The following is a 56,831-nucleotide window of genomic DNA, read 5'->3' on the forward strand; positions in this document are numbered from 1 at the left end:
GCCGCGCGGCGCGCTGGCCGGCGGCTGCCTGCTGCTGTGCGGCCTGCTGGCCTGGCCGCTGGCCGGCCATTTGCGCCAGCCCGGCTTCCAGCACGACTACAGCACGGCGCGCGGCCAGTTCGCCACGCAGATCCTGCCCGACGGCAGCCGCATCGAACTCGATAGCGGCAGCGCCGTCGACGTGGCCCTGTACCGCGACCGGCGCAGCGTGCGCCTGCTGCGCGGCCAGGCCATGTTCCATGTGCACGCGGATGCCGAGCGGCCATTCCAGGTCGTGGCGGGAGCGGCCACGGCGACGGTGCTGGGCACGCATTTTGCCGTGCGCCATGTGGACAGCGCCACGCAAGTCAGCGTGGCGCAAGGCACGGTGCGCGTGGAAGGTGCCAGCGGCGCGCCAGCCGCCGTGCTGCGGGCCGGCGACAGCGTCACCGTCACGCCGCAGGGCATGCAAGCGCCGGCCAGGGTCAGTGCGCAGGCGGTGGGCAACTGGCGCACAGGGCGCCTCGATTTCGAGGATGCCACCCTGGCCGAGGCGCTGGCCGAATTCGAGCGCTATGGCGACACGGGCCTCGTGCTCGGCGATCCCGCGCTGGCGGGCCTGCGCCTGAACGGCAGCTTCGACGCCAGGCTGCCCGCGCAATTTGCCGCCGCCCTGCCGCTGGCCCTGCCCGTGCGCCTGCTGCGCCAGGACGGCAAGCTGCATATCCTCGCCCGCTGATTTTTTTGAACATGCAAGGAAATAAAATCAATCCGCACGTCAGGGTAAATGATACTCATTCGTTTTAACTATGAATGATCACCACATCACCATAGGAAAAACATGCACATGACTTTACCGCGCCATCGCTTGCACGCCCGCCTCTCGCCCCTGTTCCTGGCCATCGGCCTGGCCTTCGCCACGCCCGCCCTGCATGCCGCCGCCGCGCCGGCGCCGCAGGTGGAATGGCGCATCCCCGCGCAGCCTTTGAGCCGCGCCCTGAATGAGCTGGCGCGCCAGGCCGGCATGGTACTGCTGGCCGATGCGCGCCTGACGGAAGGCCGGCACAGCGCGCCGCTGCAGGGCCGCCATTCGCTGTCCGATGCGCTGCGCCAGCTGCTGGCCGGCAGCGGCCTGCAGGCGCAGCTGCAGGGCGGCACGACCATCATCATCAGCGCCGCCGCGCCCGTCGCTGCCGGCGCCGTGCAGATCGGCACCCTGCGCGTGAACGGCCAGGGCGGCAGCGGCACGTTCGAGGCGGAAGACACGGACCCGGCCGACCTGCCCTACCTGACGCCGGCCGCCTCCGTGTACATCGGCCGCGAACAGATCGAGCGCTTCCGCGGCACCTCGCCGGCCGACATCTTCAAGGGCGTGGCCGGCGTGCAGGTGGGCGACAGCCGCAACAGCGGCGCCGTCGACGTCAACGTGCGCGGCATGCAGGGCCAGGGCCGCGTGCCCGTGCTGATCGACGGCAGCCTGCAATCGTCGACCGTCTACCGCGGCTACGCGGGCATCGCCGACCGCAGCTACATCGACCCGGACCTGATCAGCGCCATCCGCATCGACAAGGGCCCGAACCTGTCGGCGCAGGGCGCGGGCGCCATCGGCGGCATGGTCAGCATGCAGACCCTGCGCCCGGAAGATATTTTGCTGGCGGGCCAGCGCACGGGCCTGCGCCTGCGCGGCGGCATCCAGGACAACAGCGTCACGGCGCCCACGGATTTCGGCAGCGCGCCGCGCACGCACCGCAACAAGCTGGGCGACCCGCGCAGCGGCTTTGGCAGCATCGCCGTGGCCACGCGCCAGGACGACTACGACCTGGTGGCCGCCGTCAGCCACCGCAGCATCGGCAACTATTTTTCCGGCACGCGGGGCTTCGAACGCTATCAGCTGCCCAATGCATGGGGCGGCGACGATGGCGTGACGCAGTTCTTCAAGAAGGGCGACGAAGTGCTGAACACGGCCAACCGCACCACCTCGGCCCTGCTGAAGGCCAACCTGCGCCTGCCGCACGAACAGAAACTGGAGCTGGGCTACCGCTATTTCGACAGCAGCTACGGCGAAATCATGCCCTCGCAAATCTACCGCAACAGCACCGGCAGCATCCCCCAGTGGAACCCCAGCCAGGTGCGCACGAACGCGCTGACGGCGCGCTACGAATGGAAGCCCGAAGGCCAGGGCCTGATCGACCTGAAGGCCAACCTGTGGCTGACGGACATGCAGAGCAAGTCGCGCAACGGCGACATCTTCAGCAATCCGCTGGAAGGCAAGCCCAATCCGGGCGACCACGAATGCAAGGAATGCGTGGAAGTGCTGTACCTGGCGAAGAACCAGGCGCGCCGCGTGGGCGCGGACCTGACGAATACCTCGCGCTTCGCCACCGGCATGGGCGCGCTCAAGCTGGACTACGGCCTGTCCCTGCAAAATGAAGATATCGGCCCGGCCGACAGCGTGCGCATCCTCGATGAAGACCTGAACGCCAATCACACGCTGCGCAACGGCAAGCGCCAGGAACAGAGCGTGTTCGCCTCGCTGCAGTGGCAGGCGCGCGACTGGCTGACCGTCGACGCGGGCGGCCGCTTCCAGCGCTTCGAGACGCGCGACCGCAACCGCCGCGCGGAACAGCAATACCACCCGCAGGGCTGGCAATGGGTCACCATGTGGGACAAGGACGGCGAGCAGATCGGTGCGGCAAAGTGGTACCAGGATGCGCAGGGCCGGTTCACGCCCGCCACCAATCCCGCGCTGGTGGGCGGCATGCTGGAAAACTATGGCGCCGACCCCGTGCCGCTGGACGTTGCGCGCGTCGACGACTGGAGCGGCAACGACTATGTCTTCCGCGACGCCATCCCCGGCCAGTTCAAGTACAGCACGCCGATCCGCCGCAAGGACCACGGCTTTTCGCCCACTGTCGCGCTGACGGCGCGCCTGTCCGACAGCGTCAGCCTGTTCCTGCGCGACGCGCGCGGCTTGCGCATGCCCAGCCTGTACGAATCGACGATGGGCTTTTCGGCCACCTACTCGTCGCCGCTCAAGCCCGAGCGCAGCCACAACCGCGAAATCGGCGTCAGCCTGGTCAAGGACGGCGTGTGGCGCGCCAGCGACAAGCTGCGCCTGCGCCTCTCCTACTTCGACAACGTCACGCACGGCTACATCACGCGCCGCCCGATCCCGGACCTGCCGGCCTATGCGCAGAACTTCTCGATGGCGAACACGGACAAATACAGCGTCTCGGGCGTCGAGCTGCAATCGGCGTATGACCGCGGCACGCTGTTCGCCGATTTTTCCGGCACCTGGAACCGCAAGACGATGATCTGCGACGCGGCCACGGCGGCCTATCTGCGCAAGGCCAGCAGCTGGAAATCCGATATCTGGAACACGCCCGACTGCTCGCCCATCGGCTTTACCAGTTCCTACGTGAGCAACCACATCCAGCCCAAGCTGAGCGCCAACCTGACCCTGGGCACGCGCTGGCTGCAGGAAAAGCTCACGGTGGGCACGCGCCTGACGCACGTGGGCCATCCGCTGGCGCGCCAGGACGACAAGGCCGTATGGCAGACGTGGACGGGCACCTCGCCGCAGGTGCTGACGCAGGCCTACACCCTGGCCGACCTGTTCGCCAGCTACAAGATCACGCCCAACGCCACCGTCGACGTGGCGGTGGACAACCTGACGGACCGCTACTACCTCGATCCGCTGACCCTGAGCCTGATGCCGGGACCGGGCCGCACGGCACGCGTCACCCTCGGCATGCGATTTTAATGTGATTCATCCTTATAATAGAAAGCAGAAACGACCCATCATGAATGCAGCAAGCGATACCGGCATCACCCCGAACGCCATCCCGACCAACCCTGCGCCGACCCGCAGCCAGCGCCTGAAAGCCGACACCATGGCCACCCACGACCTGCTGGACCAGCGCATCATGGCCAGCGCCCCTTTCTCCAGCCGCGCCAGCTACGCGCGCTTCCTGCAGGCGCAGTACGCGTTCTTGCGCGACGTCGACGCGCTGTACGACAACGCGCAGCTGGCCGCCCTGCTGCCCGACCTGGAACAGCGCCGCCGCTACGCCAGCATCGCGGCCGACCTGCGCGACCTGGACACGGCCCTGCCGGCCGATGCGGCCACGCCGCCATTCGACGCGCAGCTGGACCTGGCCACGGCGCTGGGCTGGCTGTATGTGAGCGAAGGCTCGAAACTGGGCGCCGCCATCCTGTACAAGCTGGCCGGCAAGATAGGCCTGGACGAGCATCACGGCGCGCGCCACCTGGCCGGCCATCCTGACGGACGCGCGCGCCACTGGCGCGAGTTCACGTCCGTGCTCGACACGGCCACCCTCGACGGCGCCGGCGAAGCGCGCGTGATCGACGGCGCGCGCGCCGCCTTCCTGCGCATGCACGGCCACGTGGAGGCCTGCGCCTGATGGAAGAGCCAGTGACCCGGGCCGGCGCGGAAGCCCACACGGCACGCCTGCGCCGCTGGGCGTGGACGGCCGCCGGCATGCTGATGGTGGCGCTGGGCGTGATCGGCGCCCTGCTGCCCGTCATGCCGACGACGATCTTCCTGATCCTGGCGCTGGCCTGTTTCAGCCGCGCCTCGCCGCGCCTGGAGCACTGGCTGCTGCACCATCCGCGCTTCGGCGCGCCGCTGCGCCAGTGGCGCGAACACCGCGCCGTGTCGCGGCGCGGCAAGGCCATGGCCTGCCTGGGCATGGCCATCGGCTTCGTCGCCATGTGCCTGGGCCATCCGCCATGGTGGGTGATCGCCATGGTGGGCGCGATGGAAATCGCCGTCATCATCTATCTGCTGCGCCGCCCGAACGGACCGCCGCCAGCGGCCGGCGCAACACCGGCGCCGCCCACGGACTGGCGCCGTCCGCTGACGGTTGCCGCCGTCTTCGCCATGCACGGCGCCCTGCTGGGCTGGGCGCTGTACCAGCGCGCCCCCGCCGCCCCCGTGCTGGCCCGCGTGCCCGACGCCGCGCAGCCGGCCATGCTGCTGTTGCTGCCCGCCGCCCCGCCCCGGCCTTTGGAGCAGAATCTTGCTGAACAGGTCAGCGCGGCCGCCGCACCGTCCGCCGCCATTGCCAAAAAAACAGCGCCGGCCATCCGCCAATTCGTGCTGCCGCAGCCCGAGGCGGCGCCCATGCCGCCGCAAGCGGAGAGCCTCGCCGCCGTCGCCGAGGTGCGCCATGCGCCCGTGACGCCGGCGCCGGCCGCGGCGCTTTCCGTGGCGGCGGCACCCCCTTCGCCCGCCCTGCCGCCCGCGCCGCAGGAGCAGCACAGCGGCGTTTCCAGCTGGGAAGGCAAGGTGCTGGCGCGCATGGAACGCTTCCGCCGCTATCCGACGGCCTCGCGTGCAAGACAGGAACAGGGCGTGGTCTACCTGCGCTGCCGCATCGACCGCGACGGCCAGGTACTGGCCGCCGCCATCGAGCACAGTTCCGGCTCCGCGGCGCTGGACCAGGCCGCGCTCGACACCCTGCAGCGCGCCGCGCCGCTGCCGCGCATCCCCAAGGAACGGCCGGATCCGCTCGAATTGTCGATTCCCGTCGAATTTTCTATCGGCTGAGCGCCAAAAATCCGCTTTTGCTCTTGCAAAACATCCATATAGACATTATTTGCATATTCAAAGCAAGATTCTGTCGTAGGAGTAATAACACGATCGGAGGTATACTACGCAACCGACGTTTCAGGCCGGCCCGATCCATCCCGATCCGGCCCCTTTACCCGCCTGTCACGGTCCAATAAAAAAGGAAACACTGCATGACCACACCACACCGTACGCCGGTGATTCGCATCGATGGCGCGAACAAGACCTTCGCGCTGCCCAAAGGCGAACAATTCCACGCGGTCAAATCGGTCACGCTGGAAGTCTATCCCGGTGATATTTTCGGCCTGATCGGCAAGAGCGGCGCCGGCAAATCGACCTTGCTGCGCCTGATTAACCTGCTCGAGCGTCCCGACAGCGGCACCATTACCGTGGCCGGGCGCGAACTGACGCGCCTGAGCAAGAGCGCCTTGCGCGACGCGCGCCAGAACATCGGCATGATTTTCCAGCAATTCAATCTGCTGCAGAACGCCAGCGTCTTCGACAACGTCGCCTTCCCCCTGAAAATCCATGGCGCGGCCAAGGGCGAGCAGATCGCCGCCAGGGTCGAGGAATGCCTGGCGCTGGTGGGTCTGTCCGACAAGCTGCACAGCTATCCGGCGCAATTATCGGGCGGGCAAAAGCAGCGCGTGGCGATTGCCCGCGCGCTGGCCAGCCACCCGGACGTGCTGCTGTGCGACGAACCGACGTCCGCGCTGGACGCGGAAACGACGCGCGCCCTGCTCGACACCCTGCGCGACATCAACGCGCGTCTGGGCGTGACCATCGTAATCGTCAGCCATGAGCTGTCGGTGCTGGGCGCCATCTGCAACCGCGTGGCCGTCGTGGAAAACGGCGCCATCGCCGAACAATTCGACCTGAGCGACACGGCCACCCCGCGCAAGACGGCGCTGGGACGCGAGCTGGCTTACTACGGCACCGAGGCGTTTGAAGCCACCGCATGGAAGGATGCAACACATGTTTGAAGAATCGATCAATAACGTCATCAAGCTGCTGCCGGAAATCTGGGTGGCCCTGGGCCAGACCATGACGATGCTGGGCATCGGCCTGACGGCCGCCATCCTGATCGGCGGCCCGCTGGGCATCCTGCTGTTCCTCGTCTCGGAAGGCCAGTCGCTGGAAAACCGCCCCCTGTCGACGATCCTGGGCTGGCTGGTCAATACCGTGCGCAGCTTCCCCTTCATCATTCTGCTCGTCGCCCTGACGCCGTTTACACGCATCATCGCGGGCACTTCGATCGGCCCGCTGGCAGCCAGCGTGCCGCTGTCGTTCGCCGCCATTCCCTACCTGGCGCGCCTGGTGGAACAGAACCTGCGCGAAGTGCCGCGCGGCGTGATCGAAGCGGCGCACGCCATGGGCGCGTCGGAAATGCAGATCATCTTCCGCGTGCTGCTGGTGGAAGCGCGCTCCGGCCTGGTGCTGGCCCTGACCGTGCTGTCGATCAGCTTCCTGTCGTATTCGGCCGTGGCCGGCGTGGTGGGCGGCGGCGGCATCGGCGACCTGGCCATCCGCTACGGCTACTACCGCTTCGAGACGGACATCATGGTCGCCACCGTAGCCATCCTGATCGTGCTGGTGCAAACCATCCAGTTCGCCGGCACGCGCATCGCCAAGCGCCTCGACAAACGTTAATCCCCATTCAGAAACAAGGACATACATGAACCACATACGCCGCAACCTGCTCCTGGCCGCCGCCAGCCTGGCCTTCGCCACCGCCGCCCATGCCAAGGACCCGAAAGAACTCGTCATCGGCACCAGCTCCGGTCCGTATTCCGACCAGCTGAAGCTGGGTATCAAGCCTATCCTGGAAAAACAGGGCTACAAGGTCAAGATCGTGGAATTCAACGACTACGTGCAGCCGAACTACGCGCTGGCCGAAGGGTCGCTGGACGCCAACGTATTCCAGCACATCGTGTATCTGACCAAGTTCGCCACCGATAACAAGCTGCCATTGAGCTCCTTGATCACCGTGCCGACCATGCCGATCGGCCTGTACGGCGGCAAGCAGAAAACGCTGGCGGAAGTCAGGAACGGCGCCACCATCACCATGCCGAACGATCCCACCAACCAGGCGCGCGCGCTGGTGATGCTGGCCAAGATGGGCTGGATCAAGCTGAAACCGAACGTCGACCCGCTGCGCGCGTCCGAGCGCGACGTGCTGGAAAACCCGAAGAAGCTGAAACTGGTGCCGCTGGAAGCGGCGCAGCTGCCACGTTCGCTGGCCGACGCCGACTACGCTTTTGTGAACGGTAACTTCGCCCTGGCCGCCGGCATGAAGCTGACGTCCGCGCTGAGCGTGGAAAAGATCTCGGACAGCTACATCAACCTGGTGGCCATCCGCACGGCCGACAAGGCCAAGCCATGGGTCAAGGACCTGGAAGCGGCCTACCGCTCGCGCGCCTTCCTCGACGCGACGAACAAATACCTGCCCGGCTACGAAAAGACGGACTACCAGCTGGCGCTGGAAAAGACGCTGAAAAAATAAGCCGGCGCGTTATACACGTAAAAAAGGACGGCTGTTGCCGTCCTTTTTTTTACCCGCGCTACGCAGGCATGTTCAACACTTAGAAGCGGTAGCCGACGCCGACGCCGATCAGCAGCGGATCCACCTTGACTTCGCTGGCCTTGGCGCCGCCGATGAAGACGTCGCTGCGGATCTGCACTTTCTTGATGTCGAAGTTCAGCGACCAGTTTTTATCGAGCTTGTAGTCGACGCCAGCTTGCAGCGCGAAGCCCCAGCTGTCGTGTTCCAGGCGGCCGGCGCCGTTCAGCAATTTCACATCGGAAATATTCGTGTAGTTCACGCCCGCGCCCACGTAAGGGCTGAACTGTTTTTCAGGCATGAAGTGATATTGCAGCGACAGGGTCGGCGGCAAGTGCTTGAAGGTACCGATATTACTACCGTCGAGCTTGACGTCATGCTTTTGCGGATACGTCAGGATCAATTCGGCAGCGATATTGGGGGTAAAGAAATACGAGATATCGATTTCAGGAATCGTCTTGCTGCTGACATGCAAACGGTCGGATGCGCCCACGCCGCCGATCGGAGCAGATTTGTCGGCCGGGTCGAGGTGCACGGCGCGTGCACGAACCAGCCATGGGCCTTCCTGTGCCATTGCGTTACCGGCGAATGCGCCAATGGCGGCCAGGACGATTGCTGCTGCAGTTGCGGACTTCTTCATTCTAGTTCCCTCTTTTTGTCGTTAAGTAACGCTGCGAAGTCTAAGAGTGCAGCGCAACAAAAACTTTGATCCACATCAAATAGGGCCAGAAGGGCTGGAAAGAGGGATTTTTTCCTTTACACAGGTCAAGAAATGCCGCAATGCAAAATTAATTCACTGCGATAAACAGGCTGGCGACCCAGTCGGCAAACACGCGCACGCGCGGCGACAATTGCCGGTGATGGGGATACAGCACGGACACGGGCAGCGGGTCGGGCCGCAAGTCGCGCAGCACTTCCACCAGTTCGCCGGCCGCCAGCGCCCGCTCCAGGTGATAGCGGGGCGCCTGGATCAAGCCCATGCCCGCGCGGCAGCAGGCGTGATACGCGTCCGCATTGTTGACGGACACCGTGCCCCCCAAGGCCACGCTGTGGCGCTGTCCCGCCACCTTGAAATCGAAGGGCCAGACCTTGCCCGTCCGGGCGGAAAAAAAATTGACGGCGCGGTGGCCGTCCAGTTGCGCCAGATGCTCCGGCGTGCCGTGCGCGGCCAGGTAGGCGGGGCTGGCGCACGTCACCTGCTCGAGCAGCGCCACGCGACGCGCCACCATGGACGAGTCGCCCAGTTCACCCACGCGCAGCACGCAATCGACGCCTTCGCGCACCAGGTCGACGAGGCGGTCGCCCATGCCGATTTCCAGTTCGATCAGCGGATAGCGGGCGCAAAACCGGTCCAGCACGGGCATCACGAAATGCATGGCCAGGGTGGCGTGCAAGTCGACGCGCAGCTTGCCGGCCGGCTGCTGCGCCGCCGAGGAAAACACGGCTTCCGTTTCTTCCAGGTCCGCCAGCAGACGCACGCAGCGCTGATAATACGCGTCGCCATCGGGCGTGGGGGTCACTTGCCGCGTGGTCCGCTGCAGCAGGCGCACGCGCAGGCGCGCTTCGAGTTGCTTGATGGCATGCGTGACGGTGGCCTTCGGGTAGCCGAGATCATGCGCCGCCTGCGTGAAACTGCGCAGTTCGACGATGCGCGTAAAAATGCGCATCGCATCAAATCGGTCCATGCCCCCTCCATTGTTATTCATTTCTGCACAGTATAGCGATTCGAGCACGATTTTTTCATCCGCACCATAGCGCCGGCACAAGTTGCTCCCGGCGCAAGCGCCACTTGCGCCGATGTCACTGGATTGCCGCCTGCCCCCGCAGCATAATATTCGCATCTCACACGACACAGATGAGAATAGTAATGATTATCATTTGCGATATAATGCAGGATCACGCTTAAGCGCACGCTCAGGCGACCACAAAAAGGAATGGGAGACATGGATATATTGAGGGAACTGCGTGAATCGGGCTTGAAAGTGACCATCCCCCGCTTGCGGATTCTGCAGCTGTTTCAAGAAGGCACGATCAAGCACCTGAGCGCGGACGATGTCTACAAACTCTTGCTGGCTGAAAAGATCGACGTGGGCCTGGCCACCATCTACCGCGTGCTGATGCAGTTTGCCGAAGCGGGCATCCTGTTTCGCCGGCATTTCGAATCGGGCCACGCCGTCTTCGAATTGAACGAAGGCCAGCACCACGACCACCTGGTCTGCACGGGCTGCGGCAAGGTCGATGAATTCGTCGACGAAGGCATCGAACTGCGCCAGAACGAGATCGCCGCCGAACGGGGCTTCGTGCTGCACGAACACGCGCTGTCGCTGTACGGCACCTGCGCCGAGTGCACGGCCAAGAAGATCCCGCCGCGCCGGGCCTGAGCGCGCCGGGGCGGCGCGGCGTTCCGCCCTGCCCCGTCTTGCGCTACACTGCGCCCGCCCATGCTCAAGAAAGGACAGCCATGTACATCGGAGAAATCGCCCGCCTGGCGGGCACCTCGCCCAAGGCCTTGCGCCACTATGAAACCCTGGGCTTGCTGGGCGACGTGCGCCGCTCCGGCGCCTACCGCGTCTATACGCAGCAGGACCTGGCGCAAGTCAGGCTGATACGCCAGGCGCAGACCCTGGGCTTCCGCCTGGCCGAACTGCTGCCCATCCTGGCCGGCGACGATACCGACTGGGCCGCCCTGTCGCGGCACATCGCCGCCAAGCGCGCGCAGGTGCAGCAGGATATCGCCCGCCTGCGCCAGCTCGACGCGGAACTGGCCGGCATCGACACGGAAATCCGCGACTGCCTGGCGCGCCAGCAGCCGCAGGCAGCGTGAAACGACGCGCTTGACTCTGCCCCCAGGGGCAGGCTTTAGCATGCAAGCTCTTCTTTAATGGAAAGCCTGCATCATGAGCAAGACGACACCCAAGCGCATTCTCATCCTCCTCGGCCACCCGTCCAACGACAGTTTCTGCGCCGCCCTCGCCGAGGCCTATGCCGGATCGGCGCGCGCGCAGGGCCACGCGGTGCGCGAACTGCGCCTGGGCCAGCTGGACTTCGATCCCGTCCTGCATGAAGGCTACCGCCAGGTGCAGCCGCTGGAGCCGGACCTGCTGGCCGCGCAGGAAGCCATCCGCTGGGCCGAACACCTGGTGTTTGCCTACCCGATCTGGTGGGGCGGCGCGCCGGCCCTGCTGAAAGGCTTTGTCGACCGCGTCTTCCTGCCCGGCTACGCCTTCAAGTACCGCCCCGGCAAGGCCTTCCCGGCGCAGCTGCTGAAGGGCCGCACGGCGCAGCTGCTGGTGGCGATGGACACGCCGCCGTGGTATTTCCGCTGGATCTACCACATGCCCGGCATCCACCAGCTGCGCAAGACGACGCTGGAATTTTGCGGCGTCAAGCCCGTCAGGGTGGCCAGTTTCGGCCCCCTCATCGATTCCACGGAAGCACAAAGACAGCGCTGGCTGGCACAGGCGCAGAGGCTGGCCCGGCGCCCGTGAGGTGCTTGCCATGCAGCCATCTTGCATACGGTTTTGACAAGCTGGTAATCAAGCCGTCATATTCGGCAGCTACCATGATGATATTGCCTGTTTGTCAGTCGCCTTGCCGCCGCGACAACAAGGGTCCGATCGTCATGTAAAGGTAGCCGCTGTGGAGTTCAACGCTTCTCGATTGCATCTTCCCCGTTATCGCACGTCCGTGGCGCTTGACCTGTGCATTCCCACGGAATCGGTGCAGGCCGACGCCAGCAATTTCGCCGTGCTGGAACTGTTCACGGAACGGCGCGACATGATGAGCCTGCCCGTCACGGAACAGCAGCGCCCCATCGGCTTGATCAGCCGCAACATCTTCATGTCGCAGATGTCCAAGCCCTTCTATCACGAGGTGTACGGCAAGAAGAGCTGCATCGCCTTCATGGACAAGGAACCGCTGATCGTCGACGGCGCCATGAGCATCGAAGACCTCACCTTCCGCGCCGTGGAAGCGGGCGAAAAGGCGCTGGCCGACGGCTTCATCATCACCGAGGACGGCGCGCTGGCCGGCGTGGGTTTCGGCTTGCAGCTGATGAACGTGGTGGCCACCATGCAGGCGGAAAAGAACCGGCAGATCATGCACAGCATCGATTACGCCAGCGTGATCCAGCGCGCGCTGCTGCGCACCTCGGATGCGGAACTGCGCGCCACCCTGCCCGACGCGCACCTGGAATGGCAGCCGCGCGACGTGGTCGGCGGCGACTTCTATTTTTTCGAACGCTACGAAGGCGGCTGGTTCGCCGCCATCGCCGACTGCACGGGCCACGGCGTGCCGGGCGCCTTCATGACCCTGATCGCCTCGTCGGCCCTGAGCCAGGCCCTGCGCGAACTGGGGCCGCGCGACCCGGCCGCCCTGATCGGCGCCGTCAGCCGCGCCATCAAGACCCTGCTGGGCCAGGATGCGGGCAGCGGCGAAGCCACGGGCCACGCCGGCTCGAACGACGGCATGGATTGCGCCTTCCTGTGCCATGACGCGGCCAGCGCCAGCCTGCGCTTCGCGGGCGCGAAACTGGCGCTGCACGTGGTGGCGCCGGGCGCAGACGCCGTGCGCGCCATCGACGGCGCGCGCATGGGCGTGGGCTATGTCGACACGCCGGCCGGCTACTGCTGGCACAACGAGACGCTGGACATTCCCGCCGGCAGCCTGCTGTTCATCACCACCGACGGCTTGCTCGACCAGATCGGCGGCGCGCGCGACATTGCGTACGGCAAGCGGCGCATGCGCGAACAGCTGCTGGCGCAGCGCGACGCACCCGCCAGCGACGTGGCGGCGGCGCTGCTGCAGGACAGCGCCGCCTGGCAAGGCAGGCAGCCGCGCCGCGACGACCTGACCTTTTTCTGTTTCCGCCTGTAGTTTTGACGCCATCGAGCCACCTTATCAACAAGAAACCGGGTCACCGGCTAGCCAGGAGCACGGACGTGCTGTACGAAGAATTCAACGAGTTTTGGGATGTGGCGCGCAAGCGCAACATCATCTTTTTTTACGTGGGCTATTTCTCGCAGCACGTGGTCAGCGCCATTTCCGAAACCATCAAGGCGCGCCTCGATACGGCCGGTGCGGCCGGTCCCACGCGGCGGCGCATCTTTTCCTCGTTCATCGAGATGTCGCAGAACATCATGCACTATTCGGCGGACAGCCTGACGCCCGATGCGCAGCTGGACCAGCAGATGCGACGCGGCTCGTTCTGCATCGGCACGCGCGGCGACAGCTTTTTCCTGCTGTGCGCCAACCCCGTCTCGACGGACAACGTGGCGCAGATCCGCGCCCGCCTGGAACCGCTGCACACCATGACGATGGAGGAAATCCGTCTCGCCTACAAGAAGGCCCTGCGCGAGGAAACGCCGGCCGACAGCAAGGGCGCGGGCCTGGGCTTCCTCACCATGGCGCGCGACGCCAGCGAGCCGCTGGAATTCGAATTCGTCCAGGATCCCCAGGAGCCGGGGCACACCATCTTCTGCATCAAAGCCATCATTTGAAAGAGCCGACTCAGGAAAGCATATGCAATTACCGTCACCACTGTTCATCGCCGCGACCCCGAGTTCGCCCGAAATCGACTTCCGTTTCGAGCAGCACACCCTGTCGATCAAGGGAGAGTCGTATCCGGAAAACGCGGCCGCCTTCTACGGCCCGCTGATCGCCGCCGTACGCGCCTACCTGGAAGGCTGCCGCGAGAGCGCCATCACCGTCAACGTCTCGCTGGCCTACTTCAACAGCTCCAGCACGAAGATGCTGTTTACCCTGTTCGACACCCTGAACCAGGCGGCCATGGACGGCAACCAGGTGCGCCTGAACTGGTATCACGACGAGGACGATGACACCATCCTGGAATTCGGCCAGGAGCTGCAGCAGGATTTCACGGCGCTCGATTTCCGCGACCATCCCGTGCAGGGCAGCTAGAGCATGCGCGCCGCCATCTCCGAGGCCGAACTGGAGCCCGACCTGTTCACCGTGGAAGCGGCCGCGCTGGCCGCCGCGCGCCGCATGCACGCCGACGGCCATGCCAGCGGCGAGGCGCAGCGCCGCGTGCTCGGTGAACTGATCAATCACTACGAGCGGCTGATGCGCGAGACGCGGCGCCTGATCGGCCGCAGCGACCGCGCCGAGCGCGACATGCATTTGCTGAACCGGCAATTGCAGACCCTGGCCGGCCAGCTCGAATACCGCGCCACGCACGACCCGCTGACGGGCGCCCTGAACCGCGGCGCCGTGATCGACCACGCCTCGCGCTGCCTGGCGCAGGGCGACATGGCCCTGATCGTGCTCGACATCGACCTGTTCAAGCAGGTCAACGACGACTTCGGCCACCCGGCCGGCGACGGCGTGATCCAGGCCGTGGTCGACTGCCTGAAGGAGCTGCTGGGACAGGAGACGGCCATCGGCCGCGTGGGCGGCGAAGAATTTTCCGTGGTCTGGCCCACGTCCTCGCGCGACGACGCGGCCGCCATCGCGCAGCGCATCTGCGACACCGTCGGCCGCCAGCGCCATGCGGCGCCCATCACGCGCGCCATCACCGTCAGCGTGGGCCTGAGCTGGAACCGCGCCGGCACGGCATTCGAGACGGCCTACAGCCATGCCGACCAGGCCCTGTACCAGGCCAAGCGCGAAGGGCGCAACTGCGTGCGCCAGTGGCTGGAGAGCTGAGCCTGCGCCCCGGATCAGCGCAGCTGTTCGCGCGCCATGCTGCCGTCGCGGCGCATGGCGGCAGCGGCGCGCTGCATGGCCGCCACCTGCGCCTCGGGCAACCGCTTGTTGCAGGCCAGGTAGGTCTGCACGCGGTTGAAGGTCAGCAGCGGCACCACCTTGCCCTCCCACTGCTTGCCGGCAAACGGCTTGCTGCCCACCGCCATGCCCACGGCCCACAGGTCGATGCGCCCGAGCAGCAGCTTTTGCGGATTGAGCCATTCCTGCGTCACGGGCGCCACGCTCAGGCCCCGCTGGCGCAGGTAGTCGTCGCGCGCGTCGCCCAGCACCGTACCGATCACCAGTCCGCGCGCATCGTCGAGCGTGCGCAGCGCCAGGTGCCGTTCGGCCAGGCCGTACAGCACCCATTCCGCTTCGTTCAGCGGGCCGACCCAGCGAAACTGCGCTTCGCGCTCCTGCGTGCGCGTGGTGGAAAAGATGCAGGTGTCCGCTTCGCGCAGCGCCTGCGCATACGCGCGCTTCCACGGCAGCAGTTCGATACCGTAGGACAGGCCGGCGCGCGCCATGATCTCGCGCACCTTGAGCGTTTCACGTCCCACGACGACATTACCTTCCATCATGCTCGATGGCGGCAAGTGCTCGCCGACGACGCGCACGTCCGCCGCCGCGGCCAGCGCCGGCATCAGTGCCACCGCTGCCAGCAGCCGTGCCATGCTTGCTTGTTTCATGCTTGCTTTCATCTGCTACGGAGGATTCAAGCCGATGTTACCATCGGCCCGCGCCGGCATCGCCGCATATTGCCAATTAAGCCATTTATTTTCCACAACGTGGCAACAGGCCAACGCCGGAACGCTCTGCATGCGGGGGAAAGGAAAAAAGAGCAAGTGGCGGAAAACAGTAGGAGTCGAACCTACGGGAGAACGTCTGACGCCCTCCACCGGGTTTGAAGCCCGGCCACATCACCGGATGAGTGTGCTTTCCGCGGTGCCTGAGCTAGCTGCTGGGCAAGACTGCAGTATAGGACCACAGCGCCTGCGGGCGTAATAGATGCCCATTGCCAACACGGCGAGTATAACCGACGCGGTCGAAGAACTCCAGAACCTGGATCGCCCGCTTGCGGCCCAGGCCGCTGGCATCGCGGAAGGTGGCCGCCCCGACGGCGCCGCTGCCGGCAGGCAAGCCGCCATCGTCTTCGGCCCTTTGCGCCAGTTCCCGCACCAGCTGCGCCAGCTCGGCCAGCGCCGCCTGGTGATAAAACAGGTCGTGCACCACCTGGCTGATCTGGCCTGCCTTGGCCAGTTTGCGCAGCAGCCGGCGCGTTTCGTCCTCGGCCAGGCCGAAGTGGCGCGCCAGGTCGCGCGTCCACGGCGGATCGAAGCGCCCTTGCGCCAGGGCTGCCAGCAAGGGCTCGGCCATGGCCTGCTCCTGCGGCGTCAGTTCCACGCTGTGGGTGGGCAGGTGCAGGCTGGCGCCGCGCGCCTGCACCTTGTCCTGCGCCAGCAAGCCTTCGACCAGGTGGCTCCACAAGGCGTCTTCCATCTCCGCGTCGACGATGCGCTTCAGGCGCCACAGCTCCGGCCCCGCTTCGTCCGGCGCGCGCGCGTGGAACTGGGCCAGCGCGGCCAGCATCCGCTCTTCCAGCACGGCCCGCGCCGCCGGTGCCAGCAGCAAGGCGTCGCCGGCGCGCAAACCGATGCGTTGCGTGTCGGGCGGCAGTGCGATGGCAGCGGCCGGCAGCAGCGACAAGCGCACGAGCAGCGACTCGCGCAGGCCCAGCGGGCTTTGCGCCAGCAGGGCCGCATAATCGGCGTGCGCGACGAACGCCGCCAGCGCGTCCAGCCAGGCCAGGCGCGCCGGGCTGCGCCGCTTGCGCGCGGGACCGAACGGATCGAGCACCATGCCGCCGCCCACCGTCTGCGTGGCTTGCGCATTGCGCACGACGAAGCGGTCGCCCGGCACGCCGTGCATGGGCGCATCGAACACCAGCTGCACCCTGCCCGTCTGCCCTGGCGAGAGCGTCTCGCCATCGAGCATGACGGCGCGCGCCAGCTGGTGCGCCGCGCCCAGGTGCACGTGCAGCGGCGACCAGGCTTTCAATTGCACGCCCGCGTCGGGCAGCAGGGTCAGTTCCACGTCGAGGCGCTCGGAACACTGCGCCAGTTCCGGCGCGACGATCCAGTTGCCCCGCTCGATGCGTTCGCGGTCGATGCCGGCCAGGTTCAGCGCCAGGCGCTGGCCCGCCATGCCCGTCTCGGCCGCGCGGTTCTGCGCATGGATGCTGCGCACGCGCGCTTGCGCGCCGCCGGGCGCCAGCTGCAAGGTGGCGCCCACCGTGGCCATGCCGGCCAGCGCCGTGCCGGTGACGATGGTGCCCTGCCCCGACAAGGTGAATACGCGGTCCACGCCCAGGCGGAACAGGCGCCGCTCGTCGCGCCGCGGCAGGCGGCGCGCCACCTGCGTCAAATGCGCCAGCAGGGCCGCCACGCCGGGATCGTTATCCTGGCTGGCGGCCGTGGGGAAGATGGGACTGCCCGCCAGCGGCGTGCCGGCCAGCAGCGCCTCGATATCGGCTTCCACCTGCGCCACGCGGGCGCCATCGGCGCGGTCGACCTTGGTCAGCGCCACGGCGCCCCGCGCCACGCCCAGCAGCTGCAAGATCGCCAGGTGCTCCTGCGTCTGCGGCATGATGCCGTCGTCGGCAGCCACCACCAGCAGGGCGAAGTCGATGCCCGTCACGCCGGAAGCCATGGTGCGGATGAATTTTTCGTGGCCGGGCACGTCGATCACGCCCAGCACCGTGCCGTCAAGCAGCGGCAGGTAGGCATAGCCCAGTTCTATCGAGATGCCGCGCGCCTGCTCTTCCTTCAGGCGGTCCGTGTGCGCGCCCGTGAGCGCGCGCGTCAAGGTCGTCTTGCCATGGTCGATATGGCCTGCGGTGCCGACGATCATGCGCGCAACTCGCCGAGCTGCGCGAGGAAGGCCGCCTCGTGCGCCGCTTCCAGGCAGCGCAGGTCCAGCCACAGGGTGTCCTGGCCGATGCGCCCGATCACGGGGCACGGCAGGGCGCGCAGCCGCTGTTCCAGCGCGCCCAGCGGATTGCTCAGTCGTGCGCCCGGCGCGCTGCGGATGGCCAGGCCAAAGCTGGGCAGCTGGTCGACGGGCAAGGCGCCGCTGCCGATCTGGCTGCGCATCGCTTCGGCCGTCACCACGTAGGAGGCGCCCAGCGCGCCCTGCAGCAGCGGCAGCAGGATCTCCGCCTGCGCGCGCATGGCGGCGGCGGGACGCGTCAGCAGGCGCAAGGTGGTCAGCCGCTCGGCCAGCAAGTCCGGCGCGCGGTACAGCCGCAGCACGGGCTCCAGGGCGGCCAGGGTCAGCTTGCCCACGCGCAGCGCGCGTTTCAGGGGATTGCGCTTGATCTTTGCGATCAGGTCGGCGCGCCCGACGATGACGCCGCATTGCGGGCCGCCCAGCAGCTTGTCGCCGCTGAACGTCACCAGGTCGGCGCCCGCTTCGATGGTTTCGCGCACCGTCGTTTCATGCGGCAGACCGTATTGCGCCAGGTCGACCAGGGTGCCGCTGCCCAGGTCCACGGCCGTGGGCACGCCGTGTTGCGCCGCCAGCGGCACCAGTTCGTCCAGCTCCACGCTTTTCGTGAAGCCGGTGATCGCGTAATTGCTGCAATGGACCTTCATCAGCAAGGCCGTGCGTTCATTGACGCCGTTCGCATAATCGGCCAGGTGCGTGCGGTTGGTGCTGCCCACTTCGCGCAGCACGGCGCCGGCGCGCGTCATCACGTCGGGGATGCGGAAGGCGCCGCCGATTTCCACCAGTTCGCCGCGCGAGACGATCACTTCCCTTTCCTGCGCCAGGGTATTGAGCATCAGCAGCACGGCGGCCGCGTTGTTGTTGACGATGGTGGCCGCTTCGGCCCCCGTCAGTTCGCGCAGCAGCTCCTCGACCAGGTCGTCGCGGTCGCCCCGCTTGCCCGTCTCCAGGTCGAATTCCAGGTTCATCGGCCATTGCAGCGCTTCCACCACGGCTTGCACGGCGGCGTCGGGCAGCAGCGCCCGGCCCAGGTTCGTGTGCAGCACGGTGCCCGTCAGGTTGAAGACGGCGCGCAGCGGCGAGCGCGACTGCGCCTGCAGGCGTTCGTCCATCTGCGCGGCGATGGCGGCAATCGATGCGCCCTCCTCGCACACTGCACCCGCCAGCATGGCCGTGCGCAGTTCGGCCAGCACGGCGCGCGCGCAGGCCAGCGTCTGCACGCGGCCATGCCGGACGATCAAATCAAGGCAAACCGCGTCGCCCAGGATGCGGTCCACCGACGGCAGGCGCACGGTTTGCCCGGCCGTCATGCTGGCTGGCCCTCGCTGCTTTCGCTCTTCCCCAGCCACAGCAGCGGATTGCCGCTGGCGCGCTGGTAGCCCGCCTCGCCCACCAGCAGGTCGAGCATCAGGCTGGCCAGGTCGTCGGCCAGCGGCTCGACGTTGTAATCGTGCTCCTGGTTGAAGACCTTGCGGTAGGTATGGCAGTCGTCGCAGGTTTCCGCGCGCGCCACCTTCTTCGGATCGTTCGCCTTGTTCGGCAATTTGTCGTCCTTCGCCGTCACGGGGTCGAACGGTGCCGCGTCGGCCGCATCCAGGCCCTGGTAGGCGATCTTGCCATTCTGTTCGCACGTCGAGCACTTCACGCGCACCATATGCCATTCGCTTTCGCAGATGCCGCAGTGCAGATAGCGGTAACCCTGCGACCCGCCGCCGATGCGGATCACGCTGGCGACGGGGTGCGAGCCGCAGACGGGGCACAGGGTGCCCGTTTCCAGGTCCGGCACGCGCGTGGCGCGCAGCTGGCTGGCCGACGTCGACCACAGCACTTGCAGGGCGGCGGCGACGAACGGCGCATGCATGGGATTGAGGTTGTCGCCGTTCTCGTCGAGCACGGCATCGGCGCAGGCATCGAGCGCCGTGTCATCGAGCGCGCGCAGCTGCGCCAGCACCTGGTGCAGGCCGCCGGACAGGGCCGGCTGGCGGGCTGCCGTGGCGGCCAGTTCATCGAGCAGGCTGGCGAAAATAGCGCGCCACACGGGTGGCCGGGCGCCGTTGACGGGCAGCACGGGCATGCGGTGGGCCATGGCGCGGCGCAGCACTTCGGCGTCGGCCACGGGCACGGCGCCGGGCGCCAGTCTGGCGACGACTGCGGCCTGCGCATCGGCCAGCGCGGCCATCAGCACCAGGTAGCCCTGCATGCCCGCATCGACGGGGATGCCCTTGATCTTGCCCTGCGCCAGTTCGCGCAAGCGCAAGGCGCGCGCCGTAAACAGGCTGTCAGGCTGCGGCAGCAGCAGGCGCGGAATCGCGTTATGGTCCAGGCCTTCGATTTCGCCTGGCTGGAGTATGCGTTGTACCAATGGAGTTTTCCCATCAAAAAAGGCCGAGTACATTCGGCGAGCCCATCCGACGGATGCGGCTGTGTTTCGAAACTATTTTAATCGATAAAGAGAAAGGGGCCGATCCTGTGGGAGCGGCCCCGGCTCTTGCAGCGGGTGTGACTGGCAGCAGCTTAATCCTTGCTGTTGCGCATCTCCGCCTCAAACCACTTCGGATGGTGCTTGCGCGCCCAGCCGTAGGTGACGGTGCCGCGCACCATGGCGCCGATCGAGCCCTTGACCCACAGGGCCGCGTAGATGTGCACGATGATGGCGCAGATGATGCCGAACGCGCACACGGCATGCAGCAAGGCGGCCGCGCGGATGACGGGGATCGGGAAATAGAACGCGAAATACGCGCGCCAGATCACGATGCCCGACAACAGCAGGCCGCACATGCATGCCAGCAAGGCGAAGAACAGCATCTTCTGGCCCGCATTGTACTTGCCGATCTTCGGCAGCTTTTCTTCGCGGTTGTTGAGCACGTCATCCATCTGTTTCAGCCACTGCTTGTCGCCGTCCTCGAACTTGTTGTGGTGCCAGAAGCGCACCACCAGGATTGCGAACGAGACGAACATCACCAGGCCGGCAAACGGATGCAGGATGCGCGTCCATTGCCCGCCGCCGAACAGGTTGGCCAGCCACGCCATCGACGGATGGAACATGGCCAGGCCGGACAGGGCCAGCATGACGAAGGTAATGGCGGTGACCCAGTGATTCGTGCGCTCGTTGGGGTTGTAGCGCTGGATCAGCGGATTGCCATCCTTGTCGTACAGCTTGCCATTGTGCAGTTCACTGTGCTGTTCATGATGATTCATGCTGCCCCTCCTTGATGCGCTTGGCCTCGTCCAGGGCTTCGCGCTCTTCATCCTTGCTCACGTCGTTCGGACCGACGCGCGTGTAGTGGAACAGGCCCGCCAGCGCCGTGGCCGCCATGCCGGCCACGGCCAGCGGCTTGGCCCAGCCCTTCCAGAAGCCCACCATCAGACTGATGCTCGGCTTGTCAGGCAGGTTGGAATACAGGCGCGGCTTGTCGGCATGGTGCAGCACGTACATCACGTGCGTGCCGCCCACGCCCAGCGGGTCATACAGGCCCGCATTCTCGAAACCGCGCGACTTCAGGTCGACGATGCGCTCTTCCGCATGCACCTTCATGTCTTCCTTGGTGCCGAAGACGATGGCGCCCGTCGGACACGTCTTCACGCAGGCCGGTTCCTGGCCCACGGCCACGCGGTCCGAGCACAAGGTGCACTTGTAGGCGCGGTCGTCCTTCTTCGAGATGCGGGGCACGTCGAAAGGACAGCCGGCCACGCAGTAGCCGCAGCCGATGCAGTTTTCCTGGTGGAAATCGACGATGCCGTTCGTGTATTGCACGATGGCGCCCGGCGCCGGGCAGGCTTTCAGGCAGCCCGGGTCCTCGCAGTGCATGCAGCCATCCTTGCGGATCAGCCACTCGAGGTTGCCGTCGTTGCTTTCGTGTTCGGCAAAACGCATCACCGTCCACGATTGCGGCGTCAGGTCCGTCGGATTGTCGTAGGTGCCATGGTTTTCGCCGACCTCGTCACGCAGGTCGTTCCATTCCATGCACGCCGTCTGGCAAGCCTTGCAGCCGATGCATTTCGACACGTCGATCAGCTTGGCCACGGTGCCCGTCACCGGGCTACGCGCTTGCGGCGGCGTCACCGTGGTGGCGGACAGGCGCCGGATATCTAAGGATTGCAGTGCCATTATCGATCTCCCATCATGCTTTTTCCACCTTCACGAGGAAGGACTTGAATTCCGGTGTCTGCGAATTCGCATCCCCCACGCCCGGTGTCAGGGAGTTGATCAGATACCCCGGCTTGGCCACCCCCGTGAAGCCCCAGTGCAGCGGCAGGCCCACGGTATGCACCGGTTTGCCTTCGATCTTCAAGGCCTTGATGCGCTTGGTGACGACGGCCTTGGCGATGATGTGGCCCCGCTTGGAACTGACCCGCACCTTGCCGCCGGCAACGACGCCGATGCTGGCCGCCAGCTCTTCGCCGATTTCAACGAATTGCTCCGGCTGGATGATGGCATTCAGGCGCGCATGCTTGGTCCAGTAATGGAAATGCTCGGTCAAGCGATAGCTGGTGGCCACATGCGGATATTCCTCATGCGTGCCGAACAGCTTGCGGTCATCGGCAAACACGCGCGCGCCCGGATTGCTGGTCGCCTGCGGGTTTTTCGGATGCATGGGGTTGTAGCCGAGCGGATTTTCAAACGGCTCGTAATGCTCGGGGAACGGCCCTTCGGCCATGGCGCCGCGCGCAAAGAAGCGCGCCACGCCCTCGCCCAGCATGATGAACGGCCCCATGCCGTTTTCCGGCGGTTCGTCGACCTTGAAGTCGGGAATGTCGGCGCCCGTCCAGTTCGTGCCATTCCACTCGATCAGCTTGCGGGTGGGGTCGAAAGGCTTGCCCTTCAAGTCGCACGAGGCACGGTTGTACAGCACGCGGCGGTTGGCCGGCCATGCCCAGGCCCAGCCCAGAGTCTGGCCGATACCCGTCGGGTCGCTGTTGTCGCGGCGCCCCATCTGGTTGCCTGCCTGCGTCCAGCTGCCGGCAAAGATCCAGCAACCGCTGGTGGTCGTGCCGTCGTCGCGCAATTGCGCAAACGACGCCAGCTGTTCACCCTTCTTGACCAGCAGCTTGGTCGGATCCTTCGGATCGTACAAGTCGGCCAGCGCCTTGCCGTTGAATTCACGGGCGATCTCTTCCGGCTGCGGATTATGCGGCTGCGCATAATTCCACGTCAGGTTGACGATCGGATCGGGGAACTTGCCGCCCTCTTTCTGGTACATGGTGCGCATGCGCAGGAACAGGCCCGACATGATCTCCAGGTCGCTGCGCGCCTGGCCCGGCGGTTCGGCCGCCTGCCAGTGCCACTGCAGCACGCGCGAGGAACTGACCAGCGAACCGCGTTCTTCCGCGAAGCAGCTGGTCGGCAGGCGGAACACTTCCGTCATGATCTTGGTGGGATCGACTTCGTGGAACTCGCCGTGCGGCCGCCAGAATTCGCCCGTTTCCACGGCCAGCGGGTCCATGATGACGAGGAACTTCAGCTTAGCCAGCGCTTCCGTGACCTTCTGCTTGTTCGGCGCGGACGCGATGACGTTGAAGCCCTGGCAGATATAGCCCGTCATCTTGCCTTGGTGCATGTTCTCGATGGCTTGCATCAAGTCATACGGCTTGTCCAGCTTGGGCAGGTAATCGAACGCGTAGTTGTTCTCGGCCGTGGCGAAATCACCCCACCACGTCTTCATGAAACTGACGTGGAACTTGCGGTAATTGCTCCAGTAGCTGAGCTGGTTCGGCCGCAGCGGCTTGGTGGCGCGCGCGGCGATGTAGGCGTCGAAGTCCTGCTCGCCCTCGTTCGGCAGGGTCATATAGCCCGGCAACAAGTTCGACATCAGGCCCAGGTCGGTCAAGCCCTGGATGTTCGAGTGGCCGCGCAAGGCGTTCATGCCGCCGCCGGCGATACCCATATTACCCAGCAAGAGCTGCACCATGGCGCCCGTGCGGATGGTCTGCGCGCCCGTCGAGTGGTGCGTCCAGCCCAGCGCGTACAGGATGGTACCGGCGCGTCCCGGCACGGCCGTCGAGGCCAACGCCTCCGCCACCTTGTGGAACTTGTCGGCCGACACGCCGCACGTGCGCTCGACCATCTCGGTCGTGTAGCGCGCGTAGTGCTTCTTCATCATCTGGTAGACGCAGCGCGGGTGTTCCATGGTCGGGTCGACCTTGGCATAGCCATCTTCGCCGATCTCGTAATCCCAGGTGCTCTTGTTGGTGTACTTGCCTTTTTCCTTGTCGAAACCCGAGAACAGGCCGTCTTCGAACGCATAGTCTTCGCGCACGATGAAGGGCATGTCCGTGTAGTTGCGCACGTACTCATGCTGGATCTTGTCGTTCGTCAGCAGATAATTGATGATCGCGCCGAGGAAGACGATGTCCGTGCCGGTACGCGTGGCGCAGTAGTAATCTGCCACGGATGCGGTACGGGTAAAGCGCGGATCGACAACGATCAGCTTGGCCTTGTTATGCGCCTTCGCTTCCGTTACCCATTTGAATCCGCAAGGATGTGCTTCTGCTGCATTGCCGCCCATGACCAGAATCACATCGGCATTCTTGATATCGACCCAATGATTCGTCATCGCGCCACGGCCAAACGTCGGGGCAAGACCTGCCACCGTCGGTCCGTGTCATACACGCGCCTGATTATCAAAGGTCAGCATCCCCATGCTGCGCACTGTCTTGTGGGTCAGATACCCCACCTCGTTGCTGCCGGCGGACGCGGCCAGCATGCCGGTGGAGAGCCAGCGGTTGACGGTCTTGCCGTCGGCATTCTTTTCGATCAGGTTGGCATCGCGGTCATCCTTCATCAGGCGCGCGATCTTGTCGAGCGCCACATCCCAGGAGATCGGTTGCCATTCCGTGCCGCCCGGTGCGCGGTACTCGGGCACTTTCAGGCGGTTCGGGCTGTGAATGAAGTCGACCAGACTGGCGCCCTTCGGGCACAGGGTGCCGCGGTTCACCGGGTGATCGGCATCGCCTTCCACGTGGATGATGCTGGAGACGGCGTTTTTCGCGCCATCGCCCAGTCCATACAGCAGAACGCCGCATCCTACCGAACAGTAGGGACAGGTATTGCGTGTCTCGGTCGTGCGAGACAGCTTGTATTGCCGCACTTCCGCCATCGCCTGGCCCGGTGCGAAACCGAGCAGGGCGAGGCTGGAACCAGCAATGGTCGCGCCAGTAACCCGAAGGAACTGGCGCCTGGACATCTGAACCATATTCAGGCCTCTATGATGTGAGTAAATAAAAAGTCATACGGCGTCGTGGTGGTGTCATATCACCAAGATATAAGCACCATGCCTGTGCCGTATGACAGCATTTTACCCCTCAAACTCCGACAAGGCTTAGTCCGCTGGAAAAAATTGCCTTTAGTCAACATTAATTTGACGATACCGAACATTCCCTCTAAACAATGCCAGCCTGCCCGCACGCTTGCACATCGCTACCCACCGATGAAAAAAAACCCGCTCGCGAGCGGGTTTTTGCTGTCTGCCCGAAGACCGGACTCGAATTACAGGCTGTAGCGCAAGGTCAGCGCCACGTTGCGCGGCGCACCCGGCAAACTCAGGTTCGGGCTGGAACCGTGGCCCGAGACGATGTAGCGCGTGTCGCCGATATTGTTGACGTTCAGCTGCACTTCATAGCGGCCCGTGCGGTAAGCGGCCATGGCGTCGGCCGTCACGTAGCCCGGCAGCACCACCGTGTTGCCCGGATTGGCGAAACGGCTGCCGACGGCGTTCGCGCCGCCGCCCACCGTGAAGCCGTGACCCAGGTCCTTCGTCAGCCACAGATTGGCCGTATTGCGCGAGGTCAGGGTGGCGCGCTTGCCCTTGACGGCGACGGCACTGGCCGTCGTCGTGCCCGGCACGTTGACGCTCTTGTCGACGGCGATGGAGTCGGTGATGGTGGCGTCCAGCCAGGCGTAGCCGGCCATCATTTTCCAGCCGTCGTGCAAGTCGGCATTGAAAGTCAGTTCCAGGCCGTCCGTGCGCTGCGTGCCCACGGGCACGATGCGGTTCGTGACCGGGTCGCTGGTCTTGATGTTGTCGCGCTCCAGGCGGAACAGCGACACGGTGGCGTTGGCGCGGCCGCCCCACAGGTCATACTTGGCGCCCACTTCCGTGTTGCGCGTGGTTTCCGGCGCCAGGTCCGCATTGTTGGCGGCCAGGGCGAAGTTCTCGCCGCTGGGCTGGAACGAACGGCTCCACGACGCGTAGTACGATTGCGCCGCGCCCGGTTGCCAGACGAGGCCGGCGCGGGGGCTGTAGGCCGAATCCGTGCGCGACAGGTCTGCCGTCGTCACGCCCGCCGCATTGCCCAGGCGCGACTGCTGCTTGTAGCGGTCGTAGCGCAAGCCGGCCAGCGCCTTCCACTCCTCGCTGAAACTGATGGCATCCTGCACGTAGGCGGCGGCCGTGTCGTAGGTACCGAACGTATCGCTGCGCGCGCCCAGCTTGCTGCGGTCGACGATGGGCAGCACGGGGTTGAAGATCGAGACATTCGTCGCCACCACGGTCGAAGCCCAGCTGCTGGCATCCTTGTTCTGCTTGCCGAACTCGGCGCCGTACAGCACTTCGTGGCGCATGGAACCCGTGAGCAGCTTTTGCGTCAGTTCCGTCTGGTTGAACCAGCCGCTCTCGTCGCGGTTCAGCTTGGCGTGGCCAAAGTTCATCGTGCCTTTGACTTCGTTGACGTTGCCGGAAATATTCGTGTTGTTGCGGTCCAGGTGGTAATCGTAATAACGGAAGGCATTGCGCAGCGACAAGGTATCGCTGAACTTGTGCGTCAGGGTGGCGGCCGTGGAAACCACGCGCGACTGGCTGAAATCGGCATCGCGGGCATTGGCGGCGCCGTAATACGTGCCCGCATCGACGGCCACGGGGCGGCCCTGGTAGGACGGGATGCCGAAGTCCGTCAAACGGCGGTCTTCCAGGTATTCGCCCTGCAGCAGCAGTTTCGTCGCGCTCGACAGGCGGATCGCCGCCGATGGCGCCAGCGCCGTGCGGTTGATGAATTGCTGGTCGCGGTAGCTGTCCGACAATTCGCGCGCGCCCGTGAAACGCCAGTCCACCGTCTCGCCCACGCGGCCCACGTCGACTTCGCCGCGGCGGCCAGCCGTGCTCGTCAAGCTCAGCGCCACGTCCGTGATATCCACGCCCGGCTTCTTGGTGATGCGGTTGACCAGGCCGCCCGAGGAACCGCGGCCGTACAGCACGGCGGCCGGTCCCTTGATCACTTCCAGGCGCTCCACGTTCGACAGGTCGCGGAAATACAGGGCGTCATCGCGGAAGCCGTCAACGAACTGGTCGCCGATGGCCGTGAAGCCGCGGATGAACACCTGGTCGCGCTGGCCGTCGCCCGTGGACAGGCCCACGCCAGGGATGTTTTTCATGATGTCCTGGATCGACATGGCGTGCTGGTCCTTGATGACGGCCGCCGGCACCACGTTGATCGTCTGCGGCACATCGCGCAAGGCCATTTCCGTCTTGGTGCCGCTGGCGGACGTGCCGGCCACATAGCCATCCTTGTCCTTCGATGCCGTCACGGTCACGGCGGGCAAGCTTTCCTGCGCCCAAGCTGCCAATGGCGTGGCGCCAAAGGTCAAGGCGCCCAGTACGGCGATGGTGATCGGTTTGATTCCTGGCTTGCGCGGTTGCTGCATACAATTCCCTGGTCGATGTTTTAATACGAATGATTATCATTAGTATTTTATCAGCCTGTGTGGTGAAAAGTAAGGCGGAATGTAAGTGATAGTACTTATATACACGCAACTTGATGTAAAAAAGCAACAGGAAATCAATATCAAAAAATAATTAAAATTGCCGCCAGAAACTATTTCCGTGCGTCAATGCTATACTTGCGGTTTGCTGGTTAGCGGCACCCCAGGCCGCTGCACCCCTTGCTTTACCTCTACGCCACGCTCAGCGCGGCGCGCCGCACAGCCATCACGCGGCACCGAAGACCCCGATCCCCTGCGCCTTGCGGCGCCTGTCCGCCCCTGCTGGCGGCGGCGATCATGACTATTAAACTGTTAGGAATTACATGAAAAACCTGAACATCGGCAGCCGCCTTGGCGTCGGCTTTGCTGTCGTATTGCTGTTGCTTGCCGCCCTGACCATCACCGCCCTCGTGCGCATGCAAACGGCCAGCGACCTGACCTACCGCCTCATCAATACCAGCATCAAGAACCAGCGCATGGTGGCCGAATGGTCGAAGATCATTGAACTGAACAGCGTGCGCGGCGTGGCCTCGTTCGAGATCGCCGATCCGGTCGTGCGCGCGAAGATCGAGGAAGACTTGAAAGTCGATGCGGAGCGTTCCAGCAAGCTGCAGGACGACATCGTCGCGTCCCTGCTCAACCCGGCCGTGATCGAGCAGTTCAAGGTGGTGCGCAAGGTACGTACCGATTACGTGACGACGCGGGGACGCGCGTTCAAGATGAAGGCGGACGGCGACGTGGCGGGCGCCAAGGAAGTGTTCGACAAGGAAGTGGCGCCCATCACCGTGGCCTACCTGGCCGAAGTGAAGCGCTTTGCCAACATGCAGATCAAGGCGGCCGACGGCGTCGGCGCCAGCATCATCGAAGCCTACAGCAGCACCCGCATCTTCCTGATCACCATGGGCGTGCTGGCCGTGCTGATGGGCATCGGTTTCGCGTGGTGGATCACGCGCTCCATCACGGGCCCCATCCGCGAGGCCGTAAAGGTGGCGGAGACCGTGGCAGCTGGCGACCTGAGCAGCACCATCACGGCGCAAGGCCGCGATGAAACGGGCCAGCTGATGCATGCCCTGAAAACCATGAACGACAGCCTGGTGGGCATCGTGGGCCAGGTGCGCAGCGGCACCGACACCATCGCCACGGCCTCCGCGGAAATCGCCGCCGGCAACCAGGACCTGTCGTCGCGCACGGAACAGCAAGCCAGCTCGCTGGAAGAGACGGCGTCGTCGATGGAAGAGCTGACCAGTACCGTGAAGCAAAACGCGGACAATGCGCGCCAGGCAAATAAACTGGCCGGCGACGCGGCCGGCATCGCCAGCCGCGGCGGCGCCGTGGTGGCCGAAGTGGTGGCCACCATGAGCGAGATCAACACCTCGTCGAAGAAAATCGTCGACATTATCTCGGTCATCGACGGCATCGCCTTCCAGACCAATATCCTGGCCTTGAACGCGGCCGTGGAAGCGGCACGCGCCGGCGAACAGGGCCGCGGCTTCGCCGTGGTGGCAACAGAGGTGCGCAACCTGGCGCAGCGCTCGGCCGCGGCGGCAAAAGAGATCAAGGGCTTGATCGACGACTCCGTGCAAAAGGTCGACGTGGGCACGGACCTGGTCGACAAGGCGGGCAAGACGATGGAAGAAATCGTGCAAAGCATCGGCTTCGTCACGTCCATCATGAGCGAGATCAGCAATGCCAGCGAAGAACAGAGCGCAGGCATCGAGCAAGTCAACCAGGCCATCTCCGAAATGGACCAGGTAACGCAGCAGAATGCAGCCCTGGTGGAAGAAGCCTCGGCAGCAGCCGAAGCGATGCAGGAACAGGCGAGCGAACTGGCGCAGGTGGTCAGCGTCTTCCGCCTGGACGCGAACGCCGTGGCCAGCGACCGTTTCAGCGTGAAAGCGGCGCAGCGCAGCGCGCCCGCAGCGCCGGCAGCCGCGCCGGCCCGCAAGGCTACGGCCCCTGCCCTGCGCCTGCCCGCGACACGCGCCGGCAGCAAGGCGAGCGCACCGGCCGAAGGCGAGTGGGAAGAGTTTTAAAGTGTGGCGGTCAATGCGTGGCAGTGACTGCCACGCATGCCGAACGGCCAGGCATCAGAACAGCCTGGCTTGCGCACCTTCAATGAGTTTCGCCAGCTCGCGCGGCGCGGATTGCCCCAGGAATTCCAGCGCCAGCGCATCGGGGTCAATGGCGGCGTCCGCCGGCAAGCCATGCTCGAAGCCGCCAGCCATGTAGCGGCAGAAGTACGGCGATTCCGCCCGCGTTTCCACATACCAGCAGCCCGCGTGGCCTTGCACGAAGTATTCGCCGATGAAATAGCCAAGCATGGTTTTCACCCACTGCCAGCTTTCGTCGCGGATGACGATGGTGCGCATGGCCGCATCGATGTACGGCAGGTATTCGGCCGCGTTCGTCAACACTTCGTGCGCGGGCTGGATGCCCAGGCGCTCGACAAAATTCACCAGCGAGGCGCCCAGCGCGTCATAGTAGGCGTCGAAACCCGCCTGGCTTTGTTGCAACAATTGTTCTTGTTCGTTCGACAGCATTCACACTCCACAGACATTCAACAATCCCGCCCATCCCGGGGAATTGCGGGGATCAGACCACTGCATATTTTACGCCACGCGCACGTCCACGCCCGCGCGCTGCAGCAGGGCCTGGCTGCGGCCGGACAGATGCATCACCTGCAAATGCTTGCCCGCCCTTGCATAGCGGTCATACAGCGCCTCGATGGCGGCGATGGCCGAGTGATCGGCCAGGTGCAGGTGGCGGCAATCGAGGATGACGCGGGCCGGATCGGCAGCCGGCTGGAACAGTTCCTGGAAATGCGCGGCCGAGGCAAAAAACAGGGTACCGTGCGGCAGGTAGACGCGCACGCCCGGCGTGCCGTCGTCCGTCTCGGCGCGCATGTCGCGCGCATGTTGCCAGGCAAAATTCAAGGCGGCAATGACGATGCCGCACAGCACGGCCATCGCCAGGTCCGTGAACACCGTGATCACCGTCACGGCCACGATCACCAGCGCATCCTGCAGCGGCACCTTGCCCAGCACGCGCAGGGAACCCCAGGCAAACGTCTGCTGCGCCACCACGAACATCACGCCCACGAGGGCGGCCAGGGGAATACGCTCGATCAGCGGCGACACGAACAGGATGAACAATAAAATCATCACGCCCGCCGTCACGCCGGACAGGCGCGAGCGCCCGCCCGAACTCAGGTTGATCATGGTCTGCCCGATCATGGCGCAGCCGCCCATGCCGCCAAACAGGCCCGAGACGACGTTGGCCGCGCCCAGCGCAAGGCATTCGCGGTTCGGCTGGCCCCGCGTTTCCGTCATCTCGTCCGTGAGATTAAAGGTGAGCAAGGTTTCCAGCAGCCCCACCATGGCCATCAGCGCCGCGTACGGGAAGATGATGTGCAAGGTGGCCATGTCCAGCGGCACGGTGGGGAAATGCAGGGACGGCAAGCCGCCCGCGATGTGCGCCAGGTCGCCCAGGGTGCGCGTGGGCAGCTGCAGGAAATGGCTGAGCACGCCCACGCCGAGGATGGCCACCAGCGCGGGCGGCACGGCACGCGTAATGCGCGGCAGCACGTAGACGATGGCCATCGTCAGGGCCACCAGCCCCGCCATCACGAGCAAGGGCGTGCCTTGCAGCCAGGTCTCACCTTGCGGCGTAGCCTGGCGGAAATGCTCCAGCTGGGCCATGGCAATGACGATGGCCAGGCCATTCACAAAGCCCAGCATCACGGGATGGGGCACCATGCGGATCAGTTTTCCCAGGCGCAAGATGCCGAACAGGGCCATCAATATGCCGCTGAGCACCACGGTGGCCAGCAGGTACTGCACGCCATGCCGGGCCACCAGCGCCACGATGACGACGGCCATGGAGCCGGCGGCGCCCGAAATCATGCCGGGACGCCCGCCGAAGATGGCCGTCAACGCACAGATGATGAAGGCGCCATACAGGCCCATCAGGGGATTGAGTTGCGCCACCAGGGCAAAGGCGATGCACTCGGGCACCAGAGCGAACGAGGTGGTCAATCCCGCCAGGACATTTTTTTGCAGATTCGAGTACCACTCTTCTCGAAAAGTTGTGTTGATCATTGAGTCAAATCCAGGTTCGGAACGGAAAAATGCAGGCCTGCGCGAGCAGCATCAGGCGCAGCCATGCCGGCGGACTCCACAGGAAAGCCGCGCGTGTCTGACGGAGAGGGAAACTCGGCAATGACTACATGGGTATGGCGGAAAGGGGAGGATCGATCAGCGCACCGGGTAACGCGGCTGAGCCTGCGGGCATTATACAAGATGCACAGCCGGCGAAAACGCGGACAAAAAAATAGCCCGCTGGAGAGCGGGCTATTTTTTTCATCTGGAGGCGAGGACGGGAATCGAACCCGTCTAAACGGCTTTGCAGGCCGCTGCATAACCTCTTTGCTACCTCGCCAGAGGAACTGCTCGGATGCGCCTTGCGGCCCACCTTGAAAACTGGAGCGGGAGAAGAGTCTCGAACTCTCGACCTCAACCTTGGCAAGGTTGCGCTCTACCAACTGAGCTACTCCCGCATTGGAGCTTGGTTACTGCTTAATCGCGCCGTGCCAACTGCGTTACGGCGGATAAAAAAAGGAAGCCAGCTTAGCTTCCCTTTAGAATTCTGGAGCGGGAGAAGAGTCTCGAACTCTCGACCTCAACCTTGGCAAGGTTGCGCTCTACCAACTGAGCTACTCCCGCATTGGAGCTTCTATTTTCTGCTACTGCCATCTTGCTTGACTGCTGCCAGCTTGCGCTGGAGCGGGAGAAGAGTCTCGAACTCTCGACCTCAACCTTGGCAAGGTTGCGCTCTACCAACTGAGCTACTCCCGCATTTCGAACCGCTATTTTACTGCCTTTTACTACCGTTTACCAGTGCTACTTTGCTGCTGATCCAGTACTCACTGGAGCGGGAGAAGAGTCTCGAACTCTCGACCTCAACCTTGGCAAGGTTGCGCTCTACCAACTGAGCTACTCCCGCAGTGGACAACATTGTATCAGAAGCTCTACTACATCGCCAGTACTACTTTTTGCTGCATTTGCTGTTTTTACCTATGACACGATCCAGAAAACTGGAGCGGGAGAAGAGTCTCGAACTCTCGACCTCAACCTTGGCAAGGTTGCGCTCTACCAACTGAGCTACTCCCGCGTCATCAACAACAGGCCAGCATTATAGAGGGATTACAGGGGCTGTCAACGGGCAATATCTGGTCTTTTGCAAAATATTCCGCATAAAGCAGCCGCCTGCCTATTCTTAGTGCAAATTTCCGGCCTTTTCCTTAATCAGCGGCCACGCCAGGCGCAGGTAATAGAACATCGACCACACCGTCAGCACGCAGGCGATCCACAGCAGGCGTTCGCCCCACACGTGGGTATCGATGGCGCCGAAGATCACCTCGTGGTACAGCAGCAGGGGGATGGCCGTCATTTGCGCGGCCGTCTTGATCTTGCCGATCGAGCTGACGGCCACCGATTTCGAAGCGCCGATCTGCGCCATCCATTCGCGCAGCGCGGAAATCGTGATCTCGCGGCCGATGATGATGAAGGCCAGCACGGCATTGACCCGGTCCAGCTGCACCAGCACCAGCAAGGCGCCCGCCACCATCAGCTTGTCGGCCACGGGGTCGAGGAAGGCGCCGAAGGCCGACGTCTGATTCCAGCGCCGCGCGAGAAAACCATCGAACCAGTCGGTCACGGCGGCGATGATGAAGACCAGGGTGGCGACGAGGTTCTGGTCGCCATGCAGCAGCATCGACGGCGGCAAGTAAAACACGCCGACGACGAGCGGGATCAGGGCCACGCGCAGCCAGGTCAGAAGGATGGGAATATTAAAAGGCATAAGGAAGCAATCGGCCGACGGGTAAATTGAACATGAAGAAAGCGTGAAGAAAGCGCCACTAGTCTACATGGCCCAGGGGTATTAGCCTAGTCCGGTTGCGGCAGCGCCGGACCAGGCCATCGATTCATCAGTGCAACTGCTTGTAAATCTCTTCTGCCAGCTGCGTGGAAATCCCCTCCACCGACATCAGGTCCTCGACGCTGGCATCGACCACGCCGCGCAAGCCGCCAAAGCGCGACAGCAGCTTCTGGCGGCGCTTGGCGCCGATGCCTTCGATTTCTTCCAGGCGCGACGTCTGGCGCGTCTTGGCGCGCTTGGCCCGCATGCCCGTGATGGCAAAGCGGTGCGCCTCGTCGCGGATTTGCGCGATCAGCATCAGCGCCGCCGATTCCTTGCCCAGCTCCTGCGCCGCGCGGCCATCGACGAACAGCAGGGTTTCCAGGCCCACCTTGCGCCCCTCCCCCTTGGCCACGCCGACAATCAAGCTGATATCGAGTCCCAGCTCGGCAAACACCTGGCGCGCCATTTCGATCTGTCCCTTGCCGCCGTCGATCAGCACCACGTCGGGCATCACGCCGTCGCCATTCGCCACCTTTTCATAGCGGCGCATCAGGACCTGGCGCATGGCCGCATAATCGTCGCCGGGCGTGATGTCGTTGATGTTGTAGCGCCGGTATTCGCCGTTCTGCATGGCGTGGTGGTGGAATACCACGCACGACGCCTGCGTCGCCTCGCCCTGCGTGTGGCTGATGTCGAAGCATTCCACGCGCAGGCTGTCGAGGTCTTCCGTTTCCAGGCGCAGCGCTTCGGCCAGCGCGCGCGTGCGCGACTGCTGCGAGCCCTGTTCCGACAGCAGGCGCGCCAGCGAAATTTCGGCGCCCTTCTGCGCCATTTCCAGCCACTGGCGGCGCTGCCCCTGCGGCTGGAAGATCAGGTTGATGCGGTGGCCGCACTGCTCCATCAGCGCCACCATCAGGGCTGGCTGGTCGAACTCGATATTCAGGATCAGGGTGCCGGGGATGAATTTTTCCGTGTAGTGCTGGGCCAGGAAGGCGGCCAGCACTTCCACCTCGATGGGCTCTTCGGCAATGGCCGCCGCATCGCTGAGCTGGCTGGGGAAGTAGGCGCGGTCGCCCAGGTGGCGCCCGCCGCGCACCATGGCCAGGTTGACGCAGGCGCGCCCGCCCTGCACCAGCACGGCGAGGATGTCCACGTCGGCGTCGCCCGTCGTTTCCATGCTCTGCTGGTGCAGCACGCGCGACAGCGAGGCGATCTGGTTGCGCACCACGACGGCCTGTTCGAATTTCAGCTCGGCGGCAAACGCGTGCATCTTCTTTTCCAGGTCCGCCAGCACTTCGCTCTGGCGCCCGCGCAGGAAGCGCGCCGCGTTTTCCACGTCGTGCCTGTAGTCTTCCTTGCTGATCAGGTCCACGCAGGGCGCGCTGCAGCGGCCGATCTGGTGCAGCAGGCAAGGCCGCGTGCGGTTCGCATACACGCTGTCCTCGCAGGTACGGATCAAAAACACCTTCTGCAGGACCTGCATCGATTCCTTGACGGCCCAGGAACTGGGGAACGGCCCGAAATACTGGTTTTTCTTGTCCACCGCGCCCCGGTAATACACCATGCGCGGCGCATCGCCATTGGTGATTTTCAGATACGGATACGACTTGTCGTCGCGGAACAGGATGTTGTAGCGGGGCTGCAGCGCCTTGATCAGGTTGTTTTCCAGGATCAGCGCTTCCGCCTCGCTGTGCGTGACGGTCGTTTCCAGGCGCGCGATGCGCTCGACCATCATGGCGATGCGGGGGCTGGCCAGGTTTTTCTGGAAGTAGCTGGAGACGCGCTTTTTCAGGTCGCGCGCCTTGCCGACGTACAGCACCTTGTCGGCGGCGTCGAAATAGCGGTACACGCCGGGCAAATTCGGCAGCTTGGCGACGGTCGCCAGCACCTGCGCGCGCGGGTCGGGTGGCGTTTCCGCGGAATTGAGATCGGGTATTGCTTCAGTCATTGCTGGCTCTTAAATGGGGTCAGACCCGCCGGGGGAATACGTCCCAATGGGACGCATTCCGATCGAAAAGACTGACCCCAGCAGTCGTCTGCATTACGGCGCTTGCTCCACAATCACAAACGCCACGGCATACTCTTCTTCATCGCTGATCGTCACCTGTGCGCTCAGGCGGTGCTGCTCCATGAACTCGGCCAGCACGCCGCTGCACACGATCATCGGCTTGCCGCTGGGGTGATTCAGCATCTGCGCTGCGGGCCAGGTCATCGGCATGCGCAGGCCCAGGCCGATGGCCTTGGAAAACGCCTCTTTTGCCGCAAAGCGCGTGGCGAGGAAGCGCACGCCGCGCACGGCGTTCTTGGCGCTGCGGGCGCGGAATTTTTCCATCTCCTGCGGCCCCAGTATCTTTTGCGCGAAACGCTCGCCGTGACGGGCCAGCGCCGCCTCGATGCGGGGAATCTTGCAGATATCGGTACCGATGCCGTAGATCATGCTGCCTCCTTCGTGCGCGCGTTTATGCCGTACGGGCCAGGCGCGTGGCCACCATGATGGCCTTCATTTCGCGCACGGCGTTTTCCCAGCCGACAAACACGGCGTGCGCGACGATGGCGTGACCAATGTTCAGTTCGGCAATATCGGGAATGGCGGCAATCGCCTGCACATTGGTGTAATGCAAGCCGTGGCCCGCATTGACTTTCAAGCCGCGGCCCACGCCGAACAGCACGCCCGCCTTGATGCGCTCCAGCTCGGCCAATTGCTCGGCGCCGTCCGTATCGGCATAACGGCCCGTGTGCAGCTCGATCACGGGCGCGCCGAGCTCGGCCGCGGCGGCAATCTGCTGCTCGTCCGCATCGATGAACAGGCTCACGCGGATGCCCTCGCCTTGCAGCTGCCGCACGGCCGCCTGCACTTCCTTGAAGTAGCGCACCACGTCCAGGCCACCCTCGGTCGTCACTTCCGTACGCTTCTCCGGCACCAGGCACACGTCCGCCGGCTTAATGCGGCAGGCGAAATCGATCATCTCGGCCGTCACGGCCGCTTCCAGGTTCATACGCGTGAGCAATTGCGGCGCGATGGCGATCACGTCCGCATCCTTGATGTGGCGGCGGTCTTCGCGCAAATGCAGGGTGATGGCGTCGGCGCCCGCCTGTTCGGCCAGCAGGGCCGCGCGGATCGGGTCCGGGTATGCGGTGCCGCGCGCATTGCGCAAGGTGGCCACGTGGTCGATATTGACGCCCAGGTCGATGACGGGGCCGGAAGGCTGCAAAAAGCTCATAGTGATGGTATCCGTAAAGTGCTGTCGCGCGGCACAGCGCCGCTACAGCTGCATTAAATCGATCAGTATCTGGCGCGTATTCAAGGTGGCGCCGCCCAGCTGATGGGCCAGCAAAAAACGCATCAGCAGCTTGCTTTGCGCCTGCGTGGCTCCGTCAAGATAATCTTCGCGCTCCATGTCGAGCAGGGTCTTGCCCGTGATCCGAGGCCAGGCGTCGGCAGCGCGCGCCGGACGCGGTCCCCGTTCCGGGTCGACCACGTACACCTGCCCCGCATCGACGGCCTGGCGCGTGGCCGTGCAGCGCGTCAGGTCGGCCGCCACGCCCGTTTCCTTGAGCAGCGCGCGCTCGAACTTGCGCAGCACGATGGGCGGCGGCTCATTGTGCGCCAGTTGATTCAAAGTGGCAACGTAGTGGTCGAACAGGACGGGGTGCGGGTCGTCGCGCGCCAGCAGTTTCACCAGCAGTTCGTTCAGATAGAAGCCGCACAGCAGCGCCGTCTTTTCTAGCGGCAACATGCCGCCCACCCATTCCGCGCCCGTCAGGATGCGCAGTTCGGATTTTCCCGTCCAGCCCGCCTGCAGGGGCTGGAAGGTCTGCAGCACGCCCCGCAACTGCGAATGGGGCCGCTTGGCGCCCTTGGCGACGAGCGCGATGCGGCCGTATTCGCGCGTAAACACGTCGACGATGAGGCTGGTTTCTTTATGGGGATAGCTGTGCAGCACGAAGGCGGGCTGGCCCGTGACCTTGCCGTCGCGCGCGGGCGGACGGCTGCGTCGGGGCGCGGCAGGGGGGGCGGCCGGCGGCGCGATGGCCGCCGGGGCGGGAACGACGATGGAGGCTGGCGCAGGATCGTGCAGCGCTGGCGTGGTGGTGCTCATGCGTGTGGTGTCGCCCCCGGGTTGCGGATTACTCGTAGCCGTAGGCGCGCAAGCCCGCCTCGTTGTCGGCCCAGCCCGATTTGACCTTGACCCAGATTTCCAGGTACACGGGACCGCCGAACAGTTTTTCCATGTCCAGGCGGGCCTGGGTGGAGACTTCCTTCAGGCGCGCGCCCTTGTTGCCGATAATCATGGACTTGTGCGTATCGCGTTCGACCAGGATGGCGGCAAACACGCGGCGCAGATCGCCCTCCTGCTCGAATTTCTCGATCAGCACGGTGCTCGTGTACGGCAGTTCGTCGCCCACGAAGCGGAACAGTTTTTCGCGCACGATTTCCGAGGCGAGGAATTTCTCGCTGCGGTCCGTGATGTCGTCCGGTCCAAAGATGGGCTGGTTTTCCGGCAAGAAGCGCTTGATCTCGTTCTGCAAGCCTTCCAGCTGGAAATGCAGCTTGGCCGAGACGGGCACGATGGCGGCGAAGTCGCGCATGGCGGCGATCTTTTGCGCGAACGGCAGCAGCACCGCCTTGTCCTTCACGCGGTCGGACTTGTTGATGACGAGGATGCACGGCACTTCCTTCGGCAGCAGGTCCATCACTTGCTGGTCGGCCGGGCCGAAAGTGCCCGCCTCGATCACGTACAGGATGACGTCCGAGGAAATCAGGGTGTTGGTGACGGTCTTGTTCAGTGTCTTGTTCAGGGCGTTCGAGTGGCGCGTCTGGAAGCCGGGCGTGTCGACATAGATGAACTGCGCGTCCGGCAAGGTCTGGATGCCCGTGATGCGGTGGCGCGTCGTTTGCGCCTTGCGCGAAGTGATGCTGACCTTCGCGCCGATCAGCACGTTCATCAGGGTCGATTTGCCCACGTTGGGGCGGCCCACGATGGCGATATAGCCACAGCGGAAGTTGTCGGGCATTTTGGTGGCTGTCATGCTAGTGTCGATTCTGTTTAGTGTGAGCGGCGATCGCCGGGGCAGCCGGGGCTTGCGCGTCGTCGCTCTGGATGGTGGCAATGCCGGCCAGCTTGAGCTGGGCGGCGCGCGGTTTGGGCTTGCGGCTGGCGGCTGGCGACTTCAACAGTGCCTGCTCGGCCACGTCCAGCGCCAGTTTGGCGGCGGCTTGCTCACCGGCGCGGCGGCTTCCGCCACGGCCGTAGACCTGGATGTTCAATTTCGGCACCAGGCATTCGATCTCGAATTCCTGGCTGTGGGCGGCGCCGTGGGTGGCCACCACGTTGTATTGTGGCAGCGAGATTTTCTTGCTTTGCAAAAACTCCTGCAGCAGGGTCTTGGCATCCTTGCCCAGGGTTTGCGGGTCGACCGAGTCGAGGATGGGAATGTAGAAGGCGCGGATCACCGTGCTGGCCGCATCGAAGCCCGTGTCGAGGAAAATCGCGCCCAGCAGGGCTTCCAGCGTATCGGCAAGAATGGACGGACGGCGGAAACCGCCCGACTTCAGTTCGCCTTCGCCCAGGCGCAGGAATTGCGACAATTCCAGCTTTTGCGCGATTTCATACAGCGACTGCTGCTTGACCAGGTTGGCGCGCAGGCGCGACAGGTCGCCCTCGTCGATGGACTTGAAGCGTTCGTACAGGATGGAGGCGACCACGCAGTTAAGGATGGAGTCGCCCAGGAATTCCAGCCGCTCATTATGCAAACTGCTGTGGCTACGATGCGTCAAGGCTTGCTGCAACAGGCCAGCATCCTGGAACGTATAGCCTAAACGGGTTTGCAATAGCTGAAGATTCATTGTTGTTTCTGTATCATCTGAGTAATTCGGCTGGCCGCCGCGCGGGGAGTCGGCGCGGCAGCCATAGGGCGGCTTAGTGTATGCCGCCCACGCGTTTCGGATTGCTGAAGTTCATCCACACCAGGAAAGCCTTGCCGACGATGTTCTCGTTCGGCACGAAGCCCCAGTAGCGGCTGTCCGCGCTGTTGTCGCGGTTATCGCCCATCATGAAGTAATTGCCTTGTGGCACCACGCACGTGAAACCGTCTTCGTTGTAGCTGCACGCATCCTTGTGGGGGAAATCCTTCACTTCGCGCAAGTTCAACGTGGGAGCAGGCTCGTCGTTGAGGATGCGGTGGCTCACGCCCGTCAGGTTTTCTTCCAGCTGCTTGTGATAAATGGTGCTTTCGTCATCGAGGTAGTCGTCCAGCGGGGTGTACTGCACTTCCTTGCCATTCACCGTCAAACGCTTGTTTTCATAGGTGATTTTATCACCGGGCACGCCGATCACACGCTTGATATAGTCTTGCGACATATCTTTCGGGTACTTGAACACCATCACGTCGCCGCGCTGCGGATCGTTGACTTCAATGATGCGCTTGTTAACGATAGGCAAACGAATGCCATAGGTGAACTTGTTGACCAGGATCAAATCGCCCACCAGCAAGGTTGGCACCATCGAGCTCGACGGGATCTTGAATGGCTCGTACAGGAACGAGCGCAGGCAGAACACGAGGGCGATGACGGGGAAGAAACTGCCCGAATACTCGACCCAGGTAGGCTGGCGCAACAGGGCTGCCTCGATGCTCGCGCGGCTGCCGCCCGCATCGGACTTGATGCCCTCGGCGGCCAGCTTGGACTGGCGCGCATCGAATTCGGCCAGGGCGCGGTCGGCCGCCTTGCGGCGCTGCTTGGACAGATAAAACACATCCAGGCACCAGACCAGGCCCGTCAACACCATCAGCACGAACAGGATTAAAGCGAAATTTCCTAAGATCACTTGCAGGTTCATTTATCGTCCACTTGTAAAATTGCCAGGAATGCTTCTTGCGGGATCTCCACGGAACCCACTTGCTTCATGCGTTTCTTGCCCGCCTTTTGTTTTTCCAGCAATTTCTTCTTGCGGCTGATGTCGCCGCCATAGCACTTGGCCAAGACGTTCTTGCGCAAGGCTTTTACGTTCTCGCGCGAAATGATGTTGGCGCCGATAGTGGCCTGGATGGCCACGTCGAACATCTGGCGCGGGATCAGCTCGCGCATCTTGGCGGCCACCTGGCGGCCACGGTACTGGCTGTTCGAACGGTGGACGATGATGGCCAGCGCGTCGACTTTTTCGCTGTTGATCAGCATGTCGACCTTGACCACGTCGGCCGCGCGGTATTCCTTGAACTCGTAATCCATCGAGGCATAGCCGCGCGACGTCGATTTCAGGCGGTCGAAGAAGTCCAGCACGATCTCGGCCATCGGCATTTCGTACACCAGCTTGACCTGGCGGCCGTGGTAGCTCATGTCCATCTGGATGCCGCGCTTGCCGATACACAGGGTGATCACGGAGCCCACGTATTCCTGCGGCATGTACAGATTGACCGTGACGATAGGCTCGCGCACTTCCTCGATGCGCGACGGATCGGGCATCTTCGATGGATTGTCGACGTTGATCATGGTGCCGTCGCGCTGGATCACTTCATACACCACGGTAGGCGCGGTGGTGATCAGGTCCATGTCGAATTCGCGCTCGAGGCGTTCCTGCACGATTTCCATGTGCAGCAAGCCCAGGAAGCCGCAGCGGAAGCCGAAGCCCAGCGCCTGCGACACTTCCGGCTCGTACATCAGGGCCGCGTCGTTCAGCTTCAGCTTTTCCAGCGAATCGCGCAGCGCGTCGTACTGGTTCGCTTCCACGGGGAACAGGCCGGCAAACACTTGCGGCTGCACTTCCTTGAAGCCGGGCAATGGCGCGGGGGCAGGACGGCTGGCCAGGGTGACGGTATCGCCCACCTTCGCGGCCTTGAGTTCCTTGATGCCGGCGATGATGAAGCCCACCTGGCCTGCCGACAATTGCGGCAACGATTGCGAACGGGGCGAAAACACGCCGATGTCTTCCACCAGCTGCACCGAATCGGTGGCCATCAGGCGGATCTTGTCCTTGGGTTTCAGGGTGCCGTTGACCACGCGCACCAGCATCACCACGCCCACGTATGGGTCGTACCACGAGTCGACGATCAGCGCCTGCAGCGGCGCATCGGGGTCCCCTTTCGGCGGCGGCACCTTGGCGATCAGCGACTCGAGCACGTCCTGCACGCCCAGGCCCGTCTTGGCCGAGCAATGCACGGCGTCGGCCGCGTCGATGCCGATCACGTCTTCGATCTCGGCAATGGCCGTCGGCGGGTCCGCGTTCGGCAAGTCGATCTTGTTCAGGACGGGTACCACTTCCACGCCCAGGTCCAGCGCCGTGTAGCAGTTGGCCACCGTTTGCGCTTCCACGCCTTGCGACGCGTCAACCACCAGCAGCGCGCCTTCGCAGGCGGACAGCGAACGCGATACTTCATAGCTGAAGTCGACGTGGCCCGGCGTATCGATCAGGTTCAGGTTGTAGATCTGGCCGTCGCGCGCCTTGTAGTGCAGAGCCGCCGTTTGCGCCTTGATGGTAATGCCGCGCTCGCGCTCCAGATCCATCGAATCGAGCACCTGCGCCTCCATCTCGCGGTCGGACAAGCCGCCGCACAATTGAATGATGCGGTCAGCCAGGGTCGATTTACCGTGGTCAATATGGGCGATGATGGAGAAGTTGCGTATGTTATTCATTAACTAATATATGTGCGAGTGACAACACTGCTTTAACAGGAATCAAGGGGATCATGTCCGGGCCAAACAGGGCCAAAACGGGGCGCCCCACTCATGATGAAAAAAGCGCTCCGAGCAGGACATCTGCATGCCCAGGCGAGCGCTTTTGAAGCGACAGAAGCTGCTGCCTCGGACAGTAGCTTTTTCGACCTCCCCATTTTACCGGATTTCAGAGCGGAAAGCCCGTCTTATGAGGGTGGCACGGAGGCAAGGCGACATTTTCAGCTGTTTTCAGCACCAGAATGGTGCAATGCAGTGTCAATATTGCTATTTAAGCTATGCCAGGCAGCGCCGCACAGCAGCCTCGTCCAGGAAATAATGGCAAAGCTCCGGCTGCGCCAGGTCGCCAAACAGCACGGGCACCAGTTCGTCGAAACGGGCCAGCAAGGTCGCATCGACGGAGTCGTCGATATCGATCACCTCCACCGTGAACGGCTTGTCAGGCGGCTGCAGCAGGAGCAAGGCGTCGAGCATGTCCTGGCAAAGGTGGCAGTAACTGCGGGAATAGAGGGTGAAGTGCATGAAGAAATGGGAGAAGCATCCCGGCCGACGCCGGGATGCAGATGGCATCAGAAACCTACTTGGCCGATGGACGCAGCGAAACGAACTGCGCCGTATCGCCACGGCGCACCAGCACGGCCGACGATTTCTTCGGATCGAGCTTGGCCACCAATGCGTTGAACTGCTTGGCATCCTTCACGGCAACATTATTCAATTGCAAGATCACATCGCCAGGCTGCAGGCCGGCCAGGGCCGCCACGCCATCGGCATCGTCGACCAGCACGCCCGCGTCGATCTTCAATTCCTGTTTCTTCGCCGCCGGCACGTCGCTGACCTTCAGGCCCAGCGCGTTGACGGCCTGCGCTTCCGGCTCCCTGGCACCCTTCTTGGCCGTCTTCTCGCCTTCCAGCTCGACCACGGTGACGGGAATATCCTGCTGTGCGCCCTTGCGCCACACGGTGACGGTGGACTTGCCGTTGACGGCGGCGCCGCCGACCAGGCGCGGCAGGTCGGATGAACGCTCGATGGCCGCGCCATTGAATTTCAGGATGATGTCGCCCGGCTTGATGCCCGCCTTGTCGGCCGGACCGCCCGGCTCCACCATCGACACTTGCGCGCCCTTGGCATTCGGCAAGCCCAGCGATTCCGCCACGTCCTTGCTCACTTCGCCGATCTGCACGCCGATGCGCCCGCGCACGACCTTGCCCGTCTTTTTCAGCTGCTCGCCCACGCGCATGGCTTCATCGATGGGCACGGCAAACGAGATGCCATTGTAGGCGCCGGACAAGGTGGCGATCTGCGAATTGATGCCGATCACCTCCCCCCGCATATTGATCAGCGGACCGCCCGAGTTGCCCGGGTTGACGGCCACGTCGCTCTGGATCAGCGGCAGGTAGTCGCCCGTGTCGCGGGACTTCGCGGAAATGATGCCGGCCGTCACCGTGTTTTCCAGGTTGAACGGCGAACCGATGGCGATCACCCACTCGCCCACGCGTATCTTGTCCGAGTCGCCGATGGTCAGGCGCGGCAGGTTGCCGCCCTCGATCTTCAGCAGCGCCACGTCGGTGCGCGCATCGGCGCCGATCACCTTGGCCTTGAATTCGCGCTTGTCCGTCAGCGTCACATATACCTCGTCGGCGCCGTCGACCACGTGGGCATTGCTCAGCACGTAACCATCGGCCGAGATGATGAAGCCGGAGCCCACGCCGCGCTGCACTTCCTGCTCCTGCGGCACGGCGCGGCGGCCGCCGCGCGGCGCCTGCTGGCGCGGCGTCGGCATGGCGCCGCCAAAGAAGCGGCGCAGGAATTCCTGCATTTCCTGCTCGTCCTGGCTGCCCGCGCCGCCGCCGCCCATCTTCAGGCGCTCGGTGGTGCGGATATTCACCACGGCCGGGCCCACGGCGTCGACCAGGTCGGAAAAATCAGGCAGCTTCACGGCCGCCACGGCGGCCTGCGCCTGTGGCGCCAGGCCCAGCATGGTCGGTGCGAAAAAGACGCCAGCCGTACCGAACAATAAGGCGGAAAGCGTCTTCACTGAAAACGACTTGCTGGCGGCACACATGTTTTTTTTCATGGAAAGGATCTTTTCGAGTAGATAAACGGATCAAAACACGGATCAGGCGATTGCCTGCGCGCATGATTGGCCGTCATGACGTAGCCTCAGGGGCAAACCCACCTGACGGCGCGCATGGCAAACAATGCAACAATATATCGCAAAAGCAAGATATTGCCTGCGCACAGTGTCAATCGTACCGAAGGCCAGTGTCAAGGGGGCGACGGGGAGGTTAAGCCTGGCATAAGATGGACAAGGCGCCAGCTAGCGCTGCGCCAGCGGCCCCGCCTCCAGCGGTTCGGTCATGCCCGGCGGCACGATGCTGGCGGCAAGCGGTGGCAGCGCTTCCGCATGGGTAGCGGACTCTTCGGGCGCCGGCTCCGCGGCCAGGCGGCTGGCCAGGCGCGCATCGAATTGCGCGCTCAGCGCATGGCCGTACTGCTCCGAGCGCAGCACGTCGCCGATATGGCGATAGGCATCCCAGGCTTGCCGCCCCGATGGCGTATCGAGGGCGGCAAAAGCCAGTTCGAGCTCGCCCGCCGCCAGCTCGCCATCGGCCAGGGCGGAAATAATCTCGTGCAATCGTGTGTGCGTATCCATAATGGGTCCTGCCATTTCAAGAAGATCGGTGCGGAAACCGGACGCAGCCATGCCAACCTCATATTCCCCAGATTACCAGCGCTTGTCAATCGGCATGTCCAGCAACGGTTTCAATTTTTCCGCAATCACCTCGCGCGCGCGGAAAATGCGGCTGCGCACGGTGCCGATGGGGCAGGCCATGATTTCCGATATCTCTTCATAGCTCAGGCCCTCGATCTCGCGCAGCACGATGGCCGTGCGCAACTCGATGGGCAGCACATCCATGGCAGCATTGACGGTGGCCGCAATCTGCTTGCTGGCTAGCACCGATTCGGGCGTATTGTTGTCGCGCAATTTATTGCCGTCATCGAAGGACTCCGCCTGCTCGGCATCGGCATCGCTGGACGTGGCGGCGCGCCGCCCCTGCGTGACGAGATAATTCTTGGCCGTATTGATGCCGATGCGATACAACCAGGTATAAAAGGCCGCATCGCCGCGAAAATGGCGCAGCGCCCGGTATGCCTTGATAAAGGTTTCCTGCACTACATCTTCGGCCTCCGCCGGATCGTGCACGAGGCGCGACACCAGGCGCATCAAGCGGCGCTGATATTTCGATACCAGCACATCGAATGCCCGTTTGTCGCCAGCCTGCACCCGCTCGACCAGTAACTGATCATACTCGCGCTCTGTCCTCACGCCCAATGTCCCTGTTGGCATGCAGCGTGGGCGCCTGTATGGATATAGAGTTGGCCCGCTGCAAGAAGTTCAGTGTTCGCCCCACTTTTATTCCTCCCCACTCCGCGCCGCGATGGCCCGGCAAGCCACGGCCAGCGGGCGGAAGGCGGCGCAACTGCTGCCACGCTGCGCCAGCACCTGCGTGCGCCGCCCGGCGGCATCAGCCAGGCACAGCACCAGCAGCGACGGCCACAAGGTCGAGCCCGGCAACAAACGCTGTCCCGGCCGCACCAGGGACAGCGGCCCGGCCCGCTCCGCCTGTCCGCTGGCGCCCGCCGCCGGCACCCCGCCATGCTCCAGATATACCGCCAGCCGCAGCTGCCCAACCGGCGAAATATCAAGCGCCTGCAGCTTTCTGCGCCAACGCAGCAAAGCCAGCAAAAACACGCCTCCAGCCGCGCTCAGCAAGGCACCGCTGCAGCCCAGCGCATAGCCTCCCACCAGCTGGCCAGGCACGGCCGCAGCGCGCCACGCGCCGCTCAAGGGCCAGGCAGCGAACACCGCACCCAGGCCCAGCGCCGCTTGCAGCAGGCGCAAACAGACAGGCGTGCGAATGACAGCCGCTACCGCGATCGACATAGGGCAAACTCAATGGGAAAAACATCAGGCGCGCCGGCACCATGCCGGGCAAATTCAGGCGCCAACGAACGTTGGCGCCGAATCAGCGCTCCTACGGTTTGACCGTAGCGAGCGCTTGAAAGTTCCTGCTTATTTCGCTTTACCGAAAATCAGCGTGCCATTCGTACCGCCGAAGCCGAACGAATTCTTCACTGCATAATCGATCTTCATATCACGCGCCGTATTGGCACAGAAATCGAGATCGCAAGCGGGATCCTGGTTGAAGATGTTGATGGTCGGTGGCGACACCTGATGGTGCAATGCCAGGACCGTAAACACCGCTTCCAGACCACCCGCGCCACCCAGCAAATGGCCCGTCATCGACTTGGTCGAGTTGACGACCAGATTCTTGACATGGTCACCGAAGGTGCGCTTGATACCCATCACTTCCGCCACGTCGCCTTGCGGGGTCGACGTGCCGTGCGCGTTCAGGTACTGGATCTGATCCGCGTTCAAGCCGGCGTTGTTGAGGGCCGCGATCACCGATTTGCTGCCGCCGCTACCATCTTCCAGCGGCGAGGTCATGTGATAAGCATCTGCGCTCATCCCGAAACCATGCACTTCGGCATAGATCTTGGCACCACGGGCCACCGCGTGCTCGTACTCTTCCAGCACCATGACGCCAGCGCCCTCGCCCAGCACGAAACCGTCGCGGTCGGCATCCCACGGACGCGATGCCGTTGCCGGATCGTCGTTGCGGGTCGACAAGGCACGCGCCGAAGCGAAACCGCCCAGGCCCAGCGGCGACACGGTCGATTCAGCACCGCCGGCAATCATGACGTCGGCATCGCCGTACTCGATCATGCGCGCGGCAGCGCCGATGCTGTGCAAACCGGTGGTACACGCCGTAACGATCGCCAGGTTCGGGCCCTTCAGACCATATTTGATCGAAAGGTTGCCAGAGATCATGTTAATGATCGAGGCAGGCACGAAAAATGGCGAGATACGGCGCGGACCGCGCTTTTCGTACTCGGACTTGGTTTCTTCGATCAGCGGCAAGCCGCCGATACCGGAACCGATGATCACGCCGATACGCTCGGCATTTTCCTCGGTCACTTCCAGGCCGGAGTCCTGGATCGCCTGGATGCCTGCAGCCATGCCGAAATGGATAAAGGTATCCATATGGCGGGCTTCTTTACCGGAGATGTACTCTTCGATATTGAAGCCTTTGACTTCACCGGCAAAATGCGTGGTGAATGGCTGCGCATCGAATTTGGTAATCGTGGCAATGCCGGATTTACCTTCGACGATTGCGCCCCACGCCTCGGCAATAGTATTGCCGACAGGTGAAACGCAGCCCAGGCCGGTGACAACAACACGACGGTTTTTAGAACGGCTCAAGCGATTCTCCTGAAGTCGGTCAGACAGGCTTAGGCCTTGACGTGTGCAGTGGCGTAGTCGATCGCCTGTTGCACGGTGGTGATTTTCTCAGCTTGTTCGTCAGGAATTTCCATTTCGAATTCGTCTTCCAGAGCCATCACCAGCTCCACGGTGTCCAGGGAATCGGCGCCCAGGTCGTCGACGAAGGAGGATCCGATTTTGATGTCTGCTTCTGCAACGCCCAGTTGCTCAGCGACGATTTTCTTAACGCGTTGTTCGATATCCGACATGTTATGGCTCCAAAGTGTGTGTTACGGAAAGTGCGCGCATTTTATCAGGTTTGCGCGTCCGAATACTAATTTCGGTGTCTGCTGCTAATTCGACCGAAGCTGCTGCTAAAAGATGCGATTATAGACAAAAACGGCCGTTGAATCATGCCACAAACGCCCGCCCCGTCTACCTTTCACATCAATTCATGTACATTCCGCCGTTCACGTGCAGGGTCGTGCCCGTAATATACGCCGCTTGCGGCGAGGCCAGAAAGGCCACGGCCGCTGCCACGTCTTCCGGTTTGCCCAGGCGGGACAGGGGAATTTGCGTCAACAGGGCCGCGTGCTGCTCTTCGCTCAGCGCCTTGGTCATGTCGGTATCGATGAAGCCCGGGGCAATGCAGTTCACGGTAATGTTGCGGCTGCCGATTTCGCGCGCCAGCGCGCGGCTCATGCCTTCCACGCCGGCCTTGGCCGCCGCGTAGTTCATTTGCCCCGGATTGCCCGACGAAGCCACTACCGAGGTGATATTAATGATACGCCCAGTTTTGGCTTTCATCATGCCGCGCAGTACGGCGCGCGACAGGCGGCCGACGGCCGACAGGTTGGTGGAAATGACGCTGTCCCACTCTTCATCCTTCATGCGCATGGCCAGCTGGTCTTGCGTGATGCCCGCATTGTTGACCAGGATAGACAGGCTGCCGTAGGCTTTCTGCACTTCGTCGACGACGGCCGCGCAGCGCGCCGCATCGGTCACGTTCAGGACCAGCCCCTTGCCCGCCACGCCTTCGGCGGCCAGGTAATCGGTGATCGCCTGCGCGCCGCTTTCCGAGGTGGCGGTGCCGACCACGGTGGCACCCTGCTTGCCCAGTTCGGTGGCGATGGCGCGGCCGATGCCGCGCGAAGCGCCCGTGACCAGCACGACTTGATTTGCTAAATTCATGAGTATCCTTAAGTGCAACCGCGGCAGCCAGGCTGCCGCAATCTGATGTTTATTTGAGCTGCGTCAAAATACGTTCCAGCGAAGCCTGGTCGACGATGGCGTCGCCCACCAGTGCAGGATCGATGCGCTTGGCCAGGCCCATCAGGACCTTGCCCGGACCGCATTCGATCACTTGCGTGATGCCGTCGGCAGCGACCTTCTGCATGGTTTCCACCCAGCGCACGGGACTGGCTGCCTGGCGCACCAGCGCATCCTTGATGCTGGCGACGTCGTTGACGATGGCCACGTCGACGTTATTGATCAGGGCGATTTGCGGCGCCGAGAAAGTCAGGCCGGCCATGTACTCGCGCAAGCGGTCCGATGCCGGCTTCAGCAGCGACGAGTGGAATGGCGCGGAGACGGGCAGCTTCATGGCGCGCTTGGCGCCCTTGGCCTTGGCCAGTTCGCAGGCGCGCTCGACCGCAGCCGTATGGCCGGCGATGACGACTTGCGCTGGCGCATTGAAATTGACGGGCTCGACCACCAGCGCCGGGTTTTCCGCCGCCGCTTCCGCACAGGCGGCGCGCACGTCGTCGTCCGACAGGCCCAGCACGACAGCCATCGTGCCCTGCCCGACGGGCACGGCTTCCTGCATGGCTTGCGCGCGGAAACGCACGAGCGGCACGGCATCCTTGAAGGGGATGACGCCGGCGGCAACCAGCGCCGAGTATTCGCCCAGGCTGTGGCCGGCGACGACCGTGGGCGTGGGGCCGCCCGCTGCCAGCCAGGCGCGGTAGAAGGCCACGGCCGCCGTCAGCATCACGGGTTGCGTGTTGGTGGTCAGGTCCAGCTCTTCCTTCGGACCTTCGGCAATCAGCTTGCCCAGGTCGAATTGCAGGGCGTCCGACGCTTCGGCCACGGTCTGCGCAACCACGGGGTTGCCGGCGAAACCGTCGAGCATCGCGATCGCTTGCGAGCCTTGGCCTGGGAAAACAAATGCAAATTGTGTCATGGTGACTCCGTTTTTTTAATAGTATTGCGGGATTACATGCGCGCCAGCACGGCGCCCCAGGTAAAGCCGCCGCCCACGCCTTCCATCATGACGTTGTCGCCCTTCTTGACGCGACCGTCGCGCACGGCGATATCGAGCGCCAGCGGAATCGAGGCGGCCGAGGTGTTGCCATGCTGGTCCACGGTGACGACCATCTTGTCCAGCGGCAAGCCGAGTTTCTTGGCCGTGCTGTTCATGATGCGGATGTTCGCCTGGTGCGGGATCAGCCAGTCGATCTGGTCCGAGGTCATGTTGGCATGTTCCAGCGCTTCGTGCGCGACTTTTTCCAGTACGGACACGGCCAGCTTGAACACGGCCGGGCCATCCATGTAGAGGAAGGCGCTGCCGTCGAGCGCGCCGCCAGCCAGGCTGCCCGGCACGCTGAGGATGTTCGAGTGGCGGCCGTCCGCGTGCAGCTTGGTGGCCAGGATGCCCGGCTCCTTTGACGCCGTCATGACGATGGCGCCGGCGCCGTCGCCGAACAGCACGCAGGTGCCGCGGTCGTCGAAATTGAGGATGCGCGAAAACACTTCGGCACCGATCACCAGCACGTTCTTGTGCATGCCCGACTGGATGAAACTGTCAGCCGTGGCCACCGCGTACACGAAGCCGCTGCACACAGCCTGCACGTCGACGGCGGCGCAGTTGTTGGTGATGCCCAGCTTGTTTTGCACGATGCAGGCGGTGCTGGGGAAGCTGCCGAAGAAATCGGGGGTCGAGCTGGCGACGATGATCAGGTCCAGGTCGTTGCCGTTCAGGCCTGCCATTTCCAGGGCCTTCCTGGCCGCTTCCACGCCCAGGTCCGAGGAATTCTGCGTCGGCGCCGCGTAATGGCGCGCCGAAATGCCGCTGCGCGACACGATCCATTCATCCGAGGTCTCGATGCCCTTGGCGGCGAGCTGTTCGGTCAAATCCTGGTTGGTGACGCGTTTCTCCGGCAGGTAGCTGCCGGTACCGATAATTTTGCTGTAGATTTTGCTAAAAACAGTCATGCAAGTACCCGTCCACTAAATGCTAGAGCTTGTTGATGTAGGTTCGTCCGGTACTGGCGTGCGCGGCATCAGCTCGGCGATCAGGCTGGCCAGGTGTGCTTGCACGTCATTTTTTGCCGCATCAAAGGCGCGGCGCAAGGCCCATTCGAAGGAATAGGCATCGGCGCTGCCATGGCTCTTGAAAACGAGGCCACGCAAGCCCAGCAGGCTGGCGCCGTTGTAACGCGAGGGGTTCAGGCGGTTGCCGATGGCCTTCAGGGCACCGCGGGCGATCAGCGCGCCCAGCATGCTGATCGGATTGCGCTTGAATTCGGAAGTGAGCACGTCCTTCATGAAACGCGCCAGGCCTTCGATGGCTTTCAGGGTGACGTTGCCGACAAAGCCGTCGCAGACGACGATATCGGTCGTGCCCTTGAAGATGTCGTTGCCTTCCACGTTGCCGTAGAAGTTCAGCGCGCCCCGCTCGTGGTCGGCCTGCAGCAGCTTCGAGGTGAGTTTCACCACTTCATTGCCCTTGATATCTTCCGTGCCCACGTTCAGCAAGCCGATCGTGGGACGTGCTATGCCTTCCATGGCGGAAACGAGCACGGACCCCATGATGGCGAACTGGTGCAGGTGATGCGGCTCGCAATCGACGTTGGCACCCAGGTCCAGCATGTAGGTGGGGCCGTTCTTCTGGTTCGGCAAGATGCTGCAGATGGCCGGGCGGTCGACGCCGGACATGGTTTTCAATACATAGCGCGACACGGCCATCAGGGCTGCCGTATTGCCGGCGGAAACGGAGGCTTGCGCCACGCCGTTCTTGACCTGTTCGATGGCCACGCGCATGGAGGAATCCTTCTTGCGGCGCAGGGCCACTTCCAGGGGATCGTCCATGGTAACTTGTTCGGAGGCATGCAGCACCGACAGGCGCGGATGCGTGTCGGCTTTATGTTTCTTCAGTTCGGCACGGATCACGTCTTCCAATCCAACAAGGATCAGTTCGGCTTCAGGCTCATGTTTTACGAAGGAAATTGCTGCGGGGATAGTGACTGAGGGACCGTGATCTCCGCCCATGCAGTCGATAGAAATTTTGATTGTCATTTGTGTTGATTCAATACCGCTGCGGGCGTGCGGCAAGATGTGAATCGGACTGGAGCATATGCAGGGCGCAGCATGTCATGCACAGACCTGGACAGCGTGATTCAAAATGACGGGTGTGCAAGATGAATTGCAGCCGATAAAAAAGAAGAAGCGGCGCCACGCCGAATAACCACGCAACACCGCTTTCATCTTACCCAACAAAAACGTCGATTACTCGTCGTTTTTGGTCTTCAACACTTTACGGCCACGATAGAAGCCGTTAGGGCTGATATGGTGACGCATGTGTGTTTCGCCGGTAACTGGCTCGACGCTCAATTGCGGCGCGACCAGGAAGTCGTGCGAACGGTGCATGCCGCGCTTGGATGGGGTTTTCTTGTTCTGTTGAACTGCCATGATGACTCCTAATACATAAGTTCTAAAATTTTAGCACAATCGATTAGCAAATACATGCGAATCGAGTATCCCAGCGGCAAAGACTACCCGAAAATAGCCCGGACCGACATCGTTTATTACAATTACATTTCACTACACTTGCCATACTCGATTACTACACGCGTTTGACACGTTCTCTAAGCGGAGCCTCACAAACCTACTGCGCGTCCCACTATCGCCTCGGCGGCGCTCAGTACTTCCGTACGCTTGCGCTACTCAAGACGATATTGGGCCGCTCGCTACGGTTTTTGAGGCCCCCTACAAACTACCACTACTACTTAACTTATTCTCTTAACTTATTCTGGCTTCAAGTCTTTCAGGGCCGCGAACGGCGACTTCTTTTCAGTCTTGAGAGCATCGAGCTGCGCCGTATCGGGGCAGACGTCGTGTTTGGGTACCTGCGGCAGGGCCAGCAAGGCTTCATCTTCGATCAGGGCCGCGGCATCCATGCTGCGGCTGCCGACGATCACGTCGATCGTTTCATCGTTGATGATTTCTTCGATCTCGTCCGCATGCTCATCATCCTTGCCCAGCATCAGAACAGTCGAAGAATCTATCGCGTAAGCATACGGAGTCAGGCAGCGCTGGCAAACCAGCTGAACGGTGCCGTTGACCGACAAGGTCAGCTGTGGGTAGCCCAGCTTGCTGGTGCCGCCGACGATCTTCCAGGCGATCTCGCCGGAATTATCTGCACAATCCTTGGTCAACCGGGTCATTTCAGCGACAGGAGTTACACCCTCGCGGCTCCCGCTGATACGACAAAAATCAAAGGCGTCGATCACAAAAGCATTCATTGGTAGAAAATTTCCCCGGAAAACCTGCGATAATAACAGGGTTTTTAGCACCGAGTCAAAGACTAAGCATCTTTTTTGACGCAATGATTGCCGTATTCGTGACAAATTCATCAACACCGTCATGCCGCATGGAGCCTCAGTTACGGACCCAGCGCCATGGAATTTGCGTGAAATTCCACTGACATCGACCCGCGCGGCCATGCCGGCCGCCATCCACTGCCGAATGATACCAACTTCCGCCCCATTGCGCTTGATTCTTGCATCGAGTTCGACCTACCGCAAGGAACTGCTGGAACGCCTGCGCCTGCCTTTCGAGGTGGCCGTGCCCGATCTCGACGAATGCCCCCTGCCAGGCGAAAGCCCCAGCGCCACGGCCCTGCGCCTGGCCCAGGCCAAGGCACAGGCCGTGCTCGACCGCCATCCTGGCAGCCTCGTCATCGGCTCCGACCAGGTCGCCACCCTCGATGGCGCGCAGATCGGCAAGCCGGGCAACCATACCAATGCCTTGCTGCAACTGCAAACCATGCGCGGGCGCCAGACCGTGTTCCACACGGCCCTGTGCCTGCTCGACGGACGCCAGTCGCCCGCCGTGGCGCAGGTGGAAGACATCCAGACCATCGTCAGCGTGCGCGACTTGCCCGATGCCGAGCTGGACGCCTACCTGCGCATCGAGCAGCCGTACGACTGCGCCGGCAGCGCCAAGAACGAAGGCCTGGGCATCGCCCTGCTCGAACGCATCGCCACCACCGACCCCACCGCCCTCACCGGCTTGCCGCTGATCGCCCTGACGGGCATGCTGCGCAAGGCGGGCGTGGCGTTTTTCACCCTTTAAATTTACCGACAATAAGAATATGACCGGCACCCTGTACCTGATCCCCAACCACCTCGGCCTGTCCGATGGCGCAAGCGACCCGCTGGCCCACATCATTCCAAGCCAAGTGCGGCAGATTACGTCGCAACTCGATTATTTCGTCGCGGAAAATGCCAAGACGGCGCGCGCCTTCCTGAAACTGATCGGCAGCCAGCACCCGCTGGCCAAGCCCTTGCAGGAAATCACGATTTCCGAACTGAACGTCAATACCCCGGCGCAAGCGCTGGCCGGCTTGCTGGCGCCGTTGCTGGCGGGACGCGATGCGGGCCTCGTGTCGGAAGCGGGCGTGCCGGCCGTGGCCGACCCCGGTGCCGACCTGGTGCGCCTGGCGCATCAGCACGGTATCAAGGTGCGTCCGCTGGTAGGTCCGTCATCGATCCTGCTGGCCGTGATGGCCAGCGGCTTGAACGGCCAGAGCTTCGCCTTCAACGGCTACCTGCCCACGGATGCGGCCCTGCGCGCCAAGCGCATCAAGGAACTGGAAAGCCGTTCGCGCAATGAAAAGCAAACCCAGCTGTTCATCGAAACGCCGTACCGCAACGCCGCCATGCTCGAAGCGCTGGTGGCGCAATGCGCGCCATCGACGTTGATCTGCGTCGCCACGGACCTGAGCCTGGACACGGAAAGCGTGCAGACGTGGAATGGCGGACAGTGGAAGAAACAGCTGGCCGCCGGCAAGGCGCCGGACTTCCACAAGAAGCCCACCGTGTTCTTGCTGCTGGGACAGTAATTCCCCATCCATAAAAAAACGCCACGGGCACATTGCCCGTGGCGTTTTTTATTACAGCACGACCAGGACAAGCATGATTACACTCTTCTTGTGCCCGTATTCTTCTGTCCGCCCTTGCCTGTTTCCAGCACGAACTTGGCGCCATCGTCGCGGCCCAGCACCTTCACCAGGTAGGGCATGACTTCGCGCAACATCGGCTCCAGGGTGTACGGCGGGTTCAAGATGAACATGCCGCTGCTGTGCAGACCGAAGCCGTCCGGCGACGGGGTGTTCACCGTCAGGGTCACGTGCAGCCAGTCCGCGCAGGGCAGCTGCTTGAGCTTGTCGGCGAACTGGCGCGATTCCATGCGCTGCAGCACCGGGTACCAGACGGCATACATGCCCGACGGGAAGCGCACGAGGGCGTCGGCCAGGGTGTCCTTGACCTTGCGGTAATCCATCTTGTCTTCATACGGCGGGTCGATCAGCACCAGCGCGCGGCGCGACGGGGGCGGCAGCAGGGCTTTCAGGCTCTGGAAGCCGTCCGCCTTGGTGATGATGACGCGCTTGCCGCGCACGGTGGGACGCTCGCCCTGGGCCAGCGCATGGGCCTCGACCTTGCGGAAGTTGTCGGCCAGAATCTTCGCATCGGCCGGATGCAGCTCGAACAGGCGCAGACGGTCTTGCTCGCGGCTGACCTTGTCGGCGCAGTACGGCGAACCCGGGTAGTAGCGCATCTTGCCGCTCGGATTCATTTCCTTGATCAGCTTCAGGTACTCGGCCAGCGAGGCCGGCAGGTCCGTGCGGTCCCACAGGGGCGCAATGCCCGTTTCGTACTCGGCGTTCTTCGAGGCATAACCGCCGTCGAGCGCATACACGCCCGCGCCGGAATGGGTATCGATATAACTATAGGCAGTATCTTTTTGATTCAGGTACTGCAACAACTGAATCTGCACGTAATGTTTCAACACATCGGCGTGATTACCCGCGTGAAAGGCGTGGCGGTAACTCAACATAAGCTGGCTAATTCCATAATAAAATAAACAAAGGCGGGAGCGCCGACACCGGGCAGGGCATGAAAACAGACTGGGGAGCCAGGCTACGGGGCCAGGGAACAGCATGGACCAGCGTAATCAGCGCGCACACCAGCATTATCCACCAGAAATGTGCATTGCATCAAAAAACACGGCTAAACAAGCTCATGCATTCCCGCGACCGGCGTGGCCGGGCGCGGTAGAATACGCGCATCGGGCGCCCCGCGCCCATCCGCCCTACTGAATAGATACGACCATGCACAGCCTGACCCTCACGACCGATAACCGCGCCGACATCGCGGCAGCCCTGGCCGGCCCGCGCTGGACGGTGGCCTGCCTGTGCGCGCTGTGGTGCGGCACCTGCGGCAGCTACCGCGCCACGTTCGAGGAGCTGGCCGCGCGTCACCCGGACACCGTGTTCGTCTGGATCGACATCGAAGACCAGGCCGACGTGGTGGGCGACCTCGACATCGACAACTTCCCCACCCTGCTGATCCAGCACGACGACAATGTCGCCTTCTTCGGCACCGTGCTGCCCGACGGCGGCCTGGCGCACCGCATGCTGCAGGCGCAGCAGGCCCTCAGCGGGGAAGAGCTGGCGGCCTTGTCGACCAGCACGCAGGAGCGGTGCGACTGGCAGCGCGACTGCAATTTGCGCACCCTCCTCGCCGCCACCCTGGCCGATTAAAAATCACCCCAGGCGCAGCGGCAGGCTGCGCAGCCGTTTCCCCGTCAATAGGAAGACCGCGTTGGCCACGGCCGGCGCAATGGGCGGCGTACCGGGTTCGCCCACGCCTTCGGGGTGTTCCGCGCTGGCAATGATGATGGTTTCCACCTCGGGCGTTTGCCCCATGCGCAGCACGGGGTAGTCGTGGAAATTGCTTTGCTCCACTTTGCCGTCCTTGAACGTGATGTCTCCGCCCAGCGCCGCCGACAGGCCGAACAGCACGGCCGACTCCATCTGCTGGGCAATGATGTTCGGATTGACGGCAATGCCGCAATCGATGGCGCACACCACGCGCTGCACGCGGATTTCACCGTTTTCCACGGACACCTGGGCCACTTGCGCCACGATGCTGCCGAACGACTGGTGCAGGGCCACGCCGTGCGCATGACCGGGCGGCGCGCTGCCCGCCCTGGCAACGGCCGCATCGAGCACGGCCAGGTGGCGCGGATGCTGCGCCAGCATGGCGCGGCGGAAGGCGACGCCGTCCTGCCCCGCCGCATGCGCCAGTTCGTCGATAAAAC

The 56,831-nt window shown here is 63.3% G+C and carries 54 protein-coding genes and 7 tRNA genes (1 of these 61 running past the window's edge); 18 read left to right on the forward strand and 43 right to left on the reverse strand.

The features are described from left to right. The 7 genes from GCN74_RS19505 to GCN74_RS19535 all read left to right on the forward strand — a co-directional run. The coding region (locus GCN74_RS19505) for a FecR family protein (protein WP_319633476.1) at positions 1–718 on the forward strand (718 nt) is incomplete at its 5' end. Positions 719–820: 102 nt separating this feature from the next. Beyond that, positions 821–3,742, forward strand: coding sequence for a TonB-dependent receptor (locus GCN74_RS19510; protein ID WP_152258211.1), 2,922 nt, complete (start codon positions 821–823; stop codon positions 3,740–3,742). Positions 3,743–3,782: 40 nt separating this feature from the next. Continuing rightward, on the forward strand, positions 3,783–4,403 hold the full coding sequence (locus GCN74_RS19515; RefSeq protein WP_152258212.1) for a biliverdin-producing heme oxygenase: 621 nt from the start codon (positions 3,783–3,785) through the stop codon (positions 4,401–4,403). Beyond that, positions 4,403–5,551: a TonB family protein gene (locus GCN74_RS29740; protein WP_193317164.1), complete on the forward strand. Its 1,149-nt coding sequence runs from the start codon at positions 4,403–4,405 to the stop codon at positions 5,549–5,551. Before GCN74_RS19515 ends, GCN74_RS29740 begins: the two co-directional genes overlap by 1 nt. 194 nt (positions 5,552–5,745) lie before the next feature. After that, a complete protein-coding gene (locus tag GCN74_RS19525; protein ID WP_152258213.1) occupies positions 5,746–6,555 on the forward strand; it encodes a methionine ABC transporter ATP-binding protein in 810 nt (269 codons plus the stop codon). Further along, positions 6,548–7,222, forward strand: coding sequence for a methionine ABC transporter permease (locus GCN74_RS19530; protein ID WP_152251093.1), 675 nt, complete (start codon positions 6,548–6,550; stop codon positions 7,220–7,222). The genes GCN74_RS19525 and GCN74_RS19530 overlap by 8 nt, the downstream gene beginning before the upstream one ends. A 25-nt stretch (positions 7,223–7,247) precedes the next feature. Next, entirely contained in the window at positions 7,248–8,075 is an 828-nt protein-coding gene (locus GCN74_RS19535) for a MetQ/NlpA family ABC transporter substrate-binding protein (RefSeq protein ID WP_152258214.1), read from the forward strand. A 79-nt stretch (positions 8,076–8,154) separates the two neighbouring features. Here the strand turns inward: GCN74_RS19535 and GCN74_RS19540 are convergent, their stop codons facing one another. Both GCN74_RS19540 and GCN74_RS19545 read right to left on the reverse strand, forming a co-directional pair. Continuing rightward, positions 8,155–8,772: an OmpW/AlkL family protein gene (locus tag GCN74_RS19540; protein ID WP_152258215.1), complete on the reverse strand. Its 618-nt coding sequence runs from the start codon at positions 8,770–8,772 to the stop codon at positions 8,155–8,157. A gap of 148 nt (positions 8,773–8,920) precedes the next feature. Then, a complete protein-coding gene (locus GCN74_RS19545; protein WP_152258216.1) occupies positions 8,921–9,817 on the reverse strand; it encodes a LysR family transcriptional regulator in 897 nt (298 codons plus the stop codon). Positions 9,818–10,075: 258 nt separating this feature from the next. On the opposite strand from GCN74_RS19545, the gene fur reads away from it, so the two are divergent. The 7 genes from fur to GCN74_RS19580 all read left to right on the forward strand — a co-directional run bounded on the left by fur (position 10,076) and on the right by GCN74_RS19580 (position 14,795). Continuing rightward, a complete protein-coding gene (gene fur / locus GCN74_RS19550) occupies positions 10,076–10,513 on the forward strand; it encodes a ferric iron uptake transcriptional regulator (protein WP_152258217.1) in 438 nt (145 codons plus the stop codon). Positions 10,514–10,593: 80 nt separating this feature from the next. Continuing rightward, positions 10,594–10,956 (forward strand): MerR family transcriptional regulator, encoded by a 363-nt coding sequence (locus GCN74_RS19555; RefSeq protein ID WP_152258218.1) that lies wholly within the window; start codon positions 10,594–10,596, stop codon positions 10,954–10,956. A 73-nt stretch (positions 10,957–11,029) separates the two neighbouring features. Continuing rightward, positions 11,030–11,620, forward strand: a complete 591-nt coding sequence (locus GCN74_RS19560) for an NAD(P)H-dependent oxidoreductase (protein ID WP_152258219.1) — start codon at positions 11,030–11,032, stop codon at positions 11,618–11,620. A 172-nt stretch (positions 11,621–11,792) separates the two neighbouring features. After that, on the forward strand, positions 11,793–13,007 hold the full coding sequence (locus tag GCN74_RS19565; protein ID WP_193317165.1) for a SpoIIE family protein phosphatase: 1,215 nt from the start codon (positions 11,793–11,795) through the stop codon (positions 13,005–13,007). A 65-nt stretch (positions 13,008–13,072) separates the two neighbouring features. Next, positions 13,073–13,630 carry a SiaB family protein kinase gene (locus GCN74_RS19570; RefSeq protein ID WP_071322933.1) on the forward strand — a complete coding sequence of 186 codons (558 nt, stop codon included), beginning with the start codon at positions 13,073–13,075 and terminating at the stop codon, positions 13,628–13,630. A gap of 22 nt (positions 13,631–13,652) precedes the next feature. Next, complete coding sequence (locus GCN74_RS19575; RefSeq protein ID WP_152258221.1) at positions 13,653–14,051, forward strand: DUF1987 domain-containing protein; 399 nt, start codon at positions 13,653–13,655, stop codon at positions 14,049–14,051. 3 nt (positions 14,052–14,054) lie between these two features. Continuing rightward, a complete protein-coding gene (locus GCN74_RS19580; RefSeq protein WP_152258222.1) occupies positions 14,055–14,795 on the forward strand; it encodes a GGDEF domain-containing protein in 741 nt (246 codons plus the stop codon). Between the two features lie 14 nt (positions 14,796–14,809). Here the strand turns inward: GCN74_RS19580 and GCN74_RS19585 are convergent, their stop codons facing one another. The 9 genes from GCN74_RS19585 to GCN74_RS19625 all read right to left on the reverse strand — a co-directional run bounded on the left by GCN74_RS19585 (position 14,810) and on the right by GCN74_RS19625 (position 27,477). After that, entirely contained in the window at positions 14,810–15,523 is a 714-nt protein-coding gene (locus GCN74_RS19585; protein ID WP_152258223.1) for a substrate-binding periplasmic protein, read from the reverse strand. 157 nt (positions 15,524–15,680) lie between these two features. After that, positions 15,681–15,776, reverse strand: a tRNA-Sec gene (locus tag GCN74_RS19590). Between the two features lie 12 nt (positions 15,777–15,788). Continuing rightward, positions 15,789–17,744 carry a selenocysteine-specific translation elongation factor gene (gene selB / locus GCN74_RS19595; protein WP_152258224.1) on the reverse strand — a complete coding sequence of 652 codons (1,956 nt, stop codon included), beginning with the start codon at positions 17,742–17,744 and terminating at the stop codon, positions 15,789–15,791. Further along, entirely contained in the window at positions 17,741–19,150 is a 1,410-nt protein-coding gene (gene selA / locus GCN74_RS19600) for an L-seryl-tRNA(Sec) selenium transferase (RefSeq protein WP_152258225.1), read from the reverse strand. Before selA ends, selB begins: the two co-directional genes overlap by 4 nt. Then, positions 19,147–20,202 (reverse strand): formate dehydrogenase accessory protein FdhE, encoded by a 1,056-nt coding sequence (fdhE, locus tag GCN74_RS19605; RefSeq protein ID WP_152258226.1) that lies wholly within the window; start codon positions 20,200–20,202, stop codon positions 19,147–19,149. Before fdhE ends, selA begins: the two co-directional genes overlap by 4 nt. 152 nt (positions 20,203–20,354) lie before the next feature. Further along, positions 20,355–21,038: a formate dehydrogenase subunit gamma gene (locus tag GCN74_RS19610; protein ID WP_226939124.1), complete on the reverse strand. Its 684-nt coding sequence runs from the start codon at positions 21,036–21,038 to the stop codon at positions 20,355–20,357. Beyond that, positions 21,025–21,948 (reverse strand): formate dehydrogenase subunit beta, encoded by a 924-nt coding sequence (fdxH, locus tag GCN74_RS19615; RefSeq protein ID WP_152258227.1) that lies wholly within the window; start codon positions 21,946–21,948, stop codon positions 21,025–21,027. Before fdxH ends, GCN74_RS19610 begins: the two co-directional genes overlap by 14 nt. 13 nt (positions 21,949–21,961) lie before the next feature. Beyond that, positions 21,962–25,033 (reverse strand): formate dehydrogenase-N subunit alpha, encoded by a 3,072-nt coding sequence (gene fdnG / locus GCN74_RS19620; RefSeq protein ID WP_152258228.1) that lies wholly within the window; start codon positions 25,031–25,033, stop codon positions 21,962–21,964. 293 nt (positions 25,034–25,326) lie between these two features. Further along, a complete protein-coding gene (locus GCN74_RS19625; protein WP_152258229.1) occupies positions 25,327–27,477 on the reverse strand; it encodes a TonB-dependent receptor in 2,151 nt (716 codons plus the stop codon). A gap of 380 nt (positions 27,478–27,857) precedes the next feature. Here GCN74_RS19625 and GCN74_RS19630 point away from each other — a divergent pair, with 380 nt between their 5' ends. Continuing rightward, the gene (locus GCN74_RS19630; RefSeq protein WP_152258230.1) at positions 27,858–29,567 is read left to right on the forward strand and encodes a methyl-accepting chemotaxis protein; all 1,710 of its coding nucleotides are present in this window, start codon (positions 27,858–27,860) and stop codon (positions 29,565–29,567) included. Positions 29,568–29,621: 54 nt separating this feature from the next. On the opposite strand, the gene GCN74_RS19635 is transcribed toward GCN74_RS19630, so the two are convergent. The 30 genes from GCN74_RS19635 to GCN74_RS19780 all read right to left on the reverse strand — a co-directional run bounded on the left by GCN74_RS19635 (position 29,622) and on the right by GCN74_RS19780 (position 52,969). After that, positions 29,622–30,074 (reverse strand): hypothetical protein, encoded by a 453-nt coding sequence (locus GCN74_RS19635; RefSeq protein ID WP_152258231.1) that lies wholly within the window; start codon positions 30,072–30,074, stop codon positions 29,622–29,624. A 69-nt stretch (positions 30,075–30,143) separates the two neighbouring features. Continuing rightward, positions 30,144–31,631: a SulP family inorganic anion transporter gene (locus GCN74_RS19640; RefSeq protein ID WP_152258232.1), complete on the reverse strand. Its 1,488-nt coding sequence runs from the start codon at positions 31,629–31,631 to the stop codon at positions 30,144–30,146. A 266-nt stretch (positions 31,632–31,897) separates the two neighbouring features. Then, positions 31,898–31,971, reverse strand: a tRNA-Cys gene (locus GCN74_RS19645). Between the two features lie 42 nt (positions 31,972–32,013). Beyond that, a tRNA-Gly gene (locus GCN74_RS19650) sits at positions 32,014–32,089 on the reverse strand. A 90-nt stretch (positions 32,090–32,179) separates the two neighbouring features. Further along, positions 32,180–32,255 (reverse strand) — tRNA-Gly (locus tag GCN74_RS19655). Between the two features lie 56 nt (positions 32,256–32,311). Further along, a tRNA-Gly gene (locus GCN74_RS19660) sits at positions 32,312–32,387 on the reverse strand. 72 nt (positions 32,388–32,459) lie between these two features. Continuing rightward, a tRNA-Gly gene (locus GCN74_RS19665) sits at positions 32,460–32,535 on the reverse strand. Between the two features lie 92 nt (positions 32,536–32,627). After that, a tRNA-Gly gene (locus GCN74_RS19670) sits at positions 32,628–32,703 on the reverse strand. Between the two features lie 105 nt (positions 32,704–32,808). Further along, entirely contained in the window at positions 32,809–33,393 is a 585-nt protein-coding gene (pgsA, locus tag GCN74_RS19675; RefSeq protein ID WP_076566649.1) for a CDP-diacylglycerol--glycerol-3-phosphate 3-phosphatidyltransferase, read from the reverse strand. A gap of 127 nt (positions 33,394–33,520) precedes the next feature. Beyond that, positions 33,521–35,401, reverse strand: a complete 1,881-nt coding sequence (uvrC, locus tag GCN74_RS19680) for an excinuclease ABC subunit UvrC (RefSeq protein WP_152258233.1) — start codon at positions 35,399–35,401, stop codon at positions 33,521–33,523. 93 nt (positions 35,402–35,494) lie between these two features. Then, positions 35,495–35,890: a holo-ACP synthase gene (gene acpS / locus GCN74_RS19685; protein WP_152258234.1), complete on the reverse strand. Its 396-nt coding sequence runs from the start codon at positions 35,888–35,890 to the stop codon at positions 35,495–35,497. A gap of 22 nt (positions 35,891–35,912) precedes the next feature. Next, the gene (gene pdxJ / locus GCN74_RS19690; RefSeq protein WP_152258235.1) at positions 35,913–36,674 is read right to left on the reverse strand and encodes a pyridoxine 5'-phosphate synthase; all 762 of its coding nucleotides are present in this window, start codon (positions 36,672–36,674) and stop codon (positions 35,913–35,915) included. A 42-nt stretch (positions 36,675–36,716) separates the two neighbouring features. Next, entirely contained in the window at positions 36,717–37,553 is an 837-nt protein-coding gene (gene recO, locus GCN74_RS19695) for a DNA repair protein RecO (protein ID WP_152258236.1), read from the reverse strand. A 28-nt stretch (positions 37,554–37,581) separates the two neighbouring features. Continuing rightward, a complete protein-coding gene (era, locus tag GCN74_RS19700; protein WP_076566641.1) occupies positions 37,582–38,484 on the reverse strand; it encodes a GTPase Era in 903 nt (300 codons plus the stop codon). A 1-nt stretch (position 38,485) separates the two neighbouring features. Further along, entirely contained in the window at positions 38,486–39,301 is an 816-nt protein-coding gene (rnc, locus tag GCN74_RS19705) for a ribonuclease III (RefSeq protein ID WP_034749615.1), read from the reverse strand. Positions 39,302–39,374: 73 nt separating this feature from the next. Then, positions 39,375–40,292: a signal peptidase I gene (gene lepB, locus GCN74_RS19710; protein WP_152258237.1), complete on the reverse strand. Its 918-nt coding sequence runs from the start codon at positions 40,290–40,292 to the stop codon at positions 39,375–39,377. Next, positions 40,289–42,082 (reverse strand): translation elongation factor 4, encoded by a 1,794-nt coding sequence (gene lepA, locus GCN74_RS19715; protein ID WP_152258238.1) that lies wholly within the window; start codon positions 42,080–42,082, stop codon positions 40,289–40,291. The genes lepB and lepA overlap by 4 nt, the downstream gene beginning before the upstream one ends. Positions 42,083–42,397: 315 nt before the next feature. Next, on the reverse strand, positions 42,398–42,643 hold the full coding sequence (locus GCN74_RS19720; RefSeq protein WP_152258239.1) for a glutaredoxin family protein: 246 nt from the start codon (positions 42,641–42,643) through the stop codon (positions 42,398–42,400). A 55-nt stretch (positions 42,644–42,698) separates the two neighbouring features. Next, a complete protein-coding gene (locus GCN74_RS19725; protein ID WP_152258240.1) occupies positions 42,699–44,195 on the reverse strand; it encodes a DegQ family serine endoprotease in 1,497 nt (498 codons plus the stop codon). 243 nt (positions 44,196–44,438) lie between these two features. Then, positions 44,439–44,774, reverse strand: coding sequence for a sigma-E factor negative regulatory protein (locus GCN74_RS19730; RefSeq protein WP_152258241.1), 336 nt, complete (start codon positions 44,772–44,774; stop codon positions 44,439–44,441). 72 nt (positions 44,775–44,846) lie between these two features. Beyond that, on the reverse strand, positions 44,847–45,449 hold the full coding sequence (gene rpoE, locus GCN74_RS19735) for an RNA polymerase sigma factor RpoE (protein WP_083286994.1): 603 nt from the start codon (positions 45,447–45,449) through the stop codon (positions 44,847–44,849). Positions 45,450–45,536: 87 nt separating this feature from the next. Beyond that, positions 45,537–46,067 (reverse strand): hypothetical protein, encoded by a 531-nt coding sequence (locus GCN74_RS19740; RefSeq protein ID WP_152258242.1) that lies wholly within the window; start codon positions 46,065–46,067, stop codon positions 45,537–45,539. A 129-nt stretch (positions 46,068–46,196) separates the two neighbouring features. Then, the gene (fabF, locus tag GCN74_RS19745) at positions 46,197–47,447 is read right to left on the reverse strand and encodes a beta-ketoacyl-ACP synthase II (protein ID WP_152258243.1); all 1,251 of its coding nucleotides are present in this window, start codon (positions 47,445–47,447) and stop codon (positions 46,197–46,199) included. A 29-nt stretch (positions 47,448–47,476) separates the two neighbouring features. Beyond that, positions 47,477–47,716 (reverse strand): acyl carrier protein, encoded by a 240-nt coding sequence (gene acpP, locus GCN74_RS19750; protein ID WP_152258244.1) that lies wholly within the window; start codon positions 47,714–47,716, stop codon positions 47,477–47,479. Between the two features lie 178 nt (positions 47,717–47,894). After that, the gene (gene fabG / locus GCN74_RS19755; protein ID WP_086147473.1) at positions 47,895–48,638 is read right to left on the reverse strand and encodes a 3-oxoacyl-ACP reductase FabG; all 744 of its coding nucleotides are present in this window, start codon (positions 48,636–48,638) and stop codon (positions 47,895–47,897) included. A 49-nt stretch (positions 48,639–48,687) separates the two neighbouring features. After that, positions 48,688–49,629 (reverse strand): ACP S-malonyltransferase, encoded by a 942-nt coding sequence (gene fabD, locus GCN74_RS19760; protein ID WP_152258245.1) that lies wholly within the window; start codon positions 49,627–49,629, stop codon positions 48,688–48,690. 32 nt (positions 49,630–49,661) lie between these two features. Next, positions 49,662–50,660 (reverse strand): beta-ketoacyl-ACP synthase III, encoded by a 999-nt coding sequence (locus tag GCN74_RS19765; RefSeq protein ID WP_152258246.1) that lies wholly within the window; start codon positions 50,658–50,660, stop codon positions 49,662–49,664. 15 nt (positions 50,661–50,675) lie between these two features. Then, on the reverse strand, positions 50,676–51,743 hold the full coding sequence (plsX, locus tag GCN74_RS19770; protein WP_152258247.1) for a phosphate acyltransferase PlsX: 1,068 nt from the start codon (positions 51,741–51,743) through the stop codon (positions 50,676–50,678). A 210-nt stretch (positions 51,744–51,953) separates the two neighbouring features. After that, complete coding sequence (gene rpmF / locus GCN74_RS19775) at positions 51,954–52,136, reverse strand: 50S ribosomal protein L32 (protein ID WP_034749653.1); 183 nt, start codon at positions 52,134–52,136, stop codon at positions 51,954–51,956. Between the two features lie 335 nt (positions 52,137–52,471). Beyond that, positions 52,472–52,969 carry a YceD family protein gene (locus GCN74_RS19780; protein ID WP_099667258.1) on the reverse strand — a complete coding sequence of 166 codons (498 nt, stop codon included), beginning with the start codon at positions 52,967–52,969 and terminating at the stop codon, positions 52,472–52,474. A gap of 223 nt (positions 52,970–53,192) precedes the next feature. On the opposite strand from GCN74_RS19780, the gene GCN74_RS19785 reads away from it, so the two are divergent. Beyond that, positions 53,193–53,801: a Maf-like protein gene (locus GCN74_RS19785; protein WP_152258248.1), complete on the forward strand. Its 609-nt coding sequence runs from the start codon at positions 53,193–53,195 to the stop codon at positions 53,799–53,801. Between the two features lie 19 nt (positions 53,802–53,820). Then, entirely contained in the window at positions 53,821–54,570 is a 750-nt protein-coding gene (locus GCN74_RS19790; RefSeq protein ID WP_152258249.1) for an SAM-dependent methyltransferase, read from the forward strand. 77 nt (positions 54,571–54,647) lie between these two features. Here GCN74_RS19790 and GCN74_RS19795 read toward each other — a convergent pair whose 3' ends face one another. Next, complete coding sequence (locus GCN74_RS19795) at positions 54,648–55,565, reverse strand: 23S rRNA (adenine(2030)-N(6))-methyltransferase RlmJ (protein WP_152258250.1); 918 nt, start codon at positions 55,563–55,565, stop codon at positions 54,648–54,650. Between the two features lie 274 nt (positions 55,566–55,839). Here GCN74_RS19795 and GCN74_RS19800 point away from each other — a divergent pair, with 274 nt between their 5' ends. Then, positions 55,840–56,271: a thioredoxin family protein gene (locus tag GCN74_RS19800; RefSeq protein ID WP_152258251.1), complete on the forward strand. Its 432-nt coding sequence runs from the start codon at positions 55,840–55,842 to the stop codon at positions 56,269–56,271. A gap of 3 nt (positions 56,272–56,274) precedes the next feature. Here the strand turns inward: GCN74_RS19800 and GCN74_RS19805 are convergent, their stop codons facing one another. Beyond that, on the reverse strand, positions 56,275–56,831 hold the 3' portion of the coding sequence (locus tag GCN74_RS19805) for a xanthine dehydrogenase family protein molybdopterin-binding subunit (RefSeq protein ID WP_152258252.1). It continues 1,726 nt past the right edge of the window; only the last 557 of its 2,283 coding nucleotides appear in the window; its start codon lies beyond the right edge, outside the window; it ends in the stop codon at positions 56,275–56,277.

It is taken from the genome of Janthinobacterium sp. FT14W (genome assembly GCF_009208755.1).
Lineage (GTDB): Bacteria > Pseudomonadota > Gammaproteobacteria > Burkholderiales > Burkholderiaceae_D > Janthinobacterium > Janthinobacterium violaceinigrum.

What these genes read in the sequence shown, in the direction of transcription:
- GCN74_RS19510 (WP_152258211.1), top strand. Translation starts at nt 821, where the DNA reads ATGCACATGACTTTACCGCGCCATCGCTTGCACGCCCGCCTCTCGCCC.
- GCN74_RS19515 (WP_152258212.1), top strand. Translation starts at nt 3,783, where the DNA reads ATGAATGCAGCAAGCGATACCGGCATCACCCCGAACGCCATCCCGACC.
- GCN74_RS29740 (WP_193317164.1), top strand. Translation starts at nt 4,403, where the DNA reads ATGGAAGAGCCAGTGACCCGGGCCGGCGCGGAAGCCCACACGGCACGC.
- GCN74_RS19525 (WP_152258213.1), top strand. Translation starts at nt 5,746, where the DNA reads ATGACCACACCACACCGTACGCCGGTGATTCGCATCGATGGCGCGAAC.
- GCN74_RS19530 (WP_152251093.1), top strand. Translation starts at nt 6,548, where the DNA reads ATGTTTGAAGAATCGATCAATAACGTCATCAAGCTGCTGCCGGAAATC.
- GCN74_RS19535 (WP_152258214.1), top strand. Translation starts at nt 7,248, where the DNA reads ATGAACCACATACGCCGCAACCTGCTCCTGGCCGCCGCCAGCCTGGCC.
- GCN74_RS19540 (WP_152258215.1), bottom strand. Translation starts at nt 8,772, where the DNA reads ATGAAGAAGTCCGCAACTGCAGCAGCAATCGTCCTGGCCGCCATTGGC.
- GCN74_RS19545 (WP_152258216.1), bottom strand. Translation starts at nt 9,817, where the DNA reads ATGGACCGATTTGATGCGATGCGCATTTTTACGCGCATCGTCGAACTG.
- fur (WP_152258217.1), top strand. Translation starts at nt 10,076, where the DNA reads ATGGATATATTGAGGGAACTGCGTGAATCGGGCTTGAAAGTGACCATC.
- GCN74_RS19555 (WP_152258218.1), top strand. Translation starts at nt 10,594, where the DNA reads ATGTACATCGGAGAAATCGCCCGCCTGGCGGGCACCTCGCCCAAGGCC.
- GCN74_RS19560 (WP_152258219.1), top strand. Translation starts at nt 11,030, where the DNA reads ATGAGCAAGACGACACCCAAGCGCATTCTCATCCTCCTCGGCCACCCG.
- GCN74_RS19575 (WP_152258221.1), top strand. Translation starts at nt 13,653, where the DNA reads ATGCAATTACCGTCACCACTGTTCATCGCCGCGACCCCGAGTTCGCCC.
- GCN74_RS19580 (WP_152258222.1), top strand. Translation starts at nt 14,055, where the DNA reads ATGCGCGCCGCCATCTCCGAGGCCGAACTGGAGCCCGACCTGTTCACC.
- GCN74_RS19585 (WP_152258223.1), bottom strand. Translation starts at nt 15,523, where the DNA reads ATGAAACAAGCAAGCATGGCACGGCTGCTGGCAGCGGTGGCACTGATG.
- selB (WP_152258224.1), bottom strand. Translation starts at nt 17,744, where the DNA reads ATGATCGTCGGCACCGCAGGCCATATCGACCATGGCAAGACGACCTTG.
- selA (WP_152258225.1), bottom strand. Translation starts at nt 19,150, where the DNA reads ATGACGGCCGGGCAAACCGTGCGCCTGCCGTCGGTGGACCGCATCCTG.
- GCN74_RS19610 (WP_226939124.1), bottom strand. Translation starts at nt 21,038, where the DNA reads ATGAATCATCATGAACAGCACAGTGAACTGCACAATGGCAAGCTGTAC.
- fdxH (WP_152258227.1), bottom strand. Translation starts at nt 21,948, where the DNA reads ATGGCACTGCAATCCTTAGATATCCGGCGCCTGTCCGCCACCACGGTG.
- GCN74_RS19625 (WP_152258229.1), bottom strand. Translation starts at nt 27,477, where the DNA reads ATGCAGCAACCGCGCAAGCCAGGAATCAAACCGATCACCATCGCCGTA.
- GCN74_RS19630 (WP_152258230.1), top strand. Translation starts at nt 27,858, where the DNA reads ATGAAAAACCTGAACATCGGCAGCCGCCTTGGCGTCGGCTTTGCTGTC.
- GCN74_RS19635 (WP_152258231.1), bottom strand. Translation starts at nt 30,074, where the DNA reads ATGCTGTCGAACGAACAAGAACAATTGTTGCAACAAAGCCAGGCGGGT.
- GCN74_RS19640 (WP_152258232.1), bottom strand. Translation starts at nt 31,631, where the DNA reads ATGATCAACACAACTTTTCGAGAAGAGTGGTACTCGAATCTGCAAAAA.
- pgsA (WP_076566649.1), bottom strand. Translation starts at nt 33,393, where the DNA reads ATGCCTTTTAATATTCCCATCCTTCTGACCTGGCTGCGCGTGGCCCTG.
- uvrC (WP_152258233.1), bottom strand. Translation starts at nt 35,401, where the DNA reads ATGACTGAAGCAATACCCGATCTCAATTCCGCGGAAACGCCACCCGAC.
- acpS (WP_152258234.1), bottom strand. Translation starts at nt 35,890, where the DNA reads ATGATCTACGGCATCGGTACCGATATCTGCAAGATTCCCCGCATCGAG.
- pdxJ (WP_152258235.1), bottom strand. Translation starts at nt 36,674, where the DNA reads ATGAGCTTTTTGCAGCCTTCCGGCCCCGTCATCGACCTGGGCGTCAAT.
- recO (WP_152258236.1), bottom strand. Translation starts at nt 37,553, where the DNA reads ATGAGCACCACCACGCCAGCGCTGCACGATCCTGCGCCAGCCTCCATC.
- era (WP_076566641.1), bottom strand. Translation starts at nt 38,484, where the DNA reads ATGACAGCCACCAAAATGCCCGACAACTTCCGCTGTGGCTATATCGCC.
- rnc (WP_034749615.1), bottom strand. Translation starts at nt 39,301, where the DNA reads ATGAATCTTCAGCTATTGCAAACCCGTTTAGGCTATACGTTCCAGGAT.
- lepB (WP_152258237.1), bottom strand. Translation starts at nt 40,292, where the DNA reads ATGAACCTGCAAGTGATCTTAGGAAATTTCGCTTTAATCCTGTTCGTG.
- lepA (WP_152258238.1), bottom strand. Translation starts at nt 42,082, where the DNA reads ATGAATAACATACGCAACTTCTCCATCATCGCCCATATTGACCACGGT.
- GCN74_RS19720 (WP_152258239.1), bottom strand. Translation starts at nt 42,643, where the DNA reads ATGCACTTCACCCTCTATTCCCGCAGTTACTGCCACCTTTGCCAGGAC.
- GCN74_RS19725 (WP_152258240.1), bottom strand. Translation starts at nt 44,195, where the DNA reads ATGAAAAAAAACATGTGTGCCGCCAGCAAGTCGTTTTCAGTGAAGACG.
- GCN74_RS19730 (WP_152258241.1), bottom strand. Translation starts at nt 44,774, where the DNA reads ATGGATACGCACACACGATTGCACGAGATTATTTCCGCCCTGGCCGAT.
- GCN74_RS19740 (WP_152258242.1), bottom strand. Translation starts at nt 46,067, where the DNA reads ATGTCGATCGCGGTAGCGGCTGTCATTCGCACGCCTGTCTGTTTGCGC.
- acpP (WP_152258244.1), bottom strand. Translation starts at nt 47,716, where the DNA reads ATGTCGGATATCGAACAACGCGTTAAGAAAATCGTCGCTGAGCAACTG.
- fabG (WP_086147473.1), bottom strand. Translation starts at nt 48,638, where the DNA reads ATGAATTTAGCAAATCAAGTCGTGCTGGTCACGGGCGCTTCGCGCGGC.
- fabD (WP_152258245.1), bottom strand. Translation starts at nt 49,629, where the DNA reads ATGACACAATTTGCATTTGTTTTCCCAGGCCAAGGCTCGCAAGCGATC.
- GCN74_RS19765 (WP_152258246.1), bottom strand. Translation starts at nt 50,660, where the DNA reads ATGACTGTTTTTAGCAAAATCTACAGCAAAATTATCGGTACCGGCAGC.
- plsX (WP_152258247.1), bottom strand. Translation starts at nt 51,743, where the DNA reads ATGACAATCAAAATTTCTATCGACTGCATGGGCGGAGATCACGGTCCC.
- rpmF (WP_034749653.1), bottom strand. Translation starts at nt 52,136, where the DNA reads ATGGCAGTTCAACAGAACAAGAAAACCCCATCCAAGCGCGGCATGCAC.
- GCN74_RS19780 (WP_099667258.1), bottom strand. Translation starts at nt 52,969, where the DNA reads ATGAATGCTTTTGTGATCGACGCCTTTGATTTTTGTCGTATCAGCGGG.
- GCN74_RS19785 (WP_152258248.1), top strand. Translation starts at nt 53,193, where the DNA reads ATGATACCAACTTCCGCCCCATTGCGCTTGATTCTTGCATCGAGTTCG.
- GCN74_RS19790 (WP_152258249.1), top strand. Translation starts at nt 53,821, where the DNA reads ATGACCGGCACCCTGTACCTGATCCCCAACCACCTCGGCCTGTCCGAT.
- GCN74_RS19795 (WP_152258250.1), bottom strand. Translation starts at nt 55,565, where the DNA reads ATGTTGAGTTACCGCCACGCCTTTCACGCGGGTAATCACGCCGATGTG.
- GCN74_RS19800 (WP_152258251.1), top strand. Translation starts at nt 55,840, where the DNA reads ATGCACAGCCTGACCCTCACGACCGATAACCGCGCCGACATCGCGGCA.